We start from the raw sequence: 56,901 nt of genomic DNA, 5'->3' as shown, positions 1-56,901 counted from the left end.
GGCAGCTGCCGGTGCCGAAACCATCGGGTTGCTGCGCGGCACGCTGGCCGGACGCTTTCCCTGGCGCACGGCGGCGGCGCGGCGGTTCGATCATGTCTGGTTCGGATTCCTGTTCACCGCGGCGATCGTGCAGGCCTTCCTGGTGTTCGACCCACGCTACCGCGACGCACCGTTCGCGATTTTCGCGGTACCCGTGGTGGTCGCGCTCTGGCGGCTCGCAACGCGGGATCTTCCAGCCGTGCGCGACTGGCGCGACTGGCTGCCCAGCGCCGCAATCGCCGCCGGTGCGCTCGCGAGTATCCTGATCTCCGGCTTGCTGAATACCGAGTTTCTGATCTGGAACGGGCTGGGTCTGATCCTCGCAGCCCCCGGCCTGATCGGCTGGTTGCGATCGCCCAAAGCCGCGACGCCAGCGAAGTCCAATCAGCTTTGAACAAAACCACCGGACGCGCCCGCGCATAATCTGCCGCATTAACCCCCGCTCCCGCCGCTCACCGCCCAGCCGCTGAGGGCGGTGACCACGGCGCCGATCACCCCGTCCCAATCCAGCGGTGCCGCCTGGCGGAAAATCCGCATCTGCGGATACCAGGGTGTGTCGCTCTGCCGGTCACCCCAGCGCCAGCAACCATCATAGCGTGACAGCAGCCACACCGGCTTGCCCATCGCCCCGGCCAGATGCGCCACGGCGGTATCCACCGCGACCACCAGATCGAGCTGCGCGATCACCGCGGCAGTATCCGCAAAATCCTCGACCCACGGCATCGGATCGATCATGTCGAAGCCCGGCATCATCGCCGCCGGTTTCTGCAAACTGACGAACCGCACACGATCGACCGCGCCCAACGGTGCCAAAGCCGCCGCCGGAATCGAGCGCCGCCGATCGATCAGATGCGAATCCATATCGTCCAGATGCGTACCACCCGCCCACACCAGCCCGACCAACGGCCGCCGATCTTCCGGCCGCCCCGCCAGCGGCCCAATCACCGCATCAGCCACCGCCCGACCATCCGCCGCAAGATACGGGATCGCCGCCGGAATCGTCGCCATCACTGTCCCGAACCGCCACGGCAGGCTCATCAGCGCGCAATGCGTGTCATACGCCGGCGCGGCCTCACCCCGCGGCACCACCTGCGCAACCCCAGCCACCGACCCCATCAGCCGAACCAGCGGCGCCGGCACCTCCAGCACCACCCGCGCGCCCAACCGCGCCACCATCGGCGCGTAGCGCACGAACTGAATGGTGTCGCCGAACCCCTGTTCCGCGTGCAGCAAAATCGTCCGCCCGGCCAGGCTGCCGCCATCCCACGCCTCACCCCGGTCGATCGCGGCGTTCATCATCCGCGTCCGCCGCAGCCGCCACTCATGCTCTGCCCAGCCGCGTTCGTAATCCCCTGCCGCCAGCAGGCTGAGCGCCCGGTTGTACCGATAATCCGCCTGATCCGGCGCCGTCGCATAAGCCCGCTCATGCACCACCAGCGCCGCATCCAGCCGCCCGGCCCCCTGCAACGCGTTCGCGAGGCTGCTCAACACCCCGGCATGTCCGGGTGCCACCGCCAGCGCCTGGCCATACCACCCCACCGCGGCCTCGAACGCGCCCTGATCATAAAGCAGCCCCGCCAGGCAGGCGAGCGCGTCCACATCGCGCGGCATCAACTCGACCGCCGCCTCCGCCATGATCTGCGCCTGATCCAACACCCCCAGCGCCCGCAAACTACCCGCCAGATTGACATGGCAAGGCCCGAACGACGGTGCGAGGCGCAGGCATTGCACGTAAGCACCCACCGCCTCGATCAACGATCCCGCCTGACGCAGCGCATTACCCAACGCGAACCACCGGTCGACATCGCCGGGCACCAGCGCGAGATATCGCCGATACGCCGCAGCAGCCTCGCCAAACCGTTCCGCCTTCACCAGCGTATTGGCCAGGTTCACCAGCACCGCGGTATTGTCCGGCACCAGCGCCGCACAAGCATCAAACGCCGCCACCGCAGCATCGAACGCGCCACGCTCATCGTGGCGATTCCCGGTATCGAACAACGCTTCAGCTTCCACCACCGACATAAGACCCTCTTGGTCGTCTGCCGCGATGATCACCCAAAATGTTTAAGATCCGCCTAATTTTTCCGCGACCAGCCCCGATCCGTCTGCTGCCAGTAGGTCAACTCATGCCCCGCCGCCTTCGCTGACCCCCAGCGCACCCGCGCCGCCGCCACCGCCGCCGCATCATTGCCGTCGAACAGATCGAACACCCGCTCGAACCCCGCCAGCTCCGCCGCCGCACCATCGATCAGAAACAAAAACCGCGCCCCGTTCGGCACATCCGCGCCGGTAGTCAGCCAGATCGGCTGATCCGCGCCAAACCCGCTCGCCGCCGTGCCGTGCGGCAACCAATCCGGGTTGGCCGAAAGCCACAGCGATGCATCGAGCGCCTCGATCAAGCCGGCATCGGTCGCCCGCACCACCGCCCGTTGCCCGGCCGCGAGGGTGCGGCCCAGCAGAGCGGGCAGGGCGGCCGCCACATCGGTCCGGGTCAGATGATAAAACCCGATCGCCGCCATCGCCTCATTCGATCACGATGCGCGGCCCAGCCGTCCGCTCACCGCCCATCTGCGCCATCACGGCCTCGGCCACCGCCATGAACGCACGCGCCGCCTCGCTGCCCGGCGCGCTCACCGCAATCGGCGTGCCCGCGTCCGATGTTTCGCGGATCGCCGGCAGCAACGGCACCTCGCCCAGAAACGGCACACCGATCCGCGCCGCTTCCGCGCGCGCCCCGCCATGGCCGAAAATCTCGGTCCGCGTGCCGCAGTTCGGGCAGCAGAAAAAACTCATGTTCTCCACAATGCCCAGCACCGGCACCCGCACCTGCTGGAACATCGAAACCCCGCGCCGCGCGTCGAGCAGCGCGATATCCTGCGGCGTCGAAACCACCACCGCTCCGGTCAGCTTCAACCGCTGCGCCAATGTAAGCTGAATATCCCCGGTACCCGGCGGCAGATCGATCACCATGACATCGAGCGCCGGCCACTCCACCTGCGTCATCAGCTGCATCAGCGCATTCAGCACCATCGGCCCGCGCCACACCATCGCGGTTTCCTCGGCCACCACATGCCCGATCGAAATCGCCTTCAGCCCCCACGCCTCCACCGGCACCAGCTTGCTGCCCACCATGTCGGGCTTGCCTTTGGTGCCCAACATGCGCGGCAACGACGGCCCATAAATGTCCGCATCCAGCAGCCCGACGCTCAGCCCCTTGGCCGCCAGCGACACCGCCAGATTGACCGCAACGGTCGATTTACCAACGCCGCCCTTGCCCGATGCCACGGCAATGATCGATTTCACCTGGCTCAACAGCCCAGCTGCCGCCGGCTCGGCCGGCGCCGCCGCGCTGCGCGGCCCGGTCAGCATCACCGTCGCGTTCCGCACGCCCTCCACCGCCGCAAGGCTCTGCTCCAGCGCCAGCCGCAGCGGCTCCAGCCGCGGTGCCTCCGCCCTCGTCACCGCCAGCGCCACCTGCACCAGCCCATCGCGCACCGCGACGCTGTCGATCATCGCCGGCGGCACCACGGCGCGGTCGGCTGCCCGAAATTGTCCGATCCGGGCGCGAATTGCGGCTTCATCAATCATGTCAGACATCCTCATCAATTCGCCGCGTTCTACGCTGGAATCGGTCCGACCGGAACCAGGGCGCACTCGGAAAGGGCAGGGCGCTGTTTCGTGAACAAAACGGCGGGCTTGAACGGATATTTACAAAAACCGGGTCTGAACCAGGCATGGCAACTGATTGCGCAGAAACGGCGCCGCCGTCACGAACTCATCGAGGCCCGGAGGCATCCCCCGTGGCATGCGGTAGGGCTGCATCACGATCGGGCCGATCTCCGCGCACCAGCGCCGCATGGTCGGCTCGATGTCATCACGCGCGATCCCCCAGGGCATCCGGGGCAGGCGATACGCCATGGTCTGGTGCAGCCCGCGCAATGTGAGCCGCGACAGCCAGGGCGGAATCGTATCGAACACCAAGCCGGCCCCGGCCAACCCCGCCGCCATCGCGCCGAACAGCCGGCCGACGGCTTCGGGCTCCAGATACATCAACAACCCCTGCGCCACGACAAACACCGGTCCGGTGGTATCGACGGCGGCGATCCAGCCCGGATCGAGCGCATTCATCGCCAGATGACGAAACCGCTCGGTCGGCGGCAGAAACAATTCCCGCAGCCGGATCGCCTCAGGCAGATCGACCGAAAGCCAGCGCATCCGGCCATTATCGACCCGCCGCGACTGGGTTTCCAACCCTTCGCCCAGCGAAACCACGAGCCCGTCCGGATGAGCCTCGAGCCATTGCACAACACAGCGATCGATTTGCGCGGCCCGGCCCGCGAGCGCCCCACCCGGCACACCGAAATGGCCGGCGAAATCATAATCCAACCCCTCCATGATCCGGACACTGTCAGGATCGGCGAGCACCCTATCCGCCCGCCGGGCTTCGGTCGCCCGATGATACAGCGACCAGAGCATGGTCTCCGGCACATCATTCAGGCCCGGCGCATGCCTCGTTGCCGCGCTCACGATGCGTCTCTCACCGGCGCAGCCGCGCCGCGTTTTCGGTCGCGGTCCGGTGAATCGGCGCCATCGCAGCCCCCTGCACCTCCAGCGAGCGCAGGCACATCGCCTCCGATTGCGCGGTCATCCGCCCGAACCACGAGATCGCGCCATCCGCCTGCGCCGCCATGAGCGCCGCCGGAGAACGGCTCGTCCAGATCGCCATCACGGTGTCGGCGGCATGGGTGGTCTCATCGGCCAGATACCGCGAAACCCTCTCGCCGATCCGCATGGAGCCGGTGAACAGGACCGATCCTGAATCGGAAAACGCCTGGGTCTTTTCCGGCACCATCCGCGCGAATTCGTCATGATCCGCGAGCACGGGATTGAGCATCGCAAACCAACCGAGCGTCACTCGCCGGAACACGACCTCCGCGGCCGCGACGCTGAGTTCCCTCGTCTGCGCGGCGTTTTTTCCCGAGATCGATGCAAACGCGGTCAATGCCGGTACCCTGCCGATGCCAAGTGCGATATTTTTCATTTATCCAAGCTCCATCAATATTATGTTGCAGTGCAATATATCTGAATGAACAGTCTGAATATACAATAAAGACGTGGTCGTCGTATTAAATTCATAATATAATTGGCTGTAATTCAAGGCCACTAATATCGGCAAATCGGCATCGGAAACCGAGCGCCCGGTGCCATGAGTCACCCCGGCGTCCCTGGCGAATGACCGTTCCGGGTACGCAATCCGGCTTGACGTTCCGCCTCGGCGTTCATCTCGGCACCGAGCAACACGAGATAAATCGAGGACCATAGCCACGACAGAAACACCATCACGGCGCTCAGGGAGCCATAGATCCTGTTGTAATCACCAAAATTCGAGATATAGACATAAATCAGCAGCGTCCCGATGGCCCAGAGCGCCGAGGCCACGCCAGCACCCGGTGACGTCCATCGCCAGCGGGGTGCCGTGCGGTCCGGACCAAAATGATAGAGCAACGCCAGCAGTCCGGCCATGAATAAAAGCAGAGCCAGGCACCCGGCGATCAACATGATCCATCGAAGAACCGGATCGATCCGCGCGTCGATTGCCACAATGCTCATCGCGCCGACCAGCGTAAGCGCGACCACCCCACCGCCGACGAACCCCAGCGCGGTCAGGGTGAGCCGCATGACACCCCGCCGTTCGGTCTCGCCATAGGCTATATCCAGCGCCGCGATCATCCCGCCCATGCCGCGGCACGCCGTGTACACAGCGATGAAAATCCCCAGCAAGGCACCCAAACCAAGAGTGCGCGGATTTGTGGCAACGATCATGCGCAAGTGCTGATCGATCGTCGCTCGCGCCGAGGGCGCCAGCAACCCGGAAATTGCGTTGGCCTGCCGTTCGATCTGATGGGGGTTGGCAAGCAATCCATAGACGGAAATCAGCGACGCAACGCCGGGTGCCAGCGCCATGATGACATAAAATGTCACCCCGCCGGCGACCAGGGCAATATTTTTGGCATTGCTCCGTCGCCATGCAAGCAGCAGGATCGCCGTCCAACCTCGCGCCGAAATGTCCTGCGGCGAGGCGGGCCGGTCGCCGTGCTGGGTCGGGTCGCAGCCGGATCGCTCTATCGCCATCGCCCGATGTCCCACGCCTTGCATAGTAGCGCGTTATGCTTTCAGCTTAACGCTCCATCTCTATATTTTATCAGTCGATCTCAAGCGATTAGATTGCCGCTGGCGCGTCAACTTAATCGCATTTTGCTCTAGACGACCAAGCCGGAGCACCGATAGACTCGGAGATTACGTACGGCCCCCCCCCTCGCCGCACCGTAAGGTACCGAAATCGGAGCGACCGGCGCTCAATCTGAAAATATCCTGGTATTCTTCGCAAACGCGGAGTGGTTCTGGCCGTCACGCGGGTCGCCGCCCGATCGCCTCCCGCAACGCCGCCGCGTCATGCACTGGCAAGCTGCAAACCTGCCCCCGGCACACGAACGCCGCCGGCGCGCCGCTGGTCTTGCCATGCGCCGGATGATCGATCGGCAAATCCGCTGAGGTGCCCACCGGCACAATCACCACTGCTGGATCAAACCCTGCCCGCGCCGCCTTGTGCAATGCGCCGAACCGCGCATCATCCCGCGCACCGGTCAGCACCACCACAATCGCCTCCTCCAGCAGCGCGGCCGCCGCCAGAATCGTCGGATACGCCGGCAGATTACGCCGCTCGCCGGCATGCGCACTGATCAGCGCCGCCGCAGCATCGCGATAGCCGGGTTTGCCGGTCAGGTGATACAGCCGCGCATAAGCCTCCGCCATCAGCCCCGCGCCGGCCGGCGTCGCGTTGTCGGTCGCGGCCCGCGGCCGCATACCGCCCGGCAGATCCACCGCATCGTCCGCACTGGCGTAAAACCCGCCGGCGCCATCGCCGAAATGATCTGCGGTCAGCGCAATCAGCCGCTCCGCCCGCGCCAGATACAAGCCATCGCCGGTCGCCTCATAAAGCCCGATCATTGCCCGCAGCATCCCGGCCTGGTCATCGAGCAACCCCGCCGCCGAAACCGCGCCGCGCCGATACGCATGATCGAACCGCCCATCCGGCCGCCCCAGCAACGCCACCACCGCCCCGAACACCCGCACCGCCAGCGCCAGCCACTCATCCCGGCCGAACACAGCGCTCGCATGAATCAAAGCGGCAATCGTCAGCCCGTTCCAATCGGCCAGAATCTTGTCATCCCACCCCGGCCGTACCCGCTGGTCACGGGCCACAAGCAACCGGTCCCGCAACACTGCCAGGTCCCGCTCAACCGCCGCGTCCTCCGGATGCGTCGCCCGGGTCAGAATGATATGCCCCTCCCAATTCCCCGCCGCAGGGCAGGGGTAATGGTCGGTGAAACGCGCGAAATCATCGCCCAGCACCGAGGCAATCTCATCGCGCGTCCACACATAGAACTTACCCTCCACCCCCTCGGAATCGGCGTCCTCGGATGCAGCGAACGCCATCGCGCCATCCGGCGCCGCATCGTGGCGGGCGAACATGTCGCGGGTCAGCCACGTCACGATCTCAGCCGCCCGCGCCGCCAGCAGCAAATCAGGCTCCGCAGCCTGCGCGAACGCGAGTAGATCAAGGATCTGCGCATTGTCGTACAGCATCTTTTCGAAATGCGGCACCAGCCAGGCCTCATCCGTCGCATAGCGCGCGAACCCGCCGCCGACATGATCGTAAATGCCGCCCTGCGCCATCCGCGCCAGCATCAACGCCACCGCCGCACCCGCCTCATGCCGGCCGGTGCGGGCATATTCGCTCCATAAAAACCGAAAAATCGGTGGATTCGGAAATTTCGGCGCACCCCGCAACCCGCCATCCTCCCAATCCACCATAGCGACGAACCGCTCCGCGACATGATCCAAGTCGGCCGGTGCCACCCGCCCACCCGCCGCCGGCTCCGCCTGATGCGCCACCCGCCGCATCAACGCCGCACCGCTGACAAGCAACTTCTCCCGATCCTTGTCCCACGCCTCCGCCACGCCCGCCAACACCTGCCGAAACGAGGGCCGGCCCCAACGCGGCTCCGGTGGAAAATACGTCCCGCCGAAAATCGGCGCGCCATCCGGCGTCAGGATCATCGTCAGCGGCCAGCCACCCTGCTCGCCCATCGCCTGCAACGCACCCATATAAATACTGTCGATATCCGGCCGCTCCTCGCGGTCGATCTTGATGTTGATATACCGCTCGTTCATCAAAGCCGCCGTCTCGATATTCTCGAAACTCTCATGCGCCATCACATGACACCAATGACAGGCCGCATACCCGATCGACAACAGAATCGGCTTGCCCTCCTCACGCGCCCGCGCCAACGTCGCCGGCAACCACATCTGCCAATGCACCGGATTGTCGGCATGTTGCAGTAAGTAAGGCGACGAAGCAGCGGCAAGCGTATTGCTGGTCATGTGTCCACGGACTTTCCGATGTTGGATGGTATCTGGTAGGGTACGGTTGTGTTGGGGATGGTAAGCAAGCAAGGCGGGGGGGCTTTGCCCCCTCGACCCCCACTAAGGGCGGAGCCCTTAGAACCCGCTAGTTTTAGGCAAGGGGAGGGCGCTGCCTCGGTGGTTCCGCTGGTCTGACCTGGGCAGCCCTCCCCTTGCCTAAAACTAATGGATTTTAAAGGCTCCGCCTTTAACGGGGTCCAGGGGCAGAGCCCCTGGCCTTGCTTGCTTACCGTCCCCACCACGTCCGACCCCTAATAGATAGCAGCCAACACCGAAAGCGCGAGTGCACATGATGACCGATGACGCGATCCAGCCGGCTTATTTTAGTCACCATGTGTTTGTATGTGGCAACCATCGTCCGCCGGGTCATCCGCGGGGATCGTGTGGCGAGAAGGGTTCGGAGAAGCTGCGCGATTACATGAAGGTGCGGGCGAAGGAGTTGGGTTTGGCGGGGGTTCGGATCAATGCGGCGGGGTGTCTCGACCGTTGCGAGCATGGTCCGGTGCTGGTGATTTATCCGCGTGGCACCTGGTATCGTGTGGCGGACACGGTGGCGGTGGACCGTGTGTTGACCGAGGATATTCGTGATGGAAGGCCGATTCCCGAATTGATGTTGCCGGCCGAGGTGGCGCCGGCGAAATGACCGATGTGATTTTCGCGACCGCCAGTGGTGTTGGTGGTGCGATCGCGGTGGTGCGGCTGAGTGGTGCGGGGATTGATCCGATCGTGCGGGCGCTGAGCGGTACGTTGCCAGCGCCGCGCCGGGCCAGTGTGCGCCGCTTTCACGATGGTGAGGGCCGACTGATCGATCAGGGATTGCTCATCCGGTTTCCTGGGCCCGCGAGTGTCACCGGCGAGGATTATGCGGAGTTGCACACGCACGGCGGCCGTGCGGTCGCTGCGGCGCTGACCGCGACGTTGATCGCCCTGGGCGCGCGACCGGCGGAACCGGGTGAGTTTTCACGGCGCGCGTTCGGCAACGGCAAGCTTGATCTGTTGCAGGCGGAGGGTGTCGCCGATCTGATCGGTGCGGAGACCGAGGCGCAGCGGGTTCTGGCGCTCGATCAGGCCGGTGGTGCGATGAGTGAGGCGATCGGTGCCTGGCGGGGGCGATTGGTCGGGTTGATGGCGCGGCAAGCGGCGCTGATCGATTTCGCCGATGAGGATCTACCGCCAGATGTCGAAGCGGCGATGTTGGCGGATATCGATGCGTTGCACCTTGATGTCATGGCCGCGATCGGCGCGGGTGTGGCGGCCGAGCGGTTGCGCGAGGGGGTCGATATCGTCGTGCTTGGCGCGCCGAACGCGGGGAAATCGACGCTGGTGAATGTGCTGGCGGGCGAGGATGTGGCGATCGTTTCCGATACGCCGGGCACCACGCGTGATGCGATCGGGGTGCGGCTGGACCTTGGCGGTGTGCCGGTACGGCTGGTCGACACGGCCGGCCTGCGCGAGGCGGCGGATGCGATCGAGGCGGAGGGCATCCACCGGGCGGAGGCGCATGCGCGGCGGGCGGATTTTCTGATCCTGTGCGCAGCGGCGCCCGATTTCGTGGTGCCGGCGGCGCCAGCGGGCGTGCCGGCGTTGATCGTCGCGACCAAGGCCGATCTGGCTGGTGCGTGTCCCGATGGTGCCTTGGCGGTGAGTGCGCAAACCGGGGCAGGGGTGGCGGCGCTGGTTGCCGCGCTGACTGAGCATGTGGCCGCGCTGGTGGCGCGCGGCGCTGGCCCTGCATTGCCGCGACCGCGCCAGATCGCCTGCCTGCGCGACATGGCGGCGGCGCTGGAGCGGGCGATGGCGGTTGCCGAACCCGAGTTGCGTGCGGCCGATTTGCAGGCGGCCGCCGATGCGCTGGCCAGGCTAGTCGGGGTAATCGGGGTCGAGGATGTGCTGGATCAGGTGTTTTCCAGCTTCTGCATCGGCAAATGATGCTATAGGGCCGGCATGAGCGTAAATCATATGAACTTCGATGTTGTGGTGATCGGTGGCGGGCATGCGGGCTGCGAGGCAGCGGCGGCTTCGGCGCGCGTCGGGGCGCGGACGGCGCTGCTGACGCATCGGGCCGATCGAATCGGCGAGATGTCGTGCAACCCGGCGATCGGCGGCATCGGCAAGGGGCATCTGGTCCGTGAGATCGATGCGCTGGACGGGTTGATGGGCCGCGCGGCGGATGCTGCCTGCATTCATTTCAAGATGCTCAACCGCACCAAGGGACCGGCCGTGTGGGGGCCGCGCGCGCAGGCGGATCGGGCGCTGTACCGCGCGGCGATGCAGGGCATGATCGCGGCGCAGGATGATCTGACCGTGCTGGAAGGTGAAGCGGCTGATCTCGAAATCGGGCCGGATGGCGCGTTGCGCGCGGTGATCACGGGTTCGGGCCAGCGGCTTGCGTGTCGTGCCGCGGTGCTGACGGCGGGGACGTTTTTGCGCGGTATGCTGCATTTCGGCGAGCGGACCGAGGCGGGTGGCCGGGTCGGCGATGCCGCATCGAACGCGTTGGCGGTGCGGCTGCTGGCCCTCGGCCTGCCGCTCGGACGGTTGAAGACCGGCACGCCGGCGCGGCTGGATCGGGGTTCCATCGATTGGGATGGTCTGCCGGAGGATCAGGGCGAGGCGGCGCCGGTGCCGTTCAGCCTGATGACGCGCGCCGTAACCAATCCGCAGATTTCCTGCCGGATCAGCGAAACCACGGCGGCGACCCATGCAATCATTACCGCCAACCTGCACCGCTCGGCGGTGTATGGCGGTCGAACCGAAGGGGTCGGGCCGCGCTATTGTCCATCGATCGAGGACAAGGTGGTGCGGTTTGCCGATAAATCGCGCCACCAGGTGTTTTTGGAGCCTGAGGGGCTTGATGACGCCACGGTGTATCCGAACGGCATTTCCACCAGCCTGCCGGTCGAGGTGCAGGAGGCGTTCATTCACACCATGCCGGGCCTGGAGCGGGCGGTGTTGTTGCGGGCGGGTTATGCGGTGGAATATGACTATGTTGACCCGCGCGCGCTCGATCATGCGCTGGCGGTGCGCGCACTGCCGGGGTTGTATCTGGCCGGGCAGATCAATGGCACGACGGGGTATGAAGAGGCTGGGGCACAGGGGATTCTGGCCGGAATCAACGGCGCGCGGCGGGCCGGCGGCATGGATGCGGTGACCGTGGGGCGGGCCGAAGGGTATATCGGCGTGATGATCGATGATCTGGTGATGCGGGGCGTGACCGAGCCATACCGGATGTTCACGTCACGCGCGGAGCATCGGTTGAGTTTGCGAGCGGATAACGCGGATTTGCGGCTGACGCCGTTGGGGGTTGGCTGGGGGTGCGTCGGGACCGCGCGGCAGGCGGCGTTTGCGGGGCTGCGGGCCGCGGTCGATCGGACGCGGCGTGGCGAAGCGGCAGGGGCTGCGGCGGCGGGGATTGTTGCGGCGGATCGGCTGTATGCCGGCTATTTGGATCGGCAGGCCGGCGAGATCCGTGCGCGCGCGAAGGATGAGGCGGTAAGTATCCCGCCGGCGTTCGATTATCGGTCGGTCGGCGGGTTGTCGGCCGAATTGGTTGGGCGATTGGAGCGGGTGCGGCCGGCGTCGCTGGGGGCTGCGGGGCGGCTGGAGGGCATGACACCAGCGGCGATGGGGGCGATTTTCGCCGCCCTCCGCAAATCGCCTGCGCTGGCAGCTTGATGCTGATGGAAGAGGATAAAAAGGTCCGTTCTGGGCCCTTTGTTTCACGTGAAACAAATGAACCACTTCGGACCTATTCGGCGTCGATCAAAAAATGGACCAGCAAGATCAATCTAATCGCCCCCAAGGATGCGACTGATGAGGCGATCTGGGAGCGGCATATTCTTGATTCACGACAGATCTTGCCACTGATTCCGGCCGGGGTGACGCACGCGATCGATCTGGGGTCGGGTGCTGGGTTGCCTGGCATGGTGGTCGCGATCGAGCGGCCGGATATTCATGTGACGATGATCGAAGCGGATCGCCGCAAGGCTGCGTTTTTGCAGACCGTGGTGGCGGCGCTGGGTTTGAGTGCGACCGTACTGCCGGAGCGGATCGAGGCGGCGGTGGTTGCGCCGGCCGCGTTGGTGATGGCGCGCGCGCTGGCGCCGCTGCCCGATTTGCTGACGTATGCGATGCCATTGCTGGCACCGGGGGGGGTTTGTTTGTTCATGAAGGGGCGCAATGCTGAAGCGGAGATTGCGGCGGCGGCGGCCGATTGGCGGGTGGCGGTGGAGCGATTTGCCAGCCAGACGGACCCTGAGGCCATGATTCTTCGCATTTCCGAGGTACGCCGTGCAGGCTAAAATTATTGCCATCGCTAATCAGAAGGGCGGCGTCGGCAAGACCACCACGGCGATCAATCTGGCCACCGCGCTGGCGGCCAGTGGTGAGCGGGTGTTGCTGATCGACATGGACCCGCAGGGCAACGCCAGCACCGGCTTTGGTATTGCGGCCGACGAGCGTGGACTTGGTAGTTATGCGCTGCTGACAGGGGAGGCGCCCGCCGCTTCGCTGGTGTTGCCGACCGAGGTGCCGGGTCTGCTCATGATTCCCGCGACCGAGGATTTGATCGGCGCCGATCTGGAATTTGCGCAGGTCGGTTCGCGAGAACGCCTGATCGAACGGGCTTTGGCCGAACCAGGGCTGGTCGGACAATTTGGTTATGTGTTTATCGATTGCCCACCCGGCCTGGGCCTGCTTACATTGAACGCTCTGGTTGCAGCGTCCTCGGTGTTGATTCCGTTGCAATGCGAATTCTTTGCGCTGGAAGGGATAAGTCAGTTGATGCGAACGATCAATCTGGTACGCCGCACGCTTAATCCGCGCCTGGCACTGGAAGGGGTGGTGCTCACCATGTTCGATCGGCGGAACAATCTGGGGCAGGCGGTGGCGGATGATGTGCGTGCCTATTTCAAGGCGGATGTGTTCGAGACCGCGATTCCACGCAGCATCCGTGTGACTGAATCGCCCAGCCACGGCAAGCCAGTGCTGCTGTATGATTATCGCTCGCCGGGGGCGCAGGCCTATGTGAGCCTTGCGGTGGAGTTTTTGCGACGGCAGACATTGCCGGCCGGCTTGGGGGCGGCGTGATATGGGTTTGAAGGAACAGCCGCGCAGACTGGGTAAGGGTCTGGCCGCGTTGATGGGTGACACGACGATGGATGCAGGCATTGGACCCACCGAAGGGGCGCGGCATCTGGCGATTGCCAGTCTGCACCCAGGCCCGTTTCAGCCGCGCCGGGCGATGGATGAGGATGCGCTGGAAGAACTCGCCGCCTCGCTCAAATCGCGCGGGGTGTTGCAGCCGTTGCTGGTGCGGTCGTTTCCGGGGCAGGCGGGGCAGTATCAGATTATTGCCGGGGAACGGCGTTGGCGCGCGGCACAGCGGGCCGGGTTGCATGAATTGCAACGCCAGGACCTCGACCCGATCGAGGAGGCAGAGGGCTATCAGCGGTTGCTCGATGAGTTCGGCATGATCCAGGAAGATCTGGCGACCGCGGTGGCCAAATCGCGGCCGCATATTACGAACATGCTGCGTCTGTTGAACCTGCCGAGCGATGTGCAGGCGTCGCTGCGGTCAGGCGATCTAAGCTCGGGCCATGCGCGCGCGCTGATGCAGCACCCGGACCCGCAGGCCGGGGCGCGGACGATTATTGCAAACCGTTTGACCGTGCGCCAGGCAGAAGCGATGGTCGCTGCGGCGCTGACACCCAAACCGGCGCCCCCCGCGCCGCTGGCGCCGGATGTGAATTCAGTGACGCGCATGCTGGAGCGTGAGTTGATTGAGATCCTCGGGCTGCGCGTACGGATCAGGTTCAACGGTAAAAGCGGTTCGGTGAACCTTGCTTATGAAAATCTGGGCCAGTTGGATGGCATTCTGGCATTGCTACGCGGGCATCAGTAGGTATAACGCACTGCACCCAACCGCAGGGTGAACAATCGGACATTTCGCAGATCGGCGCTTGCATCTGGCGCATGTGGTTCTGACCTTGAGAAGCCTATCGTTTCTGGAAAGGGAGAGTCGCATGACACTCGAATCAATGAAAGTCGCCATCCTCGCATCGGATCGGTTTGAACTCGCGGAACTCGAATCACCGATGAAGGCCCTCAAGGCCGCCGGGGCGCATGTGTTTGTCGTCGCACCGCATCATGGTGAGATCGTCGGCATGAACCACAACGATGTGGGCCACAGCGTCAAAGTCGATCGTAGCCTTGCTGATACCAAAGCCGATGAATTCGACGCGCTATTGCTGCCGGGTGGCGTCGCCAACCCCGATGAGTTGCGCACCATGCCGCGCGCCGTCGCGTTCGTGAAGCATTTTGCCGATACGCAGAAACCGATCGGGGTGATCTGCCACGGCTCGTGGACGCTGATCGAGGCGGATTCGGTCAAGGACCGGCACATGACGTCCTGGCCGTCGCTGCAGACCGATCTGCTCAACGCCGGGGCACGCTGGGTCGATCAGGAAGTCGTGGTCGATCATAATCTGGTCTCTTCGCGCAAACCCGATGATCTGCCAGCCTTCAACAAAGCCTTCATCACATTGCTGCAACACCAACCGGTGCGCCGCGCGGCGTGATCAGGTACCGCCTTGTCCGGCATGATCGGGGCGACCATATCCCGGTCGTGTCGGGACAAGGTGCAAGCTAATGCTGATCACTCTGGCGGTGCGCTACCTGCTGGTCATGCTGTTTTTTCCGTTCAGCGCGCTCGATAAAATCATCAACTTCCGCGGCGCGGTCGCTCAAGCCACACAGGTCTTTACCGCACCGCTGCTCGCCACCGGCTCGATCCTGGTGGGTCTGTTCATCGAAATCGTTATGTCGATCGGCGTGCTGACCGGTATCGCAGATCGGCTCGCAGCACTGATCCTGGCACTCTACTGCATGGCAACCGCCGCCCTGTTCAAGCAGTTCTGGAAACCCGGCGATTTCTGGCACGCCGGTACCAGCCACGGGCGCGATCTGCTCTGGGATTTCCTGAAAAACTTTTCGCTCGCCGGCGGCTTCCTGCTGATCACCTTCGGCACCACAATCCATGGCACCAGCGCCCTGTTCACACACCCGCTCGGCTCCACCCACCCGTATCTGCCACAACGGCCCTGAGCCGATGGTGGGTGGGGGTGGGGGTTGGGGTGAAGAAGGCCAGGGGGCTCTGCCCCCTGGACCCCCGTTAAAGGCGGAGCCTTTAAAATCCACTAGTTTTAGGCAAGGGGAGGGCGCTGCCTCGCACTTGTCACGTGTATTGCCTGGACAGCCCTCCCCTTGCCTAAAACTAAGGGGTTCTAAGGGCTCCGCCCTTAGCGGGGTCGAGGGGCAGAGCCCCTCGCCTTCCTTACTTCAGCCGCACCCCCACCTACCATCGGAGCAGATCGGATGACGGACGAGACGCCGCGTGTGCCGTATTGGCATTTATGGACCGATGGTGAGGGGGTCAGTCATCAGACGCGGTGTGCAATGACGGATTTTGTCATGAAGGCGATGGGGGCTGGGGCGGCGCCGCAGTGGCAGGGCAGCCGGATGCATGGCGGGATGACGGTGATGGTGACGGTGCAGCCGGTGGGCTGGGTGGGTGAGTGGCATGAGAATCCGAGGCCGCAGTGGATTATTCCGTTATCGGGGCGGTGGTTTGTCGAATCGATGGATGGGACGAGGGTGGAGATGGGGCCGGGCGAGGTTTCGTTTGGCGAGGATCAGAATACGCGGGAGGCTGAGGGGCGACAGGGGCACAGATCGGGCACGATCGGGGATGAGCCGGCGGTGTTGATGGTGGTGCAGTTCGATGCGGCGCCGACGATCGGGCAGGTGTGCCGGTTTGCATGAGGGTGTTCGAGGTGATCGACCCGCGGTTCGGCCGTTATGTTTTGTCGAATGCGGAGCTGGAGGTTTTGGCGGACGGGTTTCGGTGGATCGAGGGGTTGGTGTGGGTTGGCGATGCGGATTGCCTGTTGTTTCAGGACCTGCCGCGCAACCGGACGATGCGGTGGAGTGAGGATCAGGGTGTGTCGGTGTATCGGGCACCCTCGGATTACGCGAACGGACAGACGCGGGACCGGCAGGGGCGGTTGGTTGCGTGTTCGCATCAGGGGCGGTGTTTATATCGGACCGAGCATGACGGGCATGTGGTGCGGTTGGTGGGGCATCATGCCGGGCGGCGATTGAATGCACCGAACGATGTTGTCGTGAAGTCGGATGGGACGATCTGGTTCACCGACCCGTTGTATGGGTTGTTGACCGATTACGAGGGTGGGCGGCAGAGTTCCGAGCAGGGACCGGCGGTGTATCGGTTCGATCCGGACCGTGGCGAGATTACGGTGGTGGCGGATGATTTCGAGGGGCCGAACGGCCTGGCGTTCTCGCCTGATGAGCGGTTGTTGTATGTCAGTGAGACGGGGGACCAGACGAAGCCGGAGCCGCGGCAGTTCATTTGGGTGTTCGAGGTTGGCGGGGATGGGCGGACGCTGCGGGGTGGTGGCGTTTTTCACAAGGTGATGCCGGGTTATGCCGATGGGTTCAGGGTGGATGAAGACGGCAATGTGTGGAGCAGTGCCGCGGATGGGGTGCATTGCATTGCGCCGGATGGGGTGTTGCTGGGGAAGGTTTTGATCCCGCATCGGGTTTCAAACGTGACGTTCGGGGGGTTGCACAAGAACCGGCTGTTCATTGGCGGGTCGCGGGTTTTGTATGCGGTGTTCCTGAATACGCGCGGGGTGCAGGCGCCGTGATTGCGGGTGTGGTGCTGATGGCGCGGGATGTGGCGGGGCTTGCGGACTTCTATTGTGCGGGGCTGGGGTTTCACCGAATTGGTGATGGCGGGCCGCTTGCGTTGGGGGTGCAGCGGGTGGTGTTGGAGGCGGCGACCGGGGTGGATTATCCGCGCCCGTGGGCGAGCAATGATCCGTGGTTTCAGCATATGGCGATCGTTGTGGATGATATGGCGGCGGCGCATCGGCGGGTGTTGGCGGCGGGCGCGATTGCGGTTTCGCTCGGCGGGCCGCAGGTGCTGCCGGCATCATCGGGCGGGGTGACGGCGTGGAAGTTTCGTGATCCGGAGGGGCATCCGCTGGAGTTGTTGGCGTTTCCGGCGGGTGGTGCGCCGGCGTGCTGGCGGGGTGAGGGCGCGTTGTTTCGCGGGATCGATCATACGGCGATCGTGGTGGCGGATACGGCGCGGAGTGAGGCGTTTTATCGGCGGTTGGGGTTTGAGCGGTCCGGGGGATCGGTGAATGTCGGGGCGGCGCAGGCGGCGCTTGATGGGTTGGAGGCACCGGAGGTGGTGGTGACGGCACTTTCGGTGCCGGGACAGGCGGCACCGCATCTGGAGTTGTTGGAGTATCGGGCGCCGCCGGGGGTTGGTGCGGGGCGTTGGGCTTTGGGGGATGTGGTGGCGACGCGGGTTTTGGTGGCGGGCGTTGATGGGGTCGTGCGTGATCCGGATGGGCATTTTGTAGATGACGGGAAGGCAAGGTAAGGGTTCTTTTTTGTAAAAAAGAACCAAAAAACTTCCCGTCATTTAGACGGTGCTGTTAAAGATCCCGTGACCCAAATTAAAAAAAGTTTTTTGGTTCTTTTTTACAAAAAAGAACTGCTTCCTCCCCAACCTATCCTACGGATCGATCCTCTGCTTGATATGATCCGCCACCCGCAGCGCGTTGGCGATGATGGTGAGGGTGGGGTTTACCGCGCCGATCGAGGGGAAGAAGCTGGCGTCGGTGACGTAGAGGTTGTCGATTTCGTGGGTTTTGCAGTTGAGGTCGAGCACTGATTGCGTGGGGTCGGTGCCGAAGCGCAGTGTGCCGGCCTGGTGGGCGGTGCCGCCGAGGGGGATGTTTTTGCCGAGGTAGAGTGAGCGGTCGAGCATGGCGAGGTTGGGGCCGGCCTTGCTCATTGCGGCTTCGAGCTTTTTTTTCAGGCGGTGGTGGGCTTCCATGTTGTTCGGCTCGAGATCGAGGAAGACACGGCCGTCGTTGGCGAGGGTGATGCGGTTTTCGCTGCGGGGCAGGTCTTCCGAGGAGAGCCAGAAATCCATCGAGTGGCGGGCCATGGTTTCGAACGGCATTTCGGGCAGGAAGCTCAACCATGAGGGCAGGGATTCGCCGCGGATCTGGTCGGCGTGGGAGGTTGCGCACATCTGGATCAGGCCGAGCGGATAATCCCAGTCATCCGTGCCGAAATAAAAATCGCTCACGGCGAGGGTCTTCTGGAACACGGTGTCGTTGGGTTCGCGCAGCAGCGCCATCAGGACCGATTGGTTGTGGCGCATGTAGTTGCGGCCCACCTGGTCCGAGCCGTTGGCAAGGCCGGTCGGGTGGGCATCGTTCGCCGAGCGGAGCAGCAGCAGGGCCGAACTCAGCGCGCCGCACGCAGTGACCACGATATCCGCCTCATAGCGCTCATGCGCGCCTTCGCGGATGACGTTGACGCCGGTGATGCTGCGGCCCCGGGCATCGGTCTCCAGGGTTTCGGCATAGGCGTTGGTCAGCAGCGTGACGTTCGGGTGCAGCGCCAGCGTCGGGTCGATGCACATGACCTGCGCATCCGCCTTGCCGTTCAGCAGGCAGGGATAACCATCGAACGCATCGCAGCGGATGCAGGTGCTGGTGGGGGTGGGCTTGCCGTCGCGTTCGTCGAGCAGGATGCCCAGCGGCAGATGGAACGGGTGCAGGCCATCGCGCGTGAAACTGGCGGACAATTCCTCGATCCGCGCTTCGTGGCTGACCGGCGGATGCGGGAAATCGCCGCTCGACCAAGGCTCGTTCGGGTCCTCGCCACGCTTGCCGTGGACATGGAACAGGCGCTCCGCCTCGGCGTAATACGACTCGAACACATCGTATTTGACCGGCCATTCGGGCGATATGCCGTCCTTGTGGACGATGGTTTCGAAATCGCGCTCGCGCAGTCGGAACAGGGCGGCACCGTAGACCTTCGAGTTGCCGCCGACGAAATAATGCAGGCCGGGTTGGAACTTGTCGCCCTTGCGGTTGTGCCAGGTCTCCTTGGTCTGGTACGCGCCATCGACGAATACCGTCTGCGAATCCCAGTTTTTCTGGCTGCGCGGCAGATAGTCGCCACGCTCGATGATCAGAATGCGCTTGCCGGTCGGCGCCAGACGCTGCGCCAGCGACGCCCCACCCGGCCCCGATCCGATAACAATAACGTCATACCGCTCACTCACCACGAACCTCCATGCCTGTGGATTGGGTGTCTGACGGATGGGGTGGGGCTGGTGGAAAAGAAGAAGGCGAGGGGCTCTGCCCCTCGACCCCGTTAAAGGCGGAGCCTTTAAAATCCACTAGTTTTAGGCAAGGGGAGGGCGACAAACGCCAGATCAGTTGAACCACCGAGGCAGCGCCCTCCCCTTGCCTAAAACTAAAGGGTTCTAAGGGCTCTGCCCTTAGCGGGGGTCCAGGGGGCAGAGCCCCTTGGCCTTTCTTCTTTCCACCAGCCCCATCCCATCCGCCAGACATGCGATCACAGGTAGGGTGGCGTTTGGGGATATGCGACAATTTCATGGCGGGTTCACACAAACGGGACTTCCAATACGCTATAGAGGGCATATCTCTTGCGTAGGCTGTTAGAGCAGCTGTGGAATTCGGCATGGGCGTGTGTGCTTGTGTCGTTCGATATCCGGCCCTTACCGGCCGGATGGGGACCTTCGGGTCCCAACGTCTCCCAGACGTGAAGCCTCCCTGTTAACTTGCCCCGCCGGTTTACCGGCGGGGCATTTTTTTGTCCCCAGGGTGACGTAGAGGGATGTAGCCAATGGTGTGGTGCCGGGCAATCTCATGAGACGGTGCCGCCGGTGATTCGCCGGTCGGTGTTGCATTCGAGACACGTTTTTATGATCAGGCTGGCGGCGCGGTGGAGGGTTGTGAGGTCGAGCGCGGGGGCGCCGGCTTGGGCGGCGGGCATGGTCGGCAGGTAGGGGATGTGGATGAAGCCGGCGCGCATGGTGGGGTAGCGGGTGGTGGCGAGGTGCATTGTGGTGAAGGCGGCGGCGTTGCAGACGTAGGTGCCGGCGGTTTGGGAGATGTGGGCATCGATGCCTGCGGCGTGCAGGGCGGCCATGGCGGCTTTGATCGGCAGGGTGGCGAAGTAGGCGGCGGGGGCGTTGGGGAGGACGGGTTCGTCGATCGGGGCGTTGCCTTCGTTGTCGGGGATGCGGGCGTCGATGATGTTGAGGGCGACGCGTTCGAGGCTGATGCCCTGGCGGTTGCCGGCGAGGCCGAAGCTGATGGTGATGGCGGGCTGGTGGGTTTCGAGGGCGGTTTGCAGCGTGTGGTGGAGCGGGGCGAAGGCGCAGGGCAGGATGAGCGGGATGAGGGTGGCACCGGGCGGTGGGGTGGTGGCCAGGGAATCGACCAGGAGGGCGGAGGGGTTGATGGTGTCGCCGTCGAACGGTTCGAAGCCGGTGATGAGGATGCGCATGGCCAGAGTATAGGAGGGGTTGGCGGTGGCTGCGAAGGGGGGATGATGCGCTGGTATTTTGCACTTGATGAGGCTGGGGCGCGTGGTGAGGCGGGGGCGTTGGCGCAGTTGGCGGTGATGTCGTCGCGGTTGTGTCCGGGGTTGGAGCCGCGCCTGTTGTATTATGGGGCGCGGGGTGAGTGCACGCGGTGGATGGAAGAGCGGGGGGTGATGGTGATCGATGCGGTGCCGCCCTGCAGCGATGCGATGGCGGCGGCGACGGCGCGGGGGAGTTTTCGGGCGCATTCGGCGGGGCATTGGTTGCGGCTGGCGATTCCCGTGGTCGATCGGGATGCGGGGTTCGTGCTGTATACGGATTGCGATGTGGTGTTTCTGCGACCGATCGATTTCGGTGCGATCCGGCCGCGCTTGTTTGCGGCGGCGCCGGAGTTTGCGCCGGATGCCTGGAATTATTTCAATGCGGGGGTGATGGTGATGAACCTTCCGGCGATGCGGGCGGCGCAGGCGGGGTTCGAGGCGGTGATCAACGCCAGGCTGGATGAGGATCGCGGGGCGCAGTTCGATGACCAGGTGGCGCTCAACGAGTCGTTTCGGGGGTATTGGGACCGGCTGGACCCGGGGCTGAACGCCAAGCCTTACTGGCCCTATGATCCGCATGCCGGGATTTTGCATTTTCATGGGCCGAAGCTGGGCGGGATCGGCGCGATAGCGGCGGGGGAGTGGAACTGGGACGATCCGGTGGCGCGGGGCATCGGGGCGCTGTGTGCGGCGCATGTGCCGCGCTATGTGGCGTGGCTGAGTGATCTGGCCGAGCGGTTTCAGGTGATCGACATGGCGTGGGCGGTTCGGTTGCATCAGCTGGCCGGGCGGTTGGCGGCGTATGGGCGGCGGCATGATGGGGCGGGGCATGATGTGTCGCTGCTGGGTTTTCGGATGTTCGAAAACTGACGTGCTGCATTGCACAAATTTAAGTTTTCAGGCGCGAAGGACCGCGCTATATCGATTAACAGCAACGGCGGCTCTGTCGTCGTCTGCTTTCTTGGACGTTTCCTCCCTAAACTTGGCGGCACGAAAGTGCCGCTTTTTTTTTGCCTATAGGGCGACGACGATGCGGCCGCGGACCTGGCCGGTGGTGATCGCAAGGGCGACGACGATGCGGCCGCGGACCTGGCCGGTGGTGATCGCATCGGCGGCGGCAGGGATGCCTGCGAGGCCGATGGTGGTGGTGATGGCCTCGAGGGTTGCGAGGTCGAGTTCGGTGGCGAGGCGGGCCCAGGCGGTTTCGCGTTTGGCGCGGGGTGCCATAACGGAATCGATGCCGGTGAGGGTGACGCCGCGCAGGATGAAGGGCAGGACGGTGGTTGGCAGGTCGCTGCCCTGGGCGAGGCCGCAGGCGGCGACGACGCCGTTGTAGCGCGTCTGGGCGAGGGCGTTGGCGAGGGTGTGGCTGCCGACCGAGTCGATCACGCCGGCCCAGCGTTCCTTGGCGAAGGGTTTGCCAGGGGCGGCGAGGGTTGCGGCATCGATGATGTCGGCCGCGCCGAGGGTTTTCAGGTAGGCGGCTTCGGATGCGGCGCGGCGTGAGGAGGCGAGGACGCGGAAGCCGGCGCGGGCGAGCAATGCCACCGCGATCGAGCCGACGCCTCCGGCCGCACCGGTGACCAGGATATCGCCGTTTGCCGGGGTGAGGCCGCCGGCCTCGAGTGCCATGACGCATAGCATGGCGGTGTAGCCGGCGGTGCCGATCGCCATGGTCTGGGCGGCGCTGAGGCCGGCCGGGCGGTGGATCAGCCAGTCGCCGTTGACGCGGGCGCGGGCGGCGAACCCGCCGTGGTGGGTTTCACCGACGCCGAAGCCGTTCAGCAGGACCGCGTCACCCGCGGTGAAGCGTGGGTGGGTGGATTGGGTGACGGTGCCGGCGAAATCGATGCCGGGGATCAACGGGAAGCGCCGGGCGATCGGGGCGCGGCCGGTGACGGCCAGGCCGTCCTTGTAGTTGACGGTGGAGTGGCTGATGGCGACGGTGACGTCGCCGTCCATCAGATCGGCTTCGGTGATGGTGGCGGGTTCGCAGATCTGGCCCGTTTCGGTCTTGCGGATGACGAGGGCTTGGAAGGCGTCGGTCATGGTGGTCTCCCGAAAATGGAAGGGACTCCCTGCTTTCCGGTGAAAAGCGGGGTGTGGTTTGCCTAGTCGGCGAACGGGTCCTGCATGAGAATGGTGTCGTCACGCTCCGGGCTGGTCGAGAGCAGGGTGACGGGGCATTCGACCAGTTCTTCGATGCGGCGGACGTATTTGATCGCCTGGGCGGGGAGTTCGGCGTAGGAGCGGGCGCCGCGGGTCGAGCCGGTCCAGCCTTCGATGGTCTCATAGATCGGCTGGGCCTTGGCCTGAGCGGCGGCGCCGGGCGGGAAATGTTTGAATTCGACGCCGTCGATCAGGTAGCCGACACCGATTTGCAGGGTTTCCATGCCATCGAGCACGTCGAGCTTGGTCAGGGCGAGGCCGGTGATGCCGCCGACTTTCACGGCCTGGCGGACCAGAGCGGCATCGAACCAGCCGCAGCGGCGCGGGCGGCCGGTGACGACGCCGAATTCATGGCCGCGCTCGCCGAGCAGGCGGCCGGTTTCATCGAGCAACTCGGTCGGGAACGGGCCGGAGCCGACGCGGGTGCAATAGGCCTTGGCGATGCCGAGGACGCGGCCGATCGCATCCGGGCCGATGCCCGAACCAGCAGCGGCTTGGCCGGCGACGGTGTTGGACGAGGTGACGAACGGGTAGGTGCCGTGATCGACATCGAGCATGACGGCCTGCGCGCCTTCGAACAGGATGCGCGCGCCGGATTTGCGGGCGGCGGCGAGGCGTTCCCAGACCGGTTCGGCAAAGGGCAGGATCTGCGGTGCGAGGGCGAGCAGCTGGTCGCGCAGGGCGGCTTTTTCGAACGTGGCGGCGCCGAGGCCGGCGAGCAAGGTGTTGTGGTGGAGCAGAAGCTCATCGAGCCGCCAGTCGAGCGTTTCGGGCTCCGCGAGATCGCAGACGCGGATGGCGCGGCGGGCGACTTTATCCTCATACGCGGGGCCGATGCCGCGGCCGGTGGTGCCGATCTTGCGGTCGCCGCGGGCGGTTTCACGCGCGGCATCGATCGCGGCGTGGACCGGCAGGATCAGGGGGGCGTTGTCGGCGATGCGGAGGGTTTCGGGCGAGATTGTCAGGCCCTGGTCGCGCATGCGGGTGATTTCGGCCAGCAAGGCGACCGGGTCGATCACCACGCCGTTGCCGATGATACCGAGCTTGCCGCGCACCAGACCCGACGGCAGCAGCGAGAGCTTGTAGGTCTGGTTGCCGACCACCAGCGTGTGGCCCGCATTGTGGCCACCCTGGAAGCGGACGACGATGTCGGCGCGAGAGGCGAGCCAGTCGACCACCTTGCCCTTGCCCTCGTCGCCCCATTGCGCGCCGATGATGGTGACATTTGCCATTGATCAGAATCCTTCAAGAGCGACGGCGTGATCGTCACGCCAGACATGGGTGCAGAGCAGGCGTTTGGCCTCGGTGATGTCGTCCGCCACCGGCAGCAGGCCGGCGATGGTGGCGAATTGCTGGTCGCGGCACGCCTGCGCCACCGAAGGCGGGGTGCCCGCCGGCAAAAACAGGCGCGGGCGCGCGGCGGGGCGCGGGGCGACTTTCAGGATCGTGTCCGGATACAAGGTGATGCCGGTCGCGGATTCGCCGTTGTCGCACAGATACCGCCCGCCGCGGCCAAGCTCGGCCTGGCGGCCGGGGGCGAAAATGGTGACCGCGACGCCGGTATGATAGCGATAGCCGCGGAATTCGACCGGATCGATCGTCAGGCGCAACGCCGGCGCGCGATGGCGGATGGCGGCGATGGTGGCGGCCAGCCGGTCGGCCAAGCCACGCACGGCATCCGGCAAGGCGATTGCGGCGAGGGCCGCCATGCCCGGCTCGGCGGGGCCGGCGGCTTCGAGCAAGGCGCGCAAGGTGGGGGCGAGCGCGCCGCCCAGGGCCGCGATGGCCGCGGTATCCTTGCGGTCGAGCGCGCGGACCAAAGCGGGCTGGCCCGCAGTGTCGCCCAGCAGCGCCGGAATCAGCGGCGGCATTGTGAGATCGATGCTGATGCTCGCCACACCCGCCGCTTCCAACGCGGCCGCCGCAGCAATGATGATCTCGGCATCCGCCTCCGGCAGGTCTGGGCCGATCAGCTCGATGCCGGCCTGCGCCACCTGACGCTCCGGCGCCAGATGCGAACCGCGCACCAGCAGACACTGCCCGGCATAGGCCAGACGCAACGGACGCGGCGCCGCCGCCAGCCTGGTCGTCGCGATCCGGGCGATCTGCGGCGTCGTGTCCGCGCGCAAACCCATCATGCGCTGGGACTCAGGGTCCATGAACCGAAACGTCTGCTCCGCCACCGCAGCACCCGAGCCGGCAAACAACGTCGATTCGAACTCGACCAACGGCGGCTTGACGCGCTGATAACCGTGCGCGCCAAATCGCGCCGTCAACGTCTCGGTCAGACGCGCCTCAGCCTCGGCATCCGGCGGTAATAAATCAGTGAACCCCACAGGCAACAACGCAGGATGAGGCGGTAAATCGTCAGTCATGGCAACGGTCCCAAGTGCAGCGAGCCTATAGCACCGGTTTCCGACATTGTACCAACCGGCCGGGCCGGTGCTGGAGGGAAGGAAGGCCAAGGGGCTCTGCCCCCTGGACCCCCGTTAAAGGCGGAGCCTTTAAAATCCATTCGTTTTAGGCAAGGGGAGGGCGCTGCCTCGGTGGTTCCGTCGATCTGGCCTGTGTCGCCCTCCCCTTGCCTAAAACTAGCGGGTTCTAAGGGCTAAGCCCTTAGTGGGGGTCGAGGGGGCAAAGCCCCCCGCCTTCTTTCTCTCCCCAGCACCAACCCGCCGGGCGGTAAAATGCTGGAAATGGGTGATGGGTTGTGACATGGTGGCTTGCAACCTTGGCGGGTGTTTTCGGTGTTGTTCAACTCATCGGTGTTTGTGGTTGGGTTTTTGCCGTTGTTTCTGGCTGGTTTTGCGTTGGCGGGCTGGTGCTGGGGCGGGCGGGCGGCGTTGGTGGTGTTGTTGGTGGCGAGTCTGGTGTTTTACGGCTGGTGGCGGCCGGTGTTTGTGCCGTTGTTGGTGGGGTCGATCATTGGGAATTTTGGGCTGGTGCGGGTGATGCGCCGGTCGCGCGCGCGGTGGCGGTTTTGGTGGCTGGTTGTGGGGTTGGTGGCGGATCTGGGGTTGCTGGCCTGGTTCAAATATGCGGGGTTGCTGGTGGCGACCGGGGCGGGGTGGTTGGGGGTGCGGGCGCCTGATCTGGGCATTGTGTTGCCGTTGGGGATCAGTTTTTTCACGTTTCAGCAGGTGATGTATCTGGTGGATTCGTACCGCGACGAGGCGTTGGTGTGCGGGTTTTTGGATTATGCCTGTTTCGTCGGGTTTTTCGCGCATTTGCTGGCGGGGCCGATCGTGCGGCCACGGGAGATCGTGCCGCAGTTTGCAGCATTGACTGGGCGGGTGCGGCGCGATGATCTGGTGGCGGGGCTCGAGGTGTTTTTGCTGGGGCTGGCGAAGAAGCTGGTGCTGGCGGACAGTTTGGCGCGGTTTGCCGATCCGGGGTTTCGGGCGGCGGCGGGGGGGCATTCGCTGTCGCTGGTTGAGGCCTGGGTGGCGCTGCTGGCGTATGGGGCGCAGATTTATTTCGATTTTTCCGGCTATTCGGACATGGCGATCGGGCTCGCGCGGATGGTGGGGGTGCGGTTTCCGCTCAACTTCCGCTCGCCGTATCAGGCGCGCGACATTGCCGATTTCTGGCGACGCTGGAACATGACGCTGTCGGGGTTTTTGCGGGATTATTTGTATATTCCGTTGGGCGGCAACCGGCATGGCGCGGTGCGGCGCAATGTGAATTTGATGATCACGATGCTGCTGGGCGGGTTGTGGCATGGCGCGGCGTGGCGGTTCATGGCGTGGGGCGGGCTGCACGGGCTTTATTTGATCGTGCATCAGCAATGGCGCCGGACGGGCTGGCGGTTGCATGCGCGCGTGGCGCAGGCGGTGACCGTGCTGGCGGTGTTGATTGCGTGGGTGCCGTTTCGGGCGGATAATCTGCGGGCGTGCTGGATCATGCTGCGCGGGTTGTGCGGTGCCGCGGGCGTGTTGCTGCCGGCGATGATCGTGAAGGCGTTGCCCTTGTTGCGGCATGTGGCGACGCCGGTGCCGGTGCTGCCGTATCTGGGGGCGGCGCGGACGATGAGCGTGGTGCAGGCTGCCGCGCTGCTGGCGTTGACCTGGGGGATTATTCTGCTCGCGCCGGATATTCATACGCTGCGCGAGCGCGGGCGGAATGCAGCGCTGGTCGCGGGGTTCGCGTTTTCGGTGCAGGCGCTGTTTTTCGCGCCGTTCGCACGCCCCTTCATTTATTTTCAGTTCTGATGCGCCGGTTGGTGGTTTGCGCCCTGGCATCGATCGCGCTGTATCTGGCGGCGTTCGGGCTGGTGTTGCATCGGCCGCTCTCGGTCGGGATGTTGCGGCATGAAATGGCGGCGAAGCTGGCGCGGGGGGCGACGCTGGCATCGCCCAAGCTGGTGATATTGGCGGGGTCTAATGCGCCGTATTCGCATTCGTGCCGGGTGATCGGGGCGATGCTGGGGATGAATTGCGAGAACGGCGGCGTGGCGGTCGGCATCGGGCTCGATGATCTGTTCACGCGCTGGGCGGCGCTGCTGCGTGCGGGGGATGTGGTGTATCTGCCGTTGGAGATGCAGCAATACGATGTGACGCCGGCGCAGAATCGCATGAGCATCGATGGTGCCTGGCTGTTTCGTGATGATCCGGCGTTGTTGTGGCGGCTTGGCGTGGGGCGGTTCGTGGCCGGCGCGTTCGGCAACACCATGCCGGATGGGCTGGAAGCTCTGGCGGAAATGGCGGCGCATGCGGCGGGCATGGGGCATCCGCGGGCGTTGCTCGCGGCGCAATTCGATGCGGAGGGTGACAGGGTGGGCACCACGCTCGCAACGGCCGACCCGGCGTTTCTGGCGCTGCTGCACCGGGTGGACCCCCGCGCGCGCGGGATCAGGCGCGGTTATGGCACCGCGATCATCGCGCGGTTCGTGCGCACCGAGGTGGCGCGCGGGGTGATCGTGATCGGTGGGTTGCCGACCGATTTCGACACGGTGGCGCTGCCGGACGCGACGATTGCCGCGGTCCGCGCCGTGTTCGTGACGCGCGGCGGGTTGTTTCTGGAATTGCCCAACCATAGCCGGTATCCGCCCGCGGATTTTTATGACAGCGAAGATCATCTGGCGCAGCCGTGCCAGTATCTGCATTCGATTGCGGTGGCGCGCGGGTTGGCGCCGCTGCTGCACCGGACGGTGGCGATGCCTTCGGCGGCGGTGCGGCATCGCGCGGGGCGTTGTCCTTCGGCGGTGGGGGTGGTGGCCGCCCGGTGAGGTGAGGGCGCGTACCCTTGTGCGGCCGGTTGGAACCGGCGGGCGTTCTGCGCCATAATCCGGGACGGCAATACGGGGCGGGGATGATGTACGACACGGTCATCAAGGGCGGCACGGTGGTGACGGCGGCGGAGCAGTTCGCTGCCGATGTCGGGATCGTCGGGGAGACGATTGCGGCGGTCGGGCGTGATCTGCGCGGGGATCGGGTGATCGATGCCACCGGGTTGCTGGTGTTGCCGGGCGGGGTGGATACCCATTGCCATATCGAACAATTGCGCGCGGACGGCACGACCGACGAGGAGAGTTTCATCAGCGCCAGCGCCTCGGCGTTTGCCGGGGGGACGACCACGGCGATCACGTTTTCCACCCAGTTCAAGGGGCGCGCGATCGGGCCGAGCCTTGCCGAATATCAGGCGCGGGCGGCGCGCGGCATGATCGATTACGGGTTTCACCAGATCATCACCGATCCGACCGATGCGGTGATCCACGAGGAGATCCCGGCCCTGATCGCGGCGGGCATTCGCAGCCTCAAGGTGTTTTTGACCTACGACCCGCTGCATGTCGATGATCGCGGGTTTTTGCGCATTCTCGCCGCCGCACGCCGGCATGGCGCGCTGGTGACGGTGCATTGCGAGAATTACGACGCGATCGGCTGGATGACCGAAGCCCTGCTCGCCGCCGGGCTGACCGGGCCGAAATATCACGCCTGGTCGCGACCGGTGGCGGTGGAGCGCGAGGCGACCATGCGCGCGATCGCGCTGGCCGAACTGGTCGATCAGCCGATCCAGATTTTCCATGTCTCGTGCAGCGAAGTCGCCGAGGAAATCGCGCGGGCGCAGGCGCGCGGCCTGAAAATCTGGGCGGAAACCTGCCCGCAATACCTGACGCTCACCGCCGCCGATATGGACCGGCCGGGCTTTGAAGGGGCGAAATTCATGTGCAGCCCGGCGCCGCGCGAGGCCGGTGCCGCTGCTGACCTGTGGGCGCAGATCCGGCGCGGGACCATCGATGTCATTTCCTCCGACCATAGCGGCTACCGCTTCGATGGTACCGCCGGGAAGCGCAGCGCCGGAGCCGACGCATCGTTCCGCGATATTCCGAACGGGGTGCCCGGCCTCGGCGCGCGCATGATGCTGCTGTTCAGCGAGGGCGTCGCCACCGGGCGGATCAGCGCCAGCGATTTCGTGCGCCTGACCGCCTTCAACCCCGCACGCCTGTTTGGGTTGACCCGAAAAGGCCGGATCAGCCCGGGGGCCGACGCCGATATCGTGCTGTGGGACGCCAAAGCGCAAATCACCCTGACCAATGCCACCATGCAACATGCGATCGATTACACGCCCTATGAAGGGAAGATCGTCACCGGAATCCCCATTACCACCCTGCGGCGCGGGATCATCGTGATGCATAACAACACCATAACCGCCGAACCCGGCAGCGGCCGCTTCATCCCCCGCGCCGCCTACGACCTCATCAAACCCACCGGCCACCTGGCCAACAACTTCAACCCATCGGCTTATGCTTGAGTTGGGGGACTTGGGTGGGAGGGAAGGAAGGCCAAGGGGCTCTGCCCCCTGGACCCCCGTTAAAGGCGGAGCCTTTAAAATCCATTCGTTTTAGGCAAGGGGAGGGCTGTCCAGGCTAGATCGACGGAAAGTCCGGGGCAGCGCCCTCCCAAAGCTCCCTGATCTTGCTTTCCTCCCACCCCAGTCCCCCAACTCACACATAGACCGAGGGGTTGGTGTTGTGGGCTCAGGGGTGGTGGGTTTTGGTGAGTTCCTGGCGGTTGAGTTGGGATGTGGTGGGGTGGCTGGGTTTGCCGGGTTGGTTGGTGCGGACCTGGGTTTCGGCGGAGGAGACCAGGGCTTCGCACACGTGGGGGTCTTTGGTGCCGAACTGGATGGTTGGGATCAGGGCGAGCGGGGCGGCGACGATGCCGAGGGCGACGGCGGCGCCGCCGCGGAGGGCGAGCGGGGCTTTGGCGGGGCCGATGCTGGGTTTTTTCATGGTGCCGGTGATGTTGATCGGCGAGGGGAGTGAGCCGATGCTGAAGTGTTTGGGTTTGGACTGGATGTGATAGTCGAGTGTTTCGGTTTTGAGGTTGACGGTGCCGCCGCCGCGCACGATGGCTGTGCCGGTATCGAGCAGCAGGGTGCGGGTGCTGAGCAGGCCGTGGGCCAGGCCGAAGTCGCCGACGAAGCAGCGCACGTCGGTTTGGTGGGGCAGGCCGAGGGCGGCGATCAGGGCGTTGCCGAATTCGAGGCCGGAGAGTGAGACGAGCAGGGCGCTGAGGTTGCCGCCGGTCATGTAGAGGGCGAGGCCACCGTTGCCGTTGCCGGCCCAGCTTGCGATGGAGTTGCCGGTGGCATCGAGGCTGGCTTTGCCTTGCAGCAGGCCGCCGCCTTTGAAGACGTGGGTTGCGGCCATCAGCGTGGCGATGTTGACGTTGTCGAAATCGACCTTGGCGACGGCGTGGATTTGTTTGTCGGGTTGCGGGGTGAGGGCGATGGTGCCGGCGATCTGGCCGGTGCCGACGCCGAAGCTGACCGGGTGCAGCGAGATGGCGCCGTTGACGATGCTGAGATTGACCGCGAGGCGGTCGAGCGGCATCGATTTTCCCACGATGCTGGCGGCTTTGTAGGTCAGGTAGATGTTGGCGGCGTTGAGTTTGGGCAGGTTGAAGGGTTTATCGGGCAGCAGGTTGCTGTGTTCGGCCTGGGATTTGGCGATGGCGGCGCGTTGGGCGGGGCTGATGCCGGCTTCGTGGGTGCCGCCGGGTTTGGTGCCGATGAAGCCGCCGAGGTCGTTGAGATCGACGCGTTTCGAGGTCAGGTTCATGTGCACGACCGGTTTTGATGTGCCGTGGTCGACCACGGCGCCGGGGTTTTCGTGGATGCTGCCTTCGAGGTCGCTATCGCCGACGATGCCGTGGAAATCGGTGAAGTCGATATCGCCGGGGTGATAGGCGAGGTTGCCGGTGATGCGGTATTGCGGCGTGGCGGGGATGGGAATGCCGGTGAGGGCATAGAGATCGGCCATGTTGGCGCCGGCGAGGGTGAGGTGGAGGTTGGCGCCGGCGAAGTGCAGCGGGTTCGCGACGGTGCCGATGAGGGCGACGTGGGTGGCGCCGTTGGCGAGGGAGAGGTCGATCGGGAAGGGTTGGGTGGTGCTGCGGATGGTGAGCAGGGCGCCGGCGGTGAAGGTGCCGGTGATGGGTTGCTGGTTGTAGGTGCCCGTGGCGGTGGCGGCGAGTTGCTGGGTCTGGCCGGATTTGGCGACGACGCCGGTGGCGGGCTCGGTTTTCACGGCGAGGTGGACATCGGCTTTCAGGGCGGGATCGACGAAGTGGACTTTGCCGGCTTTGATCGAGAGCGTGCCGATTTCGGGCGAGGGGGCTGGTTTGGCGGCCGGTTTGGTGGCGGGGATGCTGTAGTTGGTGGATTTTTGCGGGGTTGCGACGGCATCGATCACCGGGTGGTCGAGGTTGATCGCGGGGATGACCGTGCGGCCGTGGAAGATATAGTCGATGATGTTGATGCTGACGGTGAGGCGTTTGATGTCGGCGAGCGGGGCGTGGGTGGGGAAGCCCTGGGGATTGGCGACGACGACCTGATCGGCCTGCACGGTGGTGACCCGGCCGAGGGCGACGTGCAGATGTTTGATGGTGACCTTGTGGCCGAGGCTGTTCGAGGCCTGGGAGTCGACGATGGGGATGAACCAGTCCCAGTTCCAGAACAGGGCGAGCAGGACGACTGCCGCGACCGGAATTGCGGTGGCGAGCAGTGCGGTTTTGCCGCGTCGGGTCATGATGTCGGCACCGGTGTCATCAAAAATTCCCCCTGAGCCGGATTGGCTCTGACGGGTGGATGTGGCGTCAGGGTGTCATGACTGCAATGAATGTTGATTTTTGCTCATGTTTTTCGCTCAGGCGAGCCGGATGACGCCTTTGGTGATGGCGATGTTGGCGTAGAGGCGGCGGTCGCCGGTGGCGACAATGGCGAAGCTGTCGCGGGCGATGCGGTAGAAATCGTGCCGGTCGGTGGTGGCCATTTGGGAGTGTGCGGCGCCGGCTTCGGTTGCGATGGCGCGGAGTTCGGCGACGGCGGGGGGGATGGTTGCGGGTTCGCCGACGACCTGCATGGTGAGCAGCGGATGGGGGATGAAATCATCGATCGGCAGGACGCTGAGGATGGCGCGGAGCATGGCGCTGGCATCGCTGCCCTGTGCAGTGATCAGGCGTTTGGCGCAGGCGGCGGCGGGGAAATTGGCATCGACGATGGTGATGGTGTCGCCGTGGCCCATGGCGCGCAGGGCGTGGAGCAGGTCGGCGGTGAGCAGGGGATCGAGGCCGCGGAGCATGGCGATGTCCTTAGTTGGTGAGCAGAGCGGTGATTTCGGCTTGACTAGGCATGGCGGGTTGGGCGCCGGGTTTGGTGGCGGCGAGGGCGCCGGCGGCGTTGCCGAAGGCGACGGCTTCGGCGAGGGTGGCGCCGCGTTCGAGCGCGCTGGCGAAGCCGCCGGCGAAGGCATCGCCGCAGCCGGTGGTGTCGACCACGGCAACATCGTGGCATTTCAGGGCGAAGGTGCCGTGCTCGCTGGCCCAGACGACGCCATCGGCACCGAGGGTGATGATGGCGGCGCGGTGGCCGGCGGCGAGGCTGGCGGCGGCTTGGGCTGCGTCATTCAGATGCGGCAGGCCGAGCAGGGCGGCGGCTTCGGTTTCGTTGACCAGCAGGATGTCGGCGGCGGCACGCAGGCGGGTGCTTGTTGCGGCGTCGATCCCGGCGATCGGGGAGGCGTTGAGGATGGTGGTGCCGCCGGCGGCGCGGACGCGGGCGGCGGCGGCGAGGACGGTGGGGATCGGGATTTCCAGCTGGGTCAGCAGGATGGTTGCGGGCGGGAGGGCGGGCGGCAGATGGTCCGGCGTGAGGTCGTGGTTGGCGCCGGGGATGACGATGATGCGGTTTTCGCCGCCGGCTTCGACGGTGATGATGGCGATGCCGGTGGGGGTGGCGGTTCGGATGGTGGCGGCGCAGTCGATCGCCTCCACGGTGAGGGCGTGCACCAGGGCTTCGCCGTAGGCATCGCGCCCGAGGCAGCCGATGAAGTTGATGGCGGCACCGGCGCGGCGGGCGGCGACGGCCTGGTTGGCACCTTTGCCGCCGGGGTAGAGCGCGTAGTCGCGCCCGAGCACGGTTTCACCGGCGGCGGGGGCGCGCTCGGTGCGGGCCACGATATCCATGTTCGCGCTGCCGAGAACGATCATGGCGTGGATTGGCGTTCGATCAGGGTGACCGGCAGGCGGTGCTGCGTGGCGGCGTGATCGGGGTGGGCGATGCGGTCGAACAAGGTGGCGACGGCTTGCGCGCCAAGGGCTGCGACCGGTTGGCGGATGGTGGTGAGCGGGGGTTCAGTGAGGGCGGCCCAGGGGATGTCATCGAAGCCGATCACCGCGACATCGTGCGGCACGATGCGGCCGAGGCTGCGCAGGATGCGCAGGGCGCCGATCGCCACGACATCGCTGGCGGCGAACACGCCATTGAGCCGCGGATCGGCGAGCCAGGCGGTGGCGGCTTCGGGCAAGGCGAAGGTGAAGGGCAGTTCGTGGTGCCAGATCAGGGTAAGGTCGGTGGCGTTGGCGAGGAAACCTTCGACCCGTGCGGCTGCACTCGGCGAGGCGGCGGGGCCGGCGAGCAGGCCGATGCGGCGGCGGCCCTGGGCGCGGAACGCGGCCGCGACCAGGGCGCCGCCGGCGCGGTGGTCGGCGCTGATACTGTCGAACGCGGCGAGGGCGGGGCTGGGACGATCGAGAATGACGGTGGGGCCGGTCGGCAAGGGGTGCGGCGCATCGGTGCCGGGAATCCAGATGATGCCGTCGGCCCGTTCGGCCAGGGCGGCCAGGGCTTCGGCTTCGGTTGCCGGGTCGCTGCCGCTGCTGGCCAGGATGAGGGCGTGGTTGCGCGCCCATGCGGCATCGGTAACGGCTTGGGCGAGGGCGGGGAAGAACGGGTTCGCGAGGTCCGGCAGGAGCAGCCCGATCGCGTGGTGGCGGCCGGTGCGCAGGGCGCGGGCGGACGGGCTGATCCGATAGTCGAGCGCGGCCAGCGCGACCTCGACCCGGGCGCGGGTTTCCGGGGCGACCGGTTTGGTGTTGTTCAGGACGAACGACACCGTGGCGGTGGAGACGCCGGCGCTGTTCGCGACATCGCGCAGGGTGGGGCCGCGGGCGCGCTTCACCGGCCGGTCAGACTTCGCCGCCGGCGATGGCGGCGACGATGCGGGTGCGGTCGACCTCCTGCGTGCGCCAATGCGCGATGGTGCGGCCGGCGCGCATGACCCAGATACTGTCCGAGATACGCATGACCTGTTCGAGATCGTGACTGATGACCAATTGCGCGATGCCCTCGCCGCGCAGATTGCCGATCAGGGTTTCGACCGCGCCGCGCTCGCGCAGGCCGAGTGCGGCAGTGGGTTCATCCATGATGACCAGAGCCGAGCCCCAGCTTGCCGCGCGGCCGATGGAGATCGATTGACGCTGGCCGCCCGACAGGCGACGCACCTTGGCGCGGACCGGCGGCATGTTGACCAGCAGGCGGCTGAGCTTGGCATGGGTTTCATCGATCATGCGGCGCCGATCGAGCCAGCGGAACGGGCCGATGCCGCGCTTGAGCTCGCGGTTGAGATACATGTTCTGCCACACGGTGAGATCTTCGACCAAAGCGAGATCCTGATACACCGTTTCGATACCGACCGCACGGGCCTCGGTCGGGGAGGCGAAATGGATCGGCGCACCCTTGAAGGCGATCGTGCCGGAATCGGGCGGGTGCACGCCGGTGATGCAGCGGATCAGGGTGGATTTGCCGGCACCGTTGTCACCCACCAGGGCGGTGACCTCGCCGGCCGGACAGATCAGTTCGGCGCCGCGCAACGCTTCGACCGCGCCGAAGGATTTTTTCAGATCGTGGATTTCGAGAATGGGAGTCATTATTTCTGCAACCGGCTCAGAACCGCGGCGGCGATGACGACGATGCCGACCGCCATCGGCTGATAATATTCCGACACCTGCAACAGCGTGAACCCGTTCAACAGCGTGGTCAGCACCAGCGCGCCGGCCACCGTGCCAAGCACCGCCGCCCTGCCGCCGAACAGCGAACTGCCGCCGAGCACGACGGAGGCGATCGAGGTCAGCAATTGCGAGGTCTGCAAGGACGGATCGGACCCGCCGGTGCGCGCAACCAGCAAAATAGCCGCCAGGCCGACCAGCGCACCATCGATCACATAGACCGCGATTTTCATCCGGTCGGTCGGAATGCCCATGTTGCGGGCGGCATCACGGTTGCCGCCGGTCGCCAGCACGTGCGTGCCGAACGCGGTATGCGTAAACAACAGATGCGCGCCCACCGCGATTAAAATAGCGATCAGGTAGAAATACCGGATCGGGCCGATCGAACCCAGCGCCAGGCCCTGCAGGAAATGACTGTTCACCGCAAAGGACTGTCCGCCGCTGACGATCAGCGCCACACCGTTCATCACGCCCAGCATGCCCAGCGTTGCGATGAAATCGTTCACCTTCAGCTTCGCGATCACCAGACCGTTCACCACACCGACCAGCGTACCCGCCAGGATCGCTGCGATGATCGAAACCGGCATGCCCAACCCGCCATTGTAGGCCAGCCCGAATACCACCGCCGCCCAAGGCAGGTTCGCCGCAATCGACAGATCGATGCCGCCTGTCACAATCGAAAACTGCTGCGCCGTGGCCAACACCAGCAAAATCGAGGCCGATACCAGCAAGTCACTGATGTTCGCCCAGGTCAGGAAAAATGGCGTCAATACCGAAAACACGGCCCCAATCACCACCAACCCGATCAACGCCGCATTGTCCCCCCAAAACCCCGGGTCCCGCAGCATCACCCCCACCCGGTTGGTCATACGCTTAGACCTATGGTTGTGGGGGTTGGCTTGTGGGACGAAGAAGGCGAGGGGCTCTGCCCCTCGACCCCGCTAAGGGCGGAGCCCTTAGAACCCGTTAGTTTTAGGCAAGGGGAGGGCTGTCCAGGCCAGATCGACGGAGCTACCAAGGTAGCGCCCTCCCCTTGCCTAAAACTAGTGGATTTTAAAGGCTCCGCCTTTAACGGGGGTCCAGGGGGCAGAGCCCCCTGGCCTTGCTCAGCCGACACGCCAATCCCCACGACCATCGGTCTCAGGGTGTGCCGAACGGGTCGGTGAAGGTGAAGAAGGGGCGGGGAAAGGATTTCAGGGCTTTCGCGGCGTTTTGGGGGGTGATCAGTTTGATGGGTGCGGTGACGTGGGCGGGGATGGATTTGCCCATGGCGAGTTGGTGGCAGGCCTGGACCGCCATTTCGCCTTCGGCGTAGGGGTATTGCGAGACGGTGCCGGAGAGTTTGCCGGATTTGACGGATTCGAGGGCTTCTTTGACGCCATCGATGCTGACGACTTTGATGGTGGCGGATTTGCCGGCGTTGGCGATGGCTTGTGCGGCGCCGAGGCCCATTTCGTCGTTGGCGGCGAAGATGCCGTTGAGATCGGGGTGGACGCGCAGCATGGCTTCGGCTTCGGTCAGGGCGCGGCTGCGTTCGTAGTCGGCGGCTTCGGCTTGCACCACGGTGAGTTTGCCGGCGGTGGTGCTGCGGAAGGCGTTGTCGCGGTTGATGCCGTTTTCTTCGCCGGGAATGCCTTGCAGGATGGCGATGTTGCCTTTGTCGTGCAGCATTTTCAGCATGTAGGCACCGGCGATCTGGCCGGCGTTGGTGTTGTCGGACCCGATGAAGCTGGTGATGGTGAGGCCGGCGGCTTTGACGGCGGCGGGATCGAGGCCGCTGTCGAGGTTGATGATCGGGATGTGTTTGTTCGAGACCGGGATCAGCGGTGTGATGATGTTGGTAGCATTGACCGGAACGACGCCGAAGCAGGTGAAGTTTTCGTTCGCCATGGTCGAGATTTTGGCGTTTTCGCCGATCGAGTCGGTTTCAGTGGCGCCGGCCTGCACGCTGACGGGGATATGGAGTTTTTTGCCTTCGGCGACGGCGCCGTCGCGCAGCGCGCGCCAATACGGGTTGCCGAAGTCACGGACGATGATGGCGACGCGGGTTTTTGGCGTTGCGGCATGGGCCGGGGCGCCGGCGAACAGGGCAATGGCGCTGGCCGACGCGGCGGCGAGCAGGCATTTCAGCGCGCGGGTGCGGGCCGGCCGGTTGTGGCGATGACTCATTAATTCCTCCGCATGACATTGTTTGTCGGATTGATTGAATTGGACGTCGTCTTGGCGCAACCCGATTGGGTTAATCGATTTATATGAACGGTAGCGGCGCTTGTAAAGACAAAATCACATGCGCGTGACGGCATGGATGCGTCCGGGGCCCGATGGTCTCGCGGTGGGCGCTGCGCGGTTGCCGTGCGGGTGTCGATCTAAAACCAGACGCCTCACATGCAGCGGGCGTCGCGTGGCAGGTCGTTGAAAGTGTCGAGACCGTCGACATGTTCGACCGGGAGGTTGGCCACGGCTTCGGGAGGTGCGAGCCGAAGGTTAACCGCGATGAGCCGGCGTCCTTCCGGGTGGATGTGCAGGCCGTGCCACCAGAGGACGCATCCGCAGGTTGGATATAAGTAGATGAAGATCGGGTTTCCGGTTCGGGATCCGGTCGCCGTCTTGCGGGCGCGGTGGTCAGCTGCGGACGATGCGGATCGGGATCGATTTTGCCGCGGGGACCTTGCTGCGATCCGCATGGTGCCATAGCGGGATCAGCGCGTTCGTCTCAGGGTAATAGGTACCGACGCAGCCGCTTGGAATATCATAACCGGTGACGCGAAAGCCGCTCATCTGCCGCCTGGTGCCGTCCTCGACCGCGGTGGCGAGGGTAACGCTGACGCCTTCGGTGAGGTCGAGCCGGGCCATGTCGTCGCGGTTCATCAGCACGACCATCCGGGTTCCCTTGATGCCGCGAAAGCGATCGTTGTAGCCGTAGATCGTGGTGTTGAATTGATCGTTACTGCGCATCGTCATCATTGTCAGGACGTCATGATCAGGAGGGGGGAGGTCGGCGTCTTCCTCGACCGATTTCGGGTCGATGAAGGTCGCACGTCCGGTTTCGGTTTCCCAGATGCGGTGGCTGGCCGGTATGTTGCGCCGGAAGCCGCCTGGCTGCCACATCCGCGTTTCCATTGTTTCGAAGTCGGGATAGATGGCGCCGATTTCAGTTCTGATCCGCGCGTAGTTGGCGACCCAGCTATCCCAGTCGATTGCAGGAGTGGCATCGAGCGTCGCTTTGGCGATGCCGGCCACGATGGCGGGCTCGGACAGTAGCATCGGGCCGGCCGGCGGCCGGACGCCGCGCGAGCCGTGGATGCAGGCGGTGCTGTCTTCGACGGAGACGGCTTGATCGCCGCTCGCTTGGCGGTCGATCTCGATCCGGCCAAGGCATGGGAGGATGTAGGAGATCTCGCCATGCACGAGATGACTGCGATTGAGTTTGGTCGCGATCGTCACGGTCAGGCGCATCTTGCGCCATGCTGCCTCGATCGCTTCGCGTTCGGGCACCGCACGCACGAAATTACCGCCGAGCATCAGGAAGGCGTTGATGCGGCCGGACAGGATGGCCTGGCACGCATCGACCGTGTTGAGACCGGTATCGCGTGGCGGGTTGAAGCCATAGCGCGCCGCGAATTTGCCGAGCGGGACCAAAGCGGGTTTTTCGCTGATGCCGACGGTGCGTTGGCCCTGCACGTTGGAATGGCCGCGTACCGGGCAGATGCCCGCACCCGGTTTGCCGATGTTACCGCGCAGGAGCAGGAGGTTGACGATCATCTGCACAGCCTCGACCCCCGCGCGATGTTGCGTGATTCCCATGCCGTAGATGGCGATGACGCGATGGGATTTTGCATAGATCGTGGCGGTCGCTTCCATGGCGCTGCGGTTCAGGCCTGACCGGGCTTCGAGATCGGGCCATGCGGCGGTGCGGGCGCGGTCGGCGAGGGCTTCGAAACCATCGGTATGCTGCGCGATGAAGGCGTGATCGAGGACATCCGGCTCGCCGGCGTGACGGGCTTTGTCATCGAGGGTGATCAGCGCCTTGATGATGCCGAGCAGTGCCGCGATATCGCCGCCGAGTTTGACCTGATGGTAGCGTGAACTGATGGGCGTGGGCGGCTTGACCACCATTTCGAGCGGCGATTGCGGGTTGGTGAAATATTCGAGTCCGGGTTCGCGGATGGGGTTGAACGTGATGATCGGCACGCCGCGTTTGTGCGCGTCTTGCAGCGGGTGCAGCGCGCGCGGTGAATTGGAGCCGGGATTCTGGCCGAAAAACAGGATGCAGTCAGCCTTGTCCATATCTTCCAGAACAGTCGTGCCGACCGGGACGCCGATGCTTTCCTTCAGTCCGACCGAGGTGCTTTCGTGGCACATGTTCGAACTGTCCGGCAGATTGTTGGTGCCGTAGAGCCGTGCGGCGAGGGCCCACATGAAGGACGTTTCGAGCGAGGCCCGGCCGGAGGAGTACCAGACCGTGGAATTGGGCGCCATGCTGCGAAGCTCGCGCCCGATTTCGTCGAATGCCGATTGCCACGAGACGGGCTTGTACGTGTCGGTTGCGGAATCCCATCGCATCGGTTCGGTCAGGCGGCCCTGTTGTTCCAGATCGTAATCGGGCCATTGGCGCAGCGTGGCGAGGGTGTGTTTTGCGAAGAAGTCCGGCGTGGTGCGGCGGCTGGTGGTTTCCCAGGCGGTCGCCTTTGCGCCGTTTTCGCAGTACTCGAAGGGGTGTGGCTGGGCGGGTTTTGGCCAGGCGCAGCTGACGCAGGCAAATCCATTCGCCTTATTCTGGGCCATCAGGGTGCGCGCGGCGGTAACGGGTTTGCCTTCGCGGACCAGGATATTGGCGAGTGATCGGACGGAACCCCAACCCCCTGCCGATGCATCGTTCCCGGTAATCTTGACTCGACGATCGATGATGCGGCGCATGGTCACTCCCTCGGTTCGTTGTTCAAGGAACCTGGGTCGAGCGAAGATTGTAATCTGGTTTCTGACGAGAATTTCACGCTGACGTTAGGTAAAACGGGCGGATTGACGGCGGGTGCAGTCTTTCCCGAGGCTGTCGTTTCAAGTTTTGTCGGGCGGCGGCAAACGCGGGGGAACGGGCATGACGGGGGAGGACTACATGAGGCTGGCGATCGAGATGGCCAATCGCGCAGGCTCGTAATGAGGTGGAGAAGCGGTGCGACCCGATGGCTGATGCCGAGATTCTGCTGATGGGGCTGGCAGTGGGCACATTTGAAACGGCCGCTGAAACGGCCGCAGTATTTGGACACGGTCGATTTCATGCGGGATACGTACAAGGATGGCCTGAAGATTAAAGTGGGGGTGCTCAGTGATGCGTGCGCGGCGCTGTATTATGGGCCCAGCGATGGTCCGCCGCACGACGAACAGGGCTATCTCTGAAGATGTCGCGCGACCGGTAGCTGGATTTTTAACGCTGTCGCGACGGATCTGGCAAACAAGCGAGTCGATCAGACGGTAGATTTCACACTTTTTAGTCTAACAATCGATCTCAGTCCGTAGGCCCTTATTCAGAACAATAGATACTGTAGCGCCGAGGAGCGTGATTTTTTAAACAATGCGCGGGCGCATCCGATCGATATGGTGTTCACCCCGCTGTGCGGCTTCATTCCGGTCTTTGCGCTGGGGCTTACGCGACGGCCGACGCTGCCGGCGGTGGTGACCCTGCCTGGGACGATGTGGGGCTTTTTCGCGCGTGCCAATGTGCCCTGGCGGTTGGGTTGTCTGGAGTCTGTTGTCGCGACGCGGTTTTTTCACCGCAGGCATCATCCCAACGACGCCTGGCGCGTCTGCCGGCGACCTGGCCGACCGAATATGGCATCGACACGCCGATGCCCGCGACATCGAGTGGCCTGTTGATGAGCCCGCTTGGTCCGTGCGGGGTGGGCGCTACGACCGTTCGCGAGTAGGGGCGGAGTGCCGCAGGAGGGGGTAAACCGTCCTGCGCGATCGGCATTCCCACGGCGCGATCCGTGGTCTAGGCTCCGATAAAAATCGGAGTGACGCCATGACGCCAAGCTATGTCCAGGGATTGAGCGCGACGCCGCGGCTTGGCGTGACGATTGGGGCGGCGCTGGAGGCGGCGGCGCGGGCGCATCCGGCGCGGGATGCGTTGATCGCTTGCGCCGAGGGTGTGCGGCTGGATTATGCGGCGTTTGATGCGCAGGTTGATGCGTGCGCGGCCGGGTTGATTGCATTGGGGCTTGAGCGGGGCGATCGGGTCGGGATTTTTTCGCCGAACAATGTTGCCTGGGCGGTGCTGCAATTTGCCTCGGCCAAGGCGGGGTTGATTCTGGTGACGGTCAATCCGGCGTATCGGGTCTCCGAGCTGGAATTCGCCTTGAATGCCGTGCAGTGCAAGGCGCTGGTGTTGGCGCGGCGGTTCAAGAGCAGCGATTACGTTGCGATGCTGGAGAGTATTCCGCCGGCGCGGCTTGCGCATCTGCGCTGGCGGATCGTGATCGGCGATGGGCCGGCACCGGCGGGGATGATGCGGTTCGACGATGTTGCCGCCGGGGCGACCGATGCGGCGCGGGCAACGCTTGCCCGTTTGCGCCTGGATTTGCAGTTTGATGATCCGATCAACATTCAGTTCACCTCGGGGACGACCGGCGCGCCGAAGGGAGCGACGTTGTCGCACAACAATGTGTTGAACAACGGGTTTTTCGTGGGCGAGGGCATCGGGCTGCGGGCGGGGGACCGGATTTGTATTCCGGTGCCGCTGTATCATTGTTTCGGCATGGTGATGGGTAATCTCGCGGCGGTGACGCATGGGGCGGCGATGATCTATCCCGGTGAGGGGTTCGATCCGCGCGCGACGCTGGCGGCGGTGAGCGATGAGCGGTGCACGCATCTGTATGGCGTGCCGACCATGTTCATTGCGGAGTTGGAGCATCCTGCGTTTGGCGAATTCGACCTGTCATCGCTGCGGGGTGGCATTATGGCCGGGACGTCCTGCCCGATCGAGGTGATGCGGCGGGTGATGGAGCGGATGCATATGCCCGAGATTACCATTTGCTATGGCATGACCGAGACATCGCCGGTGAGTTTTCAGTCGGCGGTGGATGACACGGCAGAGCGACGGGTGGCGACGGTGGGGCGGATTCATCCGCATCTGGAGGTCAAGATTATCGATCCGGAGGGGCGGATCGTGCCGGTGGGTGAGCGGGGCGAGATTTGCACGCGCGGGTATTCGGTGATGCTCGGGTACTGGGATCAGGCGGAGAAGACGCGCGAGGTGATCGATCCGGCAGGGTGGATGCATACCGGCGATCTCGGTGTGATCGATGCCGAGGGGTATTGCACCATCGTGGGGCGCAGCAAGGATATCGTGATCCGGGGTGGGGAGAATATTTATCCGCGCGAGGTCGAGGAGTTTTTGTTCCGTCATCCGAAAGTGGCCGGGGCCTCGGTGTTCGCGGTGCCGGATGCGCGGTTCGGCGAGGTGCCGTGCGCGTGGATTCAGCCGGCGGCGGGCGAGAGCGTGACGGCGGAGGAGATCGTGGCGTTCTGCGAGGGGCAGATCGCGCATTACAAGATTCCGCGCCATATCCGCATCGTCGAGGGGTTTCCGATGACGGTGACCGGCAAGATCCAGAAATTCATCATGCGGGATATCATGGTCGCGGAACTGGGGATCGCGGGCTGATCGAGGTCCGAACTAACGCTGCGCGCGTTGGCGGGTGAGGGCGAGGATGGTTGTGCTGATCGGGACCGGGATTCCGACCCAGCCGGCGATTTCGACGACGGCGCCGAGCAGGGCCTCGATTTCGATCGGGCGGCCGCGTTCGAGGTCTTGCAGCATCGAGGTTTTATGGGCGCCGACGTCGGCGGCGCCGGCGATTCGCTTGTTAAGATCGATGCTGAAGCGGGCACCGAGCGCTTCGGCGACGGCCTGGCCTTCGGCCATCATGGCGCGTGCCACGGCGCTGGTGCCGGGGTCGGCGGTGATGCGGTCGAGCGTGGCGCCGGTGAGGGCGCTGATCGGGTTGAACGCCATGTTGCCCCACAGCTTGACCCAGATATCGTCGCGGATGCGCGGGCGGAGCGGTGCTTTCAGCCCGGCGGCGATCAGGGCGCGGCTGATCGCTTCGGCGCGGTCGGTGCGCGTGCCATCGGGTTCGCCGAGCACGAAGCGGTCGCCGTAGGTGTGGTTGATCACGCCGGGTTCGAGGATTTCGGCGGCGGGGTAGACCACGCAGCCGAGCGTCTGGCCGGGCGGCAGCGCCTCGGTGACGGCGCCGGTGGGATCGACCGCGGTGATCCGGCGATCGGTGAAGGGGGCGGGCAGGCCGTGGGTGTACCACCAGGGTATGCCGTTGATGGCGGCGATGATGGTGGTGGCGGGGCCGATCAGGGGGCGGAGTTGCGGCAGGGCGGGTTCGATGCCCTGGGCTTTCAGCGTGATCAGCACGTAATCCTGCGGGCCGAGGTCGGCCGCGTCGGCGACGCGGGGGCGGGTCGCGATGCGTTCGCCGCCGGAGAGCAGGATCAGGCCGTTGGCCTCGATGGCGGCGCGATGGGGGCCGCGCGCGACGATTGACACATCGGTGCCGGCGGCCTGCAGCCTTGCTGCGACCAGGCCGCCGATGGCACCGGCGCCGAAGACGCAGATCCGGCTCATGCGGTGACGAGCCCGAGGCGCTGGGCGAGGCCGATGCGCTGGACCTTGCCGGTGGCGCCTTTGGGGATGGCATCCATGATCAGGATCTGGCGGGGCACTTTGAACGGTGCGAGGCGGGCGGCGGCGAAATCGCGGACGTCCTGCACGGTGAGGGTGGTGCCGGGGCGCGGCACCACGATGGCGGCGACCTCTTCGCCGAGTTTGGCGTGGGGCACGGCGAAGGTGCAGGCTTCGGCGACGCCCGGATGATCGAGGAGGGCGACGTCGACTTCGAGTGGGCTGATTTTTTCGCCGCCGCGGTTGATCATTTCCTTGAGCCGGCCGGTGAGGTGCAGATAGCCATCGGCATCGAGGCGGCCTTCATCGCCGGTGCGGAACCAGCCGTTGGTGAAAGCGCGCGCGGTGGCTTCGGGGTTGCCGGCGTAGCCCAGGGTGACGTTGGGGCCACGGATGACGACTTCACCGGTGGCACCTTGGTCGAGCAGAGCGCCGGCCTCGTTCATGATGGCGATTTCGGGGCCGGCGGGCAGGCCGACCGAGCCGGGCTTGCGGGGGCGTGGCGGCAGCGGGTTCGCGGCCATCTGGTGGGCGGCCTCGGTCATGCCATAGGCCTCGATCACCGGGGCGGCGAATACATCTTCCAGTTCGGTCATGACCTGCGGCGGCAGCGAGGCGGAGGAGGAGCGGATGAAGCGCAGGCGGGCGGCGCGCATGGCGGCGGGCTCGCCGTGCACGCGCATCAGGATGGCCTGGTGCATGGTCGGAACGGCGGTATACCAGCTGGGTTGCACTTCGTGCAGCCAGGTCGCGAAGCGGAAGGCGTTGAAGCCGGGGGTGCAGCAGACGCGCGCGCCGGCGGCGAGGGAGGCGAGCGTTGCGGCGACCAGGCCGTGGATGTGGAACAGCGGCATCACGTTCAGGCAGGTATCGTCGGCGGTGAGGGCGAGGCTGGTGGCGATATGATGGGCGGATGCGGAGAGGTTGCGGCCGGTGAGCGGCACGATTTTCGGCCGCGCGGTGGTGCCGGAGGTGTGGAGGACCAGGGCCTCGTCGTCCGGTTCGGCGGGGCCGGGACGGGATGGCGCGGTTTGGGGCAGGCTTGTGCACTCGAGCGTGAAGGCGCCGGCCGGGGCGGTTTCGGTGAGTTCGATCAACGGGATGGCGAGCCGGGACGCGACGGTGCGGACAGGCGATGCCGCGCCGGCCGGTGGCGGCTGCCGGGCCGTTGGGCAGCACGATCGCGACGCGGTCGCCCCGGCCGGTGCCGTGGGAGTTCAGCCTGGCGCATGTTGCGCGGACAAGTGCGGCAAGGTCTGTGCCATCAAGCCAGGGCTGCCCGGGCGCGCCGATCGCGGCGGCACCGGTATGGTTGGTTGCGAGATGGTGGATTGTTGCCGTCATATGCCGCCTCCTGAGTGTCATGTCTCGCGCGGTTCGAGCGGGGCGGCAAGGGCAGGTTATCCTTGCGATATGGCAATGTGATGTTCATCACATCCAGGCAGCCTGTAATCGGGTAGTCAGACTGGCATGGTGTTTATGATCAGCCAGACAGGAGGCTTTCGATGATCCGGATCGCCCGGCGTCGTTTCGACTGGATCGTCGCCCGTACCTTGACCGCCCAGCGTTTTATCACCGCATTTCTTTTGGCGCTCAGGTCTGATCGCGCCGACAGCCCGATGGTTTGAGGCTTGTGAAAATCGGGCGACTCACGATTTCGTGTTTCTGTACTCTCTCTGTTACCGTCACAGGCGCGTTTGACATCCGTCCCGCCGAACTCAATAAAACCGAACGAGGAAACGACCGTGTTGCTGACTTATACCGATACCAATGTCGTCAGATTTCCGCGGGAGTTGCGCTGCTTCGACCTTGATGCGTTGATTGAGGTAGAGCCAGATATCATGCAGGCGGATCGGCTCTCGGAGCGGTACGGGCTCGATATTCTGCCGTTCGACCTGATCGATGTTGCGGAGACCGAGGCGCGGGAGCAGATTGCCGAGTTCAATGCAGCGGACGCGGTGGCGTTTCAGGCGACGCTGCGCCAGATGAGCGAGCAAGCATTTTCCCGGGCGATTGAGTTATGTATCCATGCGCAGAAGGTCGATGCGCGTGCCGGGCGCCTGCGGCGGCAGGCCGATGCGGCGAAGCCGGCCGAGTTCGGGTTCCTCAACGTCTGTGCGGAGGATGCCGAGCGTACCGCCGCGATCGCGACGCTCGCTGCGCTGACCGCAGCGCACCGTGCCCGGGGCATTGATGCCGCGGTATCGTTGAAGCTGCAAGGCTGTGATCGTTTCTTTCCGTTCGGGCTTGTAACGCTGCCGGTCGGCAAGCGGGCGTAAACAGAGTGGTCGTGCGCTAATTGCGTGGTGCGCCGGGCAGGACTTGAACCCGCAACCAAACCGTTATGAGCGGTCCGCTCTAACCAGTTGAGCTACCGGCGCACACCGGGCCTGTATGAGCAAGCCGCTCGGTCTGGGCAAGGGGGGCGATTGGCAATGGCGGGCTGGGCTTGTATGAGGCGCGCGGGATTAGCAGGAGAGTTTTTCCATGGATGTGAGCAAGCTTTCGGCCGGCAAGGCACCGCCGTCGGATATTCATGTAGTGATCGAGATCCCGCAGGGGTCAGCGGTGAAATATGAGGTCGACAAGGACAGCGGGGCGATCATGGTCGATCGGTTTCTGTTCACGCCGATGGCCTACCCGGCGGCTTACGGGTTCATCCCGGGCACGCTGGCCGATGACGGCGACCCGGCGGATGCGCTGGTGCTGACGCCGGCGGCCGTGGTGCCGGGCGCGGTGATCCGGGCGCGGCCGATCGGGGTGCTGCGGATGGAAGATGAGGCCGGGATGGATGAAAAGATCGTCTGCGTGCCGCATGACAAGATCCACCCGCAGTGGAGCGACATCAACGAGGTTTCACAATTGCCGGCGATTACGCGCGACGCGATCGAGCATTTTTTCACCCATTACAAGGACCTCGAGAAGGGGAAATGGGTGAAGGTGACCGGTTGGGAGGGTCGTGCGGCAGCCGAGGCGGCGATTGCCGGGAGTTTGGCGCGGTATAAGGGTTAGGTTAGGGCTTCGATTTTTTGCAAAAAAGAAGAAAAAACGTTTATTCGTAGGGTCGTGCTGGTGAAACCGCCCACGGCCCAGATTAAAAAAGTTTTTTGCTGCTTTTTTACAAAAAAGCAGTGCTCCTTTTGGCGGCCTAGCCTTAGGAGACTGCGCTAGCAAACCGTTGCCGATATGATCTTGAGTCTGACCAGACCGATCATCATGTGCTTCGCTTCCAACGGAGTGAAACGCATGATGATTGGGGTTTGTTGTGGCTGAGGGCTCCAAGGCTGCTGGATCGGACTCGCCGCATCTGGATCAGGGCGAGCAGTCGCAGGCCGCGCAGCATTCCGGGCTGCGGCCACTGGTGATTCACGAAATCATCCGTGAAGAGGGTGAGGACGAGCTTGAGCGATCGAACGGCGCGCTGACGCTTTCGGGGTTTGCCGCCGGCCTGTCGATGGGGTTTTCGTTTCTGACCGAGGCGTTGATCCGCGCGGATCTGCCGGCGAGCACGTGGCGGCATCTGATCGCGAGTTTTGGCTATAGCGTCGGGTTTATCATCGCGGTGCTGGGGCGGCAGCAATTGTTCACCGAGAGCACGCTGACCGCGGTGCTGCCGCTGTTGACGCGGCGTGATGGTGCGACGGCGGTGGCGATCGGGCGGTTATGGGCGATCGTGCTGGTGATGAATTTGGTGGGAACCTGGGTGTTTGCCGCGCTGTTGCTGGTGCATGGCGTATTCTCGGATGCGGTGGTGGACTCGCTCGGGGTGATCGGGCGTGAGGCGGTGCATGCCGCGTTCGGTGTGACCTTCGTGAAGGCGATGTTTGCCGGTTGGTTGATCGCGCTGATGGTGTGGATTCTGCCGAGCGCGCGATCGGCGCGGCTGCTGACCGTGCTGCTGATCACCTATGTGGTTGCGATCGCCAAGCTATCCCACGTGGTCGCGGGGTCGGCTGAGGCGGCCTATGCCGTGCTGACCGGTACGGCTTCGCTGGGGCAGTATTTTGGAGGCTTTCTGGCGCCGACTTTGCTTGGAAATATTTTGGGTGGCGTGGCGCTGGTGGCGCTGTTGAATCATGGGACTGTGGCTGAGGAAATTCATGAGGGTGAGAATAAGGATAAGGAAGGGTAGGACTTCTTTTTTTTAAAAAAGAAGCAAAAAACTTTTGTTTGTCTTGGACTGTGCCCGTGGAAACGCCCGTGCCCTGAATTAAAGAAAGTTTTTTGCTGCTTTTTTACAAAAAAGCAGTGCTTGCTTCACTCACTTGACGTCCCGCGCTCGCTCTCAAGTATTCCCGCCAGTCCCTCGCGATACGTCGGGTATCGCCAGGCGAGGTTCAGGCTGGCTTTGGTGCGTTGGTTCAGCACGACGCGATTTTCGCCCCAGAACGAGAGCGCCATGGGTGACATGTTGCGTTTAGCATCGTCGAACGCGATCAGGGGGGGCGGGTCGATGCCGAGGAGGCCGGCGGCGTAGGCGATGACGGTGGCGCTGGGGGCGGGCTCGTCGTCGCTGAAGTTCAGGGTGCGGGTGCCGGTTGTGGCGGTGGCGATGGCGGCGAGTGTGCCGTGGGCGATGTCATCCACGTGGATGCGGCTGAATTTATGGTCGGGTTTGTCGATCCGGCGGGCGGTGCCGTCGCGCAGATCGTCGAGCACCGAGCGTCCGGGGCCGTAGATGCCGGCGAGGCGCATGATGTCGATCGCGCAGCGGTGCGACCATTGGGACCATGCGGTTTCGGCGGCGACGCGGCGGCGGGTGCGGTCGGTGCCGGGGGCGGGCGGGGTGGTTTCATCGACCGTGCCGCCGCCGTGATCGCCATAGATGCCGGTGGTCGAGCAATAGCCGATCCAACGCAGGTGGGTGGCGGCTTCGAGGCTGGTTTGGTGCAGCGCCAGGACCGGGTCGCCGGTTTCGGTGGGCGCCGCGGTGACGACGAGGTGGGTGGCGGTGGCGATGGCAGCGCCGGCTGCGGTGAAGGGGATGAGTGTGATGCCTGCGGGGGCGTGCTTGGCGGCGGGGTTGCGCGCGGTGGCGGTGACGCGAAAGCCGGCGTTGCGTGCCTCGATGGCGATGGCGCGGCCGGAGAAGCCGAGGCCGGCGATGACGAGATGATCGTTCATGATTGCTCGCGGCGCGCACGGGCGGCGGCGATGCGTTCCAACCTGTCGCCATGGCGGTGGAACAGCAGGATGGTGACGACGACCGCGATGCCGATGGCAACCGCGATCGCGACACCGATCGGGCCGGCGACGTGTTCGATCTGTTTGCCGAAAACATAGGCGGCACCGCCATAGAGGGTGGCCCACAGGATGCTGGCGATGCTTTGGAACACGACGAAGCGCCGCCAGTCCATCATGGTGACGCCGGCGATGAGGGCGGCGAGGGCGCGCAGCACGGCGAAGAAACGGCCGAATACCACGATTTTACCGCCGTGATTGGCGAACAGCCAGCGCCCCGCGAGCAGGCGGCGTTCGGTGAGGCCGATGCGCGAGCCGTGGCGCAGAATGGTCGGGTAGCCGGCGCGCCGGCCGATCCAGTAACCAAGGACACCGCCGATGATGGCGCCAAGCGCGGCGCTGGCGATCAGGATGAAGATATCGATCCGGTGGGTGGTGCCGGCATAGATTGCGGCCGAGACCAGGGCGGTTTCGCCTGGGAGCGGCAGGCCGAGGCTTTCGAGCAGGACCAGGAGTGCGACGGCGACGCTACCGTAGGCGGCAATCCATGGTTCCATCGCGTGGTGGAAGAAGTGGAGCATTGATCCCTTGGTGGGTTGGTTATTTTGATAAGGTTTACCGGCTTCCCATGTAACGCAAAATCTCCGATAGTCATGGCATGACTGAGCCGGAAACTGAAATCGACACGCTTGACCGCCTGGAGGCTGCTCTGGGCCAGATCGCTGCGCGGGCGGCGCGAACCGATGCGGCGGCTGCGGCGTGTACGCGCACGGATGTGGCGGCGGCCCTCGATCGGCTGATCGTGCAGTTGCGCGATGCGCTCGCATCGATCGGCGAAGCGGAGCACGGGTGAGATGGCGCAGGTAACCATTCGGATCAACGGATATTCGTACGCCGTGACGTGCGAGGACGGTCAGGAGCCGCGCCTGACGGAGATGGCATCGGAGATCGATCGGCGGATCAGCAGCATCAAGGCGATCGGCGGGCAGTCGGGTGAATCGCGATTGCTGGTGCTGGCGGCGCTGCTGCTGGCCGATGAATTGCACGATACCAAGGCAGCGCTGGACATGGCGAAGGCGAGCAAACCGGCTAAGCCGGCCTCACCCGAGCATAACGCGCGGCTGCGGCGCATTGCCGCGCGTGCGGAAGAGATTGCAGCGGACCTCGCGGAGTCCTAAGTTATGTCGGCGAGGCTGCCCGGTGCGTCAGGCACGTTCATCCCCGGGGCCAATAAGTACTCCCAGGGAGCTGGCTCTGTCGGAACCGTGGTTCCGGTATTTCCGGCGCCCACCTGCTCTGCAGGCCTTGGGAGGATGACATCGTCAACGGCCAGGGCGGCTTCGCACTTTGAATCGGCTTCGTTGTGACCCATGACAGTGGACCGTTTGCCGCCATCGGGCCCGTGAGCGCGACAATTGAAGTCAAGCCGGAGGATTTCCGAGAATTCGGCGGCTATATTCCGCGCAAGAGACTTATCAGTATTCTGCTGTTTGTCGTCATTTTGGCTCTGTTTATCGCGATCATTAATTATTCCTGGCTGCAGTACGCGGTTCATCAGGGGCTGTTGGTCGGATGGAACATCAGTCGCCGTTCGGCCGGCCGGGTGGATCTGGCGTTGGCAAACGATGAGGTTTTTCTGACGCTGCTCATTATCGGCGCGATCTATCTGACCTATTACGCCGGCTACCGGGCGGGGCTTCGGCGCATTTTGAAGCGCGTACAGGCGGCACGCGGCGAGGCGCCCGTCACGGCGGAGATTGCTTTGGATTCCAATGGGCTGCATGTCAGGGATGCGTGTATAACTGGTGATTATGGATGGGCCGATGTCTCCGGCGTGATTGAAACCGAGCATCTCTTTTCAATTGCTCTTCTTGGCAGTTCCGCGATGATCGTGCCGAAGCGCGATCTCGATCCTGCGTTCGTGGCGGCGCTGGAGCAGGCGCGAACGGCGTTGCAGGCACGGGATAAGGCACGAGCGGCGAAACGGTGACCGAGACGGACGACGATCGGTGCTCTGACGCCAAGGGATTGGCACGGCAAGAGGCGTTGGCGCGACGGCGGGGCAGTAACGCCGTTCAAGCCGCCTCGGGCTTCTCGGCACACGTCCTGGCGCATTGTCCGCCGGTTACGGGGGCAATCGTATCCGGCTTCTGGCCGATCGGCGATGAGATCGATGTGCGGCCTTTGATGCTGGCGCTGGCACAGCTCGGGCACGAATTATGCCTGCCGGAGACGCCGAAACGCGGTCTGCCGCTGATATTCCGGCGCTGGGCGGCGGGCGAGGCGCTGGTGGCGGGGCGGTTCGGCACGTCGCATCCGGTCGGAGACGTGGTGGTGCCTGACTTCGTGCTGGTGCCGTTGCTGGCGTTCGACCGGGCGGGCAATCGGCTGGGGTATGGCGGCGGGTATTACGATCGGACGCTGGCGGGACTGCCGGGGGCGTTTCGGTTGGGTTGCGCGTTTGCCTGCCAGGAAGTTCCGGCGGTACCGGTGGGACCGAAGGATGAGCGGTTGGATGCGGTGGCGACGGAGCTTGGGGTGATCAGGATGGATGGACGAGCCGCATGATTGATTTGATGGGAATTTCGCAGATTCCGCGCTCGAAGATCGGTGATATCGGGCGGATCGCGTTCGGTGATCGCTCGGTGGTCAATCTGGCGTTCGGCGAGTCCGATTTCGCGCCGCCGGAAGCGGCGACAGCGGCTTTGATGCGGGCGGTGGCGGCGGGTGATACGCATTATGTCGATAGCCGCGGCAAGCCGGCGTTGCGGGCGGCGCTGGCGGATTATTTGACGGGGCTGCATCGATTGCCGGTGGATGAGGGGCGGATCGTGGTGACCGCTTCGGGTATGGCGGCGATTGCGGTGGCGTTTGCCGCCATCGTGCGGGCCGGGGATCGCGTGGTGATCCATGAGCCGGAGTGGCCGAATTTGGCCGGTGCGGCGCTGGCGCGTGGGGCCGAGGTGACGCGGTTTGGTCTGGATGAGGATGGCGCGGGCGGGTTTCGGCTTGATCTGGCGCGGCTGGACACGGTGCTGGCCGGCGCCCGGGTGTTCTGTTTGAACTCGCCCAACAACCCGACCGGGTGGATGGCGAGCGACGCCGAGGTCGCGGGGGTTCTCGCACTATGCCGGCGGCATGGCGTGTGGCTGCTCTCCGATGAGGTGTATTCGCGTCTGACCTTCGATGGGGCGGTGGCCGCACCCTCTGTGCTGGATCATGCGCTGCCGGATGACCGGGTGATGGTGGCGAATTCGGTATCGAAAACCTGGGCGATGACCGGGTTTCGGGTGGGCTGGCTGGTGGTGCCGGCGGGGCTGCGCGATGCGATCGGCGAGTTGACCGAGGCGACGCACTCGACCGTGGCACCCTATTCGCAGGAGGCGGCACTGGCGGCGCTGGGGTGCGAGGATTTCGTGGCGGATTTCCGCGATTTCTGTGCACGCGGGCGGGCGATCGTGCTGGAGGGGCTGGCGGGGTTGAACCGGGTGCAATTGCAGGCGCCGGCGGCGAGTTTCTATGCCTTCGCGCGGATCGACGGTGTGGATGACAGCCTGGCGTTGGCGCGGCGCCTGGTGGTGGAGCACAAGGTGGCTGTGGCGCCCGGTGTGGCGTTCGGTGCGGCGGGGGAAGGGCATTTGCGGGTGTGTTTTGCGCAGAGCCCGGAAAAACTGGCGCGCGCGATGGATCGGTTGCGGATGGGTCTTGCGGCGCTAACCTGATCTTAACGAATTTGCGCTATAGACTGCGTGTGAAGATTTTATTCATCATTTTTGCGTTGTGGCTGCCGGTGATGGGTTGGGCGCGCACCATTTTGCCGACCGCATCGTTGCCGGATCGGGCGATGACGCCCGGGGCGATCAATCCGGCTGTGACGCCGGGGACGATCGATCAGACGATTTGTGTGCGGGGATGGACGCGATCGGTGCGGCCGGGCGTGCGCTATACCGAACGGCTGAAAAAATCGCAGATCCGGGCTTATGGTTACGCGGATACCAGGCCCTGGAAGTACGAGGAGGATCATTTGATCCCGCTCGATCTGGGAGGATCGCCTGATTCGCCGCTCAACCTGTGGCCGGAGCCGCATTTCGGGCCGGGTGAATGGGGATCATACGCCAAGGATCGGCTGGAGGCGCGGATGGTGCGGCTGGTGTGCCGGCATCAACTGTCGCTCGATAAGGCGCGGGCGATGATGGCGGGGGACTGGGTGGCGGCGTACCGGCGCTATCTGGGGCCCGAGCCGGATAATTCACGGCCGGAGCGGCGATATCGGGCATATCATGGCGGCTATTGGCACCATCACGGCTGGTAGATGGCGCGGTTCGGCGTGTGCGATCGATCGATTTGACCCTGCTTGCTTGTCTTTGCCTTGACGATGCTCATTTAGTGAAGACGGTGCGGTGTGCCGCGTCAATGTCATGGAAGCGAGCGCAATGACCACGGCTTATATCAACCGGATTGGCACTGCGGTGCCCGAAAACGATATTCATCAAGGGTTTGTCGATTACGCGCGAACCATGCTGGACCCTCGCAAGGCCGCGGTGTTTTCGCGGATGGCGGAGCGCGCCGCGATCGGGCATCGGTATTCGCATCTGGCCATGGGCGATCTGGTCGCCGGGGATGTCGATGCGCAGGATTTCTACCGGCGTGGCGACTTTCCCGATATCGGTAAGCGGATGGCGCAATATGAGCGAACCGCGCCGGAACTGGCCGGTCAGGCGATCGGTGCGCTGGGGTTGGGCGACGCGATGGATGGGATTACGCATCTGGTCGTCGCTTCATGTACGGGTTTCACGGCGCCGGGGCTGGACCAGCATATCGCGTGGCGATTGGGCCTGCGGGCGGATGTGCAGCGGACGCTGGTAGGGTTCATGGGGTGTTCGGCCGCGGTGCCGGCGCTGCGGATTGCGCAGGCGGCGGTGCTGGCCGATCCGGCGGCGAAGGTTCTGGTCGTCAACCTCGAACTTTGCACGCTGCATTTGCAGGAGACCGATGACCTCGAAACCGCGCTGACGTTCATGCTGTTCGGCGATGGCTGTGCGGCGACGCTGGTGACCGCGGAGCCCGAAGGGTTTGCGATGGCGGATTTCCGGGCAGCGACGATTCCCGAAACGGAGGATCTGATCACCTGGCATATCGGCGCGCAGGGGTTTCTGATGCATCTTTCGGGCGGGGTGCCGGGCAAGATTGCGCAGGCGTTGCGCGAGGATCTGGCGCGGTCGGATGCGGGCGGGTTGCTGCGCGGCGAGGGGACCCAGGCGGTCGATTTATGGGCCGTCCACGGCGGCGGGCGCACGGTGCTCGACGCGGTCGAGTCCGGGTTTGGGCTCGCACCGGAGGCGTTGGCACCGTCACGCGCGGTGCTGTCGGCGCATGGCAATATGTCATCGGCGACCGTGATGTTTGTGCTCAAGCGGATGATGGAGCGGGCGACCGCGGGCGCGCGCGGCATGGCGATGGCGTTCGGGCCCGGCATGGTGGCCGAAACGTTCCGGTTCAGCGTGGTGTGACGGTGCGCCACACGGTTCGTCGCGGGACCAGACGGTTTTTGCTTCGTTTTGCTTGCTGACGGAATATCACATGACCCTGACCTACCGCAGTACCGAACCCGAAGTCATGGACGACCCTAGCCTTGATCCTGCGGTTTATGCGCGCTGCATCGGCGATCTGGCGAAGGTGAACCGGGTGACGTTCACGCATCGGCCGGTGTTGCGCTGGTTGGCCGCGGTGGCGCCGGCGGGTGGGGTGTCCGTGCTTGATGTCGCGTTTGGCGATGGGGATTTGCTGCGGGCGATTGCACGCTGGGCAGACAAGCGCGGCGTTGCAATGCGGTTGAGCGGGATTGATCTCAATCCGCGCAGCGCCGTGGCCGCGCGCGCGGCGACGCCGGCAGGCATGGATATTGTCTATCGCACCGGCGATGTATTCGAGGCGGCGCCGGACCCGAAACCCGATTTCATCGTGACGTCGCAATTCACGCATCATCTGGATGACCGGCAATTGGTGCAGTTTTTGCGCTGGCTGGACCGGACGGCGGAACGAGGGTGGTATATCACGGATCTGCATCGGCATGCGGTGCCGTATTACGGGTTTCGGGTGCTGGCGCGGCTGATGGGGTGGCACCGGATTGTGGCCTCCGACGGAACGGTTTCGATCGCGCGAGGTTTTCGCCGGGGCGATTGGCAGGCAGCACTCGCGGCGGCGGGCGTGCAGGCGGATATTCGCTGGCAGTTTCCGTTCCGGTACGGCGTGTCGCGCGCGTCATGACAGCAATTGTCGTGGCGGGGGGCGGACTGGCGGGTGCCGCCGCCGCCGCTGCGCTGGCGCGGGCGGGCAGGGACGTTACGGTGATCGAGCGTGATGCGGCGCCGGCGCACAAGATTTGTGGGGAGTTTCTGAGCGTCGAGGCGCAGGCTTCGCTCGCGGCGATCGGTTTTGATGTCACAGCGCTGGGTGGCCACCGGATTTCACGGCTGCGCCTGGTGCGCGATGACGCGGCGGTGAGCGTCGGTCTGCCGTTCGAGGGATTGGGAATCACCCGGCGGCGGCTTGATGCGGCGTTGCTCGACCACGCGGCATCATGCGGCACGGTGGTGCGGCGCGGCGTTGCCATCCGCGGGGTGGATTGCCGCGATGGGCTACGGCTGGATTTGGCCGGCGAGGCGCCGATCCGCCCGGATATGCTGCTGCTGGCCACCGGCAAGCACGACCTGCGCGGCGTGCGGCGACAGGCGGCCGAACCGGAAGCATTGGTTGGGTTCAAGATGTATTTCCGGCTGAACCCCGCGGCGCGGCAGGCGCTGGCCGGTCATATCGACCTGATCCTGTTCGACGATGGCTACGCCGGGTTGCAGATGGTCGAGGACGGTATGGCCAACCTGTCGCTGTTGGTCGACCGGGCGCGGTTGCAACGTGTCGGCGGCACCTGGACAGCACTGCTGGCCGATTTAGTAAAACGCAACACCCTGCTGGCGGACCGGCTGACCGGCTCCGTGCCGCTGCTCGATCAACCGCTAACGATTTTTCGCGTGCCCTACGGCTTCGTCCACCGGCCGGCCGCGAACGACCGGGACCGCGTATACCGCCTGGGCGATCAGGCAGGGGTGATCCCCTCGTTCACCGGCGATGGGATGGCCATCGCCCTGCACAGCGCAACCCGCGCGGCAAATGCGATCATCGCCGGACACACCGCATCCGCCTATCACCGCGCTCTGCGGCGCGACATCAGCGGACAGATCAGGCGCGCCGCCGCCCTCTATCGCCTCGCCCGCATGCCGCTGGCGCAACGCGCCCTATTCGGCGTCGCTGGCACGTTCCCAAGCCTCCTGCGCCTCGCGGCTCAGTACACACGCGTGCCCCCCCGGGCGCGGTCGGCTCTGTACTGAGGGGTTCTTCGGAGTGGTACTGAGGTTAAATAAGACCAAGGCTCCGCCCGGGACCCGCTAAGGAAACTCTGAAAAACCCTTTACGATACGTTTTCGGTATGATTCATTGGGTTTGACAGAGAGGATTCCCCTGGATGCAGCGGAGTTTTGCTGAGTA

The 56,901-nt window shown here is 64.6% G+C and carries 55 protein-coding genes and 1 tRNA gene (1 of these 56 only partly in view); 31 read left to right on the top strand and 25 right to left on the bottom strand.

The genetic code is table 11. The features are described 5' to 3' along the window. Positions 1-433: the 3' end of a glycosyl hydrolase family 17 protein gene (locus tag B7X49_RS08310; protein WP_286838967.1), read on the top strand. The gene continues 833 nt to the left of window position 1, outside the view; only the last 433 of its 1,266 coding nucleotides appear in the window; its start codon lies off the left edge, out of view; the stop codon is at positions 431-433. Positions 434-471: 38 nt separating this feature from the next. Here B7X49_RS08310 and B7X49_RS08305 read toward each other — a convergent pair whose 3' ends face one another. From B7X49_RS08305 to B7X49_RS08275, 7 genes are all read right to left on the bottom strand, one after another. Then, positions 472-2,052 carry a tetratricopeptide repeat protein gene (locus tag B7X49_RS08305; protein ID WP_286838965.1) on the bottom strand — a complete coding sequence of 527 codons (1,581 nt, stop codon included), beginning with the start codon at positions 2,050-2,052 and terminating at the stop codon, positions 472-474. 62 nt (positions 2,053-2,114) lie between these two features. Beyond that, the gene (locus B7X49_RS08300; protein ID WP_029313553.1) at positions 2,115-2,558 is read right to left on the bottom strand and encodes a DNA polymerase III subunit chi; all 444 of its coding nucleotides are present in this window, start codon (positions 2,556-2,558) and stop codon (positions 2,115-2,117) included. Positions 2,559-2,562: 4 nt separating this feature from the next. Further along, positions 2,563-3,636 carry a P-loop NTPase gene (locus tag B7X49_RS08295; protein WP_408735592.1) on the bottom strand — a complete coding sequence of 358 codons (1,074 nt, stop codon included), beginning with the start codon at positions 3,634-3,636 and terminating at the stop codon, positions 2,563-2,565. 111 nt (positions 3,637-3,747) lie between these two features. Then, positions 3,748-4,566 (bottom strand): class I SAM-dependent methyltransferase, encoded by an 819-nt coding sequence (locus B7X49_RS08290; RefSeq protein ID WP_286703265.1) that lies wholly within the window; start codon positions 4,564-4,566, stop codon positions 3,748-3,750. A gap of 10 nt (positions 4,567-4,576) precedes the next feature. After that, positions 4,577-5,080, bottom strand: coding sequence for a phasin family protein (locus B7X49_RS08285; protein WP_286703264.1), 504 nt, complete (start codon positions 5,078-5,080; stop codon positions 4,577-4,579). Positions 5,081-5,250: 170 nt separating this feature from the next. Next, complete coding sequence (locus B7X49_RS08280; RefSeq protein WP_286703263.1) at positions 5,251-6,171, bottom strand: YihY/virulence factor BrkB family protein; 921 nt, start codon at positions 6,169-6,171, stop codon at positions 5,251-5,253. Positions 6,172-6,447: 276 nt separating this feature from the next. Then, positions 6,448-8,484 carry a thioredoxin domain-containing protein gene (locus B7X49_RS08275; RefSeq protein WP_286703262.1) on the bottom strand — a complete coding sequence of 679 codons (2,037 nt, stop codon included), beginning with the start codon at positions 8,482-8,484 and terminating at the stop codon, positions 6,448-6,450. 334 nt (positions 8,485-8,818) lie between these two features. Between B7X49_RS08275 and B7X49_RS08270 the strand changes: the two genes are divergently transcribed. The 11 genes from B7X49_RS08270 (at position 8,819) to B7X49_RS08220 (ending at position 17,995) form a co-directional block, all read left to right on the top strand. Beyond that, on the top strand, positions 8,819-9,169 hold the full coding sequence (locus tag B7X49_RS08270) for a ferredoxin (protein WP_029312386.1): 351 nt from the start codon (positions 8,819-8,821) through the stop codon (positions 9,167-9,169). After that, positions 9,166-10,455, top strand: a complete 1,290-nt coding sequence (mnmE, locus tag B7X49_RS08265; protein ID WP_286703261.1) for a tRNA uridine-5-carboxymethylaminomethyl(34) synthesis GTPase MnmE — start codon at positions 9,166-9,168, stop codon at positions 10,453-10,455. Before B7X49_RS08270 ends, mnmE begins: the two co-directional genes overlap by 4 nt. A 30-nt stretch (positions 10,456-10,485) precedes the next feature. Continuing rightward, a complete protein-coding gene (mnmG, locus tag B7X49_RS08260) occupies positions 10,486-12,201 on the top strand; it encodes a tRNA uridine-5-carboxymethylaminomethyl(34) synthesis enzyme MnmG (protein WP_286838960.1) in 1,716 nt (571 codons plus the stop codon). Further along, positions 12,201-12,827: a 16S rRNA (guanine(527)-N(7))-methyltransferase RsmG gene (rsmG, locus tag B7X49_RS08255; RefSeq protein ID WP_288005611.1), complete on the top strand. Its 627-nt coding sequence runs from the start codon at positions 12,201-12,203 to the stop codon at positions 12,825-12,827. Before mnmG ends, rsmG begins: the two co-directional genes overlap by 1 nt. Beyond that, positions 12,817-13,614, top strand: a complete 798-nt coding sequence (locus B7X49_RS08250) for a ParA family protein (RefSeq protein WP_286703258.1) — start codon at positions 12,817-12,819, stop codon at positions 13,612-13,614. The genes rsmG and B7X49_RS08250 overlap by 11 nt, the downstream gene beginning before the upstream one ends. A gap of 1 nt (position 13,615) precedes the next feature. Next, a complete protein-coding gene (locus B7X49_RS08245; RefSeq protein ID WP_286838959.1) occupies positions 13,616-14,428 on the top strand; it encodes a ParB/RepB/Spo0J family partition protein in 813 nt (270 codons plus the stop codon). 121 nt (positions 14,429-14,549) lie between these two features. After that, positions 14,550-15,104, top strand: coding sequence for a type 1 glutamine amidotransferase domain-containing protein (locus tag B7X49_RS08240; RefSeq protein WP_029312380.1), 555 nt, complete (start codon positions 14,550-14,552; stop codon positions 15,102-15,104). 70 nt (positions 15,105-15,174) lie between these two features. Continuing rightward, the gene (locus tag B7X49_RS08235) at positions 15,175-15,630 is read left to right on the top strand and encodes a DoxX family membrane protein (protein ID WP_286703256.1); all 456 of its coding nucleotides are present in this window, start codon (positions 15,175-15,177) and stop codon (positions 15,628-15,630) included. A 270-nt stretch (positions 15,631-15,900) separates the two neighbouring features. Further along, positions 15,901-16,347, top strand: coding sequence for a cupin domain-containing protein (locus tag B7X49_RS08230; protein WP_286703255.1), 447 nt, complete (start codon positions 15,901-15,903; stop codon positions 16,345-16,347). Further along, on the top strand, positions 16,344-17,249 hold the full coding sequence (locus B7X49_RS08225; RefSeq protein ID WP_286703254.1) for an SMP-30/gluconolactonase/LRE family protein: 906 nt from the start codon (positions 16,344-16,346) through the stop codon (positions 17,247-17,249). The genes B7X49_RS08230 and B7X49_RS08225 overlap by 4 nt, the downstream gene beginning before the upstream one ends. Continuing rightward, on the top strand, positions 17,246-17,995 hold the full coding sequence (locus B7X49_RS08220) for a VOC family protein (protein ID WP_286703253.1): 750 nt from the start codon (positions 17,246-17,248) through the stop codon (positions 17,993-17,995). Before B7X49_RS08225 ends, B7X49_RS08220 begins: the two co-directional genes overlap by 4 nt. 135 nt (positions 17,996-18,130) lie before the next feature. Here B7X49_RS08220 and B7X49_RS08215 read toward each other — a convergent pair whose 3' ends face one another. Together B7X49_RS08215 and pcp are read right to left on the bottom strand one after the other, a co-directional pair. After that, entirely contained in the window at positions 18,131-19,699 is a 1,569-nt protein-coding gene (locus B7X49_RS08215) for a GMC oxidoreductase (protein ID WP_286703252.1), read from the bottom strand. A gap of 608 nt (positions 19,700-20,307) precedes the next feature. Next, positions 20,308-20,952 carry a pyroglutamyl-peptidase I gene (gene pcp / locus B7X49_RS08210; protein WP_286703251.1) on the bottom strand — a complete coding sequence of 215 codons (645 nt, stop codon included), beginning with the start codon at positions 20,950-20,952 and terminating at the stop codon, positions 20,308-20,310. Positions 20,953-20,997: 45 nt separating this feature from the next. On the opposite strand from pcp, the gene B7X49_RS08205 reads away from it, so the two are divergent. After that, complete coding sequence (locus tag B7X49_RS08205; protein WP_286703250.1) at positions 20,998-21,900, top strand: hypothetical protein; 903 nt, start codon at positions 20,998-21,000, stop codon at positions 21,898-21,900. 144 nt (positions 21,901-22,044) lie between these two features. On the opposite strand, the gene B7X49_RS08200 is transcribed toward B7X49_RS08205, so the two are convergent. The 3 genes from B7X49_RS08200 to B7X49_RS08190 all read right to left on the bottom strand — a co-directional run bounded on the left by B7X49_RS08200 (position 22,045) and on the right by B7X49_RS08190 (position 25,574). Continuing rightward, complete coding sequence (locus B7X49_RS08200; RefSeq protein WP_286838955.1) at positions 22,045-23,079, bottom strand: MDR family oxidoreductase; 1,035 nt, start codon at positions 23,077-23,079, stop codon at positions 22,045-22,047. Positions 23,080-23,141: 62 nt separating this feature from the next. Continuing rightward, positions 23,142-24,431, bottom strand: a complete 1,290-nt coding sequence (locus B7X49_RS08195) for an adenylosuccinate synthase (protein ID WP_286703248.1) — start codon at positions 24,429-24,431, stop codon at positions 23,142-23,144. Between the two features lie 3 nt (positions 24,432-24,434). Then, positions 24,435-25,574: an ATP phosphoribosyltransferase regulatory subunit gene (locus B7X49_RS08190; RefSeq protein ID WP_286703247.1), complete on the bottom strand. Its 1,140-nt coding sequence runs from the start codon at positions 25,572-25,574 to the stop codon at positions 24,435-24,437. A 363-nt stretch (positions 25,575-25,937) separates the two neighbouring features. Here B7X49_RS08190 and B7X49_RS08185 point away from each other — a divergent pair, with 363 nt between their 5' ends. The 3 genes from B7X49_RS08185 to hydA are packed head-to-tail and all read left to right on the top strand — an operon-like array spanning position 25,938 to position 29,949. Continuing rightward, complete coding sequence (locus tag B7X49_RS08185; protein ID WP_286703246.1) at positions 25,938-27,410, top strand: MBOAT family protein; 1,473 nt, start codon at positions 25,938-25,940, stop codon at positions 27,408-27,410. Then, a complete protein-coding gene (locus tag B7X49_RS08180) occupies positions 27,410-28,426 on the top strand; it encodes a hypothetical protein (protein WP_286703245.1) in 1,017 nt (338 codons plus the stop codon). The genes B7X49_RS08185 and B7X49_RS08180 overlap by 1 nt, the downstream gene beginning before the upstream one ends. A 17-nt stretch (positions 28,427-28,443) precedes the next feature. Further along, complete coding sequence (gene hydA / locus B7X49_RS08175) at positions 28,444-29,949, top strand: dihydropyrimidinase (protein WP_353737279.1); 1,506 nt, start codon at positions 28,444-28,446, stop codon at positions 29,947-29,949. A 226-nt stretch (positions 29,950-30,175) separates the two neighbouring features. Here hydA and B7X49_RS08170 read toward each other — a convergent pair whose 3' ends face one another. The 8 genes from B7X49_RS08170 to B7X49_RS08135 form a co-directional block, all read right to left on the bottom strand. Further along, positions 30,176-32,230: an AsmA family protein gene (locus tag B7X49_RS08170; RefSeq protein WP_286703243.1), complete on the bottom strand. Its 2,055-nt coding sequence runs from the start codon at positions 32,228-32,230 to the stop codon at positions 30,176-30,178. 117 nt (positions 32,231-32,347) lie between these two features. Further along, a complete protein-coding gene (locus tag B7X49_RS08165; RefSeq protein ID WP_029312364.1) occupies positions 32,348-32,782 on the bottom strand; it encodes an RbsD/FucU family protein in 435 nt (144 codons plus the stop codon). 10 nt (positions 32,783-32,792) lie between these two features. Then, on the bottom strand, positions 32,793-33,689 hold the full coding sequence (locus B7X49_RS08160) for a ribokinase (RefSeq protein WP_029312363.1): 897 nt from the start codon (positions 33,687-33,689) through the stop codon (positions 32,793-32,795). After that, a complete protein-coding gene (locus B7X49_RS08155; RefSeq protein ID WP_286703242.1) occupies positions 33,686-34,660 on the bottom strand; it encodes a LacI family DNA-binding transcriptional regulator in 975 nt (324 codons plus the stop codon). Before B7X49_RS08155 ends, B7X49_RS08160 begins: the two co-directional genes overlap by 4 nt. 7 nt (positions 34,661-34,667) lie before the next feature. After that, positions 34,668-35,408: an ATP-binding cassette domain-containing protein gene (locus tag B7X49_RS08150; protein ID WP_286703241.1), complete on the bottom strand. Its 741-nt coding sequence runs from the start codon at positions 35,406-35,408 to the stop codon at positions 34,668-34,670. Continuing rightward, positions 35,408-36,355 (bottom strand): ABC transporter permease, encoded by a 948-nt coding sequence (locus B7X49_RS08145; protein WP_286703240.1) that lies wholly within the window; start codon positions 36,353-36,355, stop codon positions 35,408-35,410. The genes B7X49_RS08150 and B7X49_RS08145 overlap by 1 nt, the downstream gene beginning before the upstream one ends. 271 nt (positions 36,356-36,626) lie before the next feature. Then, on the bottom strand, positions 36,627-37,655 hold the full coding sequence (locus B7X49_RS08140; protein WP_286703239.1) for a substrate-binding domain-containing protein: 1,029 nt from the start codon (positions 37,653-37,655) through the stop codon (positions 36,627-36,629). Between the two features lie 453 nt (positions 37,656-38,108). Next, positions 38,109-40,403 (bottom strand): FdhF/YdeP family oxidoreductase, encoded by a 2,295-nt coding sequence (locus B7X49_RS08135; protein WP_286703238.1) that lies wholly within the window; start codon positions 40,401-40,403, stop codon positions 38,109-38,111. A 339-nt stretch (positions 40,404-40,742) separates the two neighbouring features. On the opposite strand from B7X49_RS08135, the gene B7X49_RS08130 reads away from it, so the two are divergent. Then, on the top strand, positions 40,743-40,880 hold the full coding sequence (locus B7X49_RS08130) for a hypothetical protein (protein WP_286703237.1): 138 nt from the start codon (positions 40,743-40,745) through the stop codon (positions 40,878-40,880). 625 nt (positions 40,881-41,505) lie between these two features. Next, on the top strand, positions 41,506-43,146 hold the full coding sequence (locus B7X49_RS08125; protein ID WP_286703236.1) for an AMP-binding protein: 1,641 nt from the start codon (positions 41,506-41,508) through the stop codon (positions 43,144-43,146). Positions 43,147-43,158: 12 nt separating this feature from the next. Here the strand turns inward: B7X49_RS08125 and B7X49_RS08120 are convergent, their stop codons facing one another. Together B7X49_RS08120 and B7X49_RS08115 are read right to left on the bottom strand one after the other, a co-directional pair. Beyond that, positions 43,159-44,121: a 2-dehydropantoate 2-reductase gene (locus B7X49_RS08120; RefSeq protein ID WP_286703235.1), complete on the bottom strand. Its 963-nt coding sequence runs from the start codon at positions 44,119-44,121 to the stop codon at positions 43,159-43,161. Beyond that, positions 44,118-45,275, bottom strand: a complete 1,158-nt coding sequence (locus B7X49_RS08115; RefSeq protein WP_286838949.1) for an AMP-binding protein — start codon at positions 45,273-45,275, stop codon at positions 44,118-44,120. The genes B7X49_RS08120 and B7X49_RS08115 overlap by 4 nt, the downstream gene beginning before the upstream one ends. Positions 45,276-45,683: 408 nt before the next feature. On the opposite strand from B7X49_RS08115, the gene B7X49_RS08110 reads away from it, so the two are divergent. Then, entirely contained in the window at positions 45,684-45,806 is a 123-nt protein-coding gene (locus tag B7X49_RS08110; RefSeq protein WP_286703233.1) for a hypothetical protein, read from the top strand. 117 nt (positions 45,807-45,923) lie between these two features. Beyond that, a complete protein-coding gene (locus B7X49_RS08105; protein ID WP_286703232.1) occupies positions 45,924-46,457 on the top strand; it encodes a hypothetical protein in 534 nt (177 codons plus the stop codon). Between the two features lie 25 nt (positions 46,458-46,482). Here B7X49_RS08105 and B7X49_RS08100 read toward each other — a convergent pair. Beyond that, a tRNA-Ile gene (locus B7X49_RS08100) sits at positions 46,483-46,559 on the bottom strand. A 106-nt stretch (positions 46,560-46,665) separates the two neighbouring features. Between B7X49_RS08100 and ppa the strand changes: the two genes are divergently transcribed. Further along, complete coding sequence (gene ppa / locus B7X49_RS08095; RefSeq protein WP_029312351.1) at positions 46,666-47,190, top strand: inorganic diphosphatase; 525 nt, start codon at positions 46,666-46,668, stop codon at positions 47,188-47,190. A gap of 253 nt (positions 47,191-47,443) precedes the next feature. After that, on the top strand, positions 47,444-48,310 hold the full coding sequence (locus B7X49_RS08090) for a formate/nitrite transporter family protein (RefSeq protein WP_286703231.1): 867 nt from the start codon (positions 47,444-47,446) through the stop codon (positions 48,308-48,310). Positions 48,311-48,435: 125 nt separating this feature from the next. Here the strand turns inward: B7X49_RS08090 and B7X49_RS08085 are convergent, their stop codons facing one another. After that, complete coding sequence (locus tag B7X49_RS08085; RefSeq protein WP_286703230.1) at positions 48,436-49,302, bottom strand: SDR family NAD(P)-dependent oxidoreductase; 867 nt, start codon at positions 49,300-49,302, stop codon at positions 48,436-48,438. After that, on the bottom strand, positions 49,299-49,940 hold the full coding sequence (locus B7X49_RS08080; protein ID WP_286703229.1) for a DedA family protein: 642 nt from the start codon (positions 49,938-49,940) through the stop codon (positions 49,299-49,301). Before B7X49_RS08080 ends, B7X49_RS08085 begins: the two co-directional genes overlap by 4 nt. A gap of 77 nt (positions 49,941-50,017) precedes the next feature. On the opposite strand from B7X49_RS08080, the gene B7X49_RS08075 reads away from it, so the two are divergent. From B7X49_RS08075 to B7X49_RS08035, 9 genes are all read left to right on the top strand, one after another. Continuing rightward, on the top strand, positions 50,018-50,212 hold the full coding sequence (locus B7X49_RS08075) for a hypothetical protein (RefSeq protein ID WP_286703228.1): 195 nt from the start codon (positions 50,018-50,020) through the stop codon (positions 50,210-50,212). 1 nt (position 50,213) lies between these two features. Beyond that, positions 50,214-50,537 (top strand): cell division protein ZapA, encoded by a 324-nt coding sequence (locus tag B7X49_RS08070; RefSeq protein ID WP_286703227.1) that lies wholly within the window; start codon positions 50,214-50,216, stop codon positions 50,535-50,537. A 224-nt stretch (positions 50,538-50,761) separates the two neighbouring features. Further along, on the top strand, positions 50,762-51,349 hold the full coding sequence (locus B7X49_RS08065; protein ID WP_286703226.1) for a YcxB family protein: 588 nt from the start codon (positions 50,762-50,764) through the stop codon (positions 51,347-51,349). Next, the gene (locus tag B7X49_RS08060; protein WP_286703225.1) at positions 51,346-51,927 is read left to right on the top strand and encodes a 5-formyltetrahydrofolate cyclo-ligase; all 582 of its coding nucleotides are present in this window, start codon (positions 51,346-51,348) and stop codon (positions 51,925-51,927) included. The genes B7X49_RS08065 and B7X49_RS08060 overlap by 4 nt, the downstream gene beginning before the upstream one ends. Beyond that, entirely contained in the window at positions 51,924-53,081 is a 1,158-nt protein-coding gene (locus B7X49_RS08055) for an aminotransferase class I/II-fold pyridoxal phosphate-dependent enzyme (RefSeq protein WP_245594145.1), read from the top strand. Before B7X49_RS08060 ends, B7X49_RS08055 begins: the two co-directional genes overlap by 4 nt. A 29-nt stretch (positions 53,082-53,110) precedes the next feature. Then, complete coding sequence (locus B7X49_RS08050) at positions 53,111-53,671, top strand: hypothetical protein (protein ID WP_286703224.1); 561 nt, start codon at positions 53,111-53,113, stop codon at positions 53,669-53,671. 121 nt (positions 53,672-53,792) lie between these two features. Then, complete coding sequence (locus B7X49_RS08045) at positions 53,793-54,869, top strand: type III polyketide synthase (RefSeq protein ID WP_029312341.1); 1,077 nt, start codon at positions 53,793-53,795, stop codon at positions 54,867-54,869. Between the two features lie 70 nt (positions 54,870-54,939). Then, on the top strand, positions 54,940-55,626 hold the full coding sequence (locus B7X49_RS08040; RefSeq protein WP_286703223.1) for a methyltransferase domain-containing protein: 687 nt from the start codon (positions 54,940-54,942) through the stop codon (positions 55,624-55,626). Continuing rightward, on the top strand, positions 55,623-56,744 hold the full coding sequence (locus tag B7X49_RS08035) for an NAD(P)/FAD-dependent oxidoreductase (protein WP_286703222.1): 1,122 nt from the start codon (positions 55,623-55,625) through the stop codon (positions 56,742-56,744). Before B7X49_RS08040 ends, B7X49_RS08035 begins: the two co-directional genes overlap by 4 nt. Positions 56,745-56,901 lie beyond the last annotated feature (157 nt).

This window comes from Acidiphilium sp. 34-64-41 (genome assembly GCF_002282635.1).
Taxonomy (GTDB): domain Bacteria; phylum Pseudomonadota; class Alphaproteobacteria; order Acetobacterales; family Acetobacteraceae; genus Acidiphilium; species Acidiphilium rubrum.
Note: the sequence above shows the minus strand (reverse complement) of the source record. Positions and strands in the feature narration are given on the sequence as shown.

Excerpts from the sequence above, each read along its gene's own strand:
- B7X49_RS08080 (WP_286703229.1), bottom strand. The coding sequence starts at position 49,940 with ATGCTCCACTTCTTCCACCACGCGATGGAACCATGGATTGCCGCCTAC.
- B7X49_RS08205 (WP_286703250.1), top strand. The coding sequence starts at position 20,998 with ATGCGCTGGTATTTTGCACTTGATGAGGCTGGGGCGCGTGGTGAGGCG.
- B7X49_RS08140 (WP_286703239.1), bottom strand. The coding sequence starts at position 37,655 with ATGAGTCATCGCCACAACCGGCCGGCCCGCACCCGCGCGCTGAAATGC.
- ppa (WP_029312351.1), top strand. The coding sequence starts at position 46,666 with ATGGATGTGAGCAAGCTTTCGGCCGGCAAGGCACCGCCGTCGGATATT.
- B7X49_RS08245 (WP_286838959.1), top strand. The coding sequence starts at position 13,616 with ATGGGTTTGAAGGAACAGCCGCGCAGACTGGGTAAGGGTCTGGCCGCG.
- rsmG (WP_288005611.1), top strand. The coding sequence starts at position 12,201 with ATGCTGATGGAAGAGGATAAAAAGGTCCGTTCTGGGCCCTTTGTTTCA.
- B7X49_RS08110 (WP_286703233.1), top strand. The coding sequence starts at position 45,684 with ATGATCCGGATCGCCCGGCGTCGTTTCGACTGGATCGTCGCCCGTACC.
- B7X49_RS08170 (WP_286703243.1), bottom strand. The coding sequence starts at position 32,230 with ATGACCCGACGCGGCAAAACCGCACTGCTCGCCACCGCAATTCCGGTC.
- B7X49_RS08165 (WP_029312364.1), bottom strand. The coding sequence starts at position 32,782 with ATGCTCCGCGGCCTCGATCCCCTGCTCACCGCCGACCTGCTCCACGCC.
- B7X49_RS08070 (WP_286703227.1), top strand. The coding sequence starts at position 50,214 with ATGGCGCAGGTAACCATTCGGATCAACGGATATTCGTACGCCGTGACG.
- B7X49_RS08135 (WP_286703238.1), bottom strand. The coding sequence starts at position 40,403 with ATGCGCCGCATCATCGATCGTCGAGTCAAGATTACCGGGAACGATGCA.
- B7X49_RS08200 (WP_286838955.1), bottom strand. The coding sequence starts at position 23,079 with ATGACCGACGCCTTCCAAGCCCTCGTCATCCGCAAGACCGAAACGGGC.
- B7X49_RS08040 (WP_286703223.1), top strand. The coding sequence starts at position 54,940 with ATGACCCTGACCTACCGCAGTACCGAACCCGAAGTCATGGACGACCCT.
- B7X49_RS08085 (WP_286703230.1), bottom strand. The coding sequence starts at position 49,302 with ATGAACGATCATCTCGTCATCGCCGGCCTCGGCTTCTCCGGCCGCGCC.
- B7X49_RS08235 (WP_286703256.1), top strand. The coding sequence starts at position 15,175 with ATGCTGATCACTCTGGCGGTGCGCTACCTGCTGGTCATGCTGTTTTTT.
- B7X49_RS08300 (WP_029313553.1), bottom strand. The coding sequence starts at position 2,558 with ATGGCGGCGATCGGGTTTTATCATCTGACCCGGACCGATGTGGCGGCC.
- mnmG (WP_286838960.1), top strand. The coding sequence starts at position 10,486 with ATGAACTTCGATGTTGTGGTGATCGGTGGCGGGCATGCGGGCTGCGAG.
- B7X49_RS08120 (WP_286703235.1), bottom strand. The coding sequence starts at position 44,121 with ATGAGCCGGATCTGCGTCTTCGGCGCCGGTGCCATCGGCGGCCTGGTC.
- B7X49_RS08285 (WP_286703264.1), bottom strand. The coding sequence starts at position 5,080 with ATGAAAAATATCGCACTTGGCATCGGCAGGGTACCGGCATTGACCGCG.
- B7X49_RS08145 (WP_286703240.1), bottom strand. The coding sequence starts at position 36,355 with ATGACCAACCGGGTGGGGGTGATGCTGCGGGACCCGGGGTTTTGGGGG.
- pcp (WP_286703251.1), bottom strand. The coding sequence starts at position 20,952 with ATGCGCATCCTCATCACCGGCTTCGAACCGTTCGACGGCGACACCATC.
- B7X49_RS08045 (WP_029312341.1), top strand. The coding sequence starts at position 53,793 with ATGACCACGGCTTATATCAACCGGATTGGCACTGCGGTGCCCGAAAAC.
- B7X49_RS08150 (WP_286703241.1), bottom strand. The coding sequence starts at position 35,408 with ATGACTCCCATTCTCGAAATCCACGATCTGAAAAAATCCTTCGGCGCG.
- B7X49_RS08035 (WP_286703222.1), top strand. The coding sequence starts at position 55,623 with ATGACAGCAATTGTCGTGGCGGGGGGCGGACTGGCGGGTGCCGCCGCC.
- B7X49_RS08230 (WP_286703255.1), top strand. The coding sequence starts at position 15,901 with ATGACGGACGAGACGCCGCGTGTGCCGTATTGGCATTTATGGACCGAT.
- mnmE (WP_286703261.1), top strand. The coding sequence starts at position 9,166 with ATGACCGATGTGATTTTCGCGACCGCCAGTGGTGTTGGTGGTGCGATC.
- B7X49_RS08225 (WP_286703254.1), top strand. The coding sequence starts at position 16,344 with ATGAGGGTGTTCGAGGTGATCGACCCGCGGTTCGGCCGTTATGTTTTG.
- B7X49_RS08280 (WP_286703263.1), bottom strand. The coding sequence starts at position 6,171 with ATGGCGATAGAGCGATCCGGCTGCGACCCGACCCAGCACGGCGACCGG.
- B7X49_RS08125 (WP_286703236.1), top strand. The coding sequence starts at position 41,506 with ATGACGCCAAGCTATGTCCAGGGATTGAGCGCGACGCCGCGGCTTGGC.
- B7X49_RS08240 (WP_029312380.1), top strand. The coding sequence starts at position 14,550 with ATGACACTCGAATCAATGAAAGTCGCCATCCTCGCATCGGATCGGTTT.
- B7X49_RS08160 (WP_029312363.1), bottom strand. The coding sequence starts at position 33,689 with ATGATCGTTCTCGGCAGCGCGAACATGGATATCGTGGCCCGCACCGAG.
- B7X49_RS08295 (WP_408735592.1), bottom strand. The coding sequence starts at position 3,636 with ATGTCTGACATGATTGATGAAGCCGCAATTCGCGCCCGGATCGGACAA.
- B7X49_RS08270 (WP_029312386.1), top strand. The coding sequence starts at position 8,819 with ATGACCGATGACGCGATCCAGCCGGCTTATTTTAGTCACCATGTGTTT.
- B7X49_RS08190 (WP_286703247.1), bottom strand. The coding sequence starts at position 25,574 with ATGACTGACGATTTACCGCCTCATCCTGCGTTGTTGCCTGTGGGGTTC.
- B7X49_RS08055 (WP_245594145.1), top strand. The coding sequence starts at position 51,924 with ATGATTGATTTGATGGGAATTTCGCAGATTCCGCGCTCGAAGATCGGT.
- B7X49_RS08275 (WP_286703262.1), bottom strand. The coding sequence starts at position 8,484 with ATGACCAGCAATACGCTTGCCGCTGCTTCGTCGCCTTACTTACTGCAA.
- B7X49_RS08180 (WP_286703245.1), top strand. The coding sequence starts at position 27,410 with ATGCGCCGGTTGGTGGTTTGCGCCCTGGCATCGATCGCGCTGTATCTG.
- B7X49_RS08195 (WP_286703248.1), bottom strand. The coding sequence starts at position 24,431 with ATGGCAAATGTCACCATCATCGGCGCGCAATGGGGCGACGAGGGCAAG.
- B7X49_RS08075 (WP_286703228.1), top strand. The coding sequence starts at position 50,018 with ATGACTGAGCCGGAAACTGAAATCGACACGCTTGACCGCCTGGAGGCT.